The following is a 57,671-nucleotide window of genomic DNA, read 5'->3' as shown; positions in this document are numbered from 1 at the left end:
CAGCCGGCCGACCTTCGTGGACAGGGTGAAGTCGTCCCGGGGCAGGTCGCGCAGCGCATCACCGAGGCGGCGCTCGGACAAGCCCAGGCCGTAGTGCGGGGCGGTGTCGAAGTACCGTACGCCCGCTTCCCAGGCGGCGGTGACAGCTTGTTCGGCCTGTTCGTCGGTGACCGGGGTGAACAGGTTGCCGATGCCGGCTGCGCCGAAGGCGAGTTCGGTGACCTGGACCCTGCTGCCGCCGAGCGGGCGGTGGCGCAGGTTCACGGGCGTGGCTCCTGTCGCAGGCGCAGGCCGGCCATGCCGCCGTCGACGGCGAGCGCGGTGCCGGTGACGCTGGCGGCGGCCGGGGAGGCGAGGTAGGCGATGGCTGCGGCGACCTCCTCGGCGCTGACCAGTCGGCCGGTGGGCTGGCGGGCGTTCAGGGCAGCGCGTTCGGCGGCCGGGTCGTCGACCGCGTCCAGCAGTCGTGCGACCCACGGGGTGTCGACGGTGCCCGGGTTGACGCAGTTGACCCGGATGCCCTCGCGGACGTGGTCGGCCGCCATGGCCAGGGTGAGCGAGAGGACGGCGCCCTTGCTCGCCGAGTACAGCGCGCGCTGAGGCAGTCCGGCGGTCGCGGCGATGGAGCAGGTGTTCACCACTGAGGCCGCCGCCGAGCGACGCAGGTGGGGCAGCGCGGCGCGGGTGGTGCGGACGATGCCGAGCACGTTGACGTCCAGGACACGGTGCCACTGCTCGTCCGGGTTGTCCTCCACGGTTCCGGCGGCGCCGATACCGGCGTTGTTGACCAGGATGTCGATCCCGGCGAGCGCTTCGGCCGCCGCCTCGACGGCGGCGCGCACGGACTGATCGTCGGAGACGTCGGCGGTGAAGCCGCGCAGCGGGGTGTGGACACCGCTCGGGTCGAGGTCCAGGACGGCGACGTCCGCACCGCGGTCGGCGAGGAGTCGGGCGGTGGCCAGTCCGATGCCGGAGGCGCCGCCGGTGACCAGGGCGGTCAGGCCGTCGAGGTCGCGGGTGGTCATGAGCGCTCCTGCTGCTCGGCGGCGGCCCGGTCGGCGGCCCAGAACGCGCCGTCGGGGTAGGTGTAGGTGTCGATGGTGGCCTGGTGCATGGTGGCGGAGAAGCCGGGTACGGTGGGCGCCCGGTAGTGGCCGGCGTCGATGACGACGGGGTCGAGGAAGTGCTGGTGGAGGTGGTCGACGTACTCGATCACCCGGTCCTGAGTGGTCCCGGAGAGCGCGACGTAGTCGAACATCGACAGGTGCTGGACCAGTTCGCACAGGCCCACGCCACCGGCGTGCGGGCAGACCGGGACGCCGAACTTGGCGGCGAGCAGCAGGATGGCGAGGTTCTCGTTGACACCGGCCACCCGGGCCGAGTCCAGCTGGAGGACGTCGATCGCGCCGGCCTGGAGCAGCTGCTTGAAGACGATGCGGTTCTGGACGTGCTCGCCGGTGGCGACCTTGATCGGGCGGACACCCTTGCGGATGGCGGCGTGGCCGAGGACGTCGTCCGGGCTGGTCGGTTCCTCGATCCAGTACGGGTCGAACTCGGCGAGGGCGTTCGTCCACTCGATCGCCTCGGCGACGTTCCAGCGCTGGTTGGCGTCGATCGCCATGCGAATGTCCGGGCCGACGGCCTGGCGGGCGGTGCGGCAGCGGCGGATGTCGTCTTGAAGGTCGGCGCCGACCTTCAGCTTGATCTGGCTGAAGCCGCCGGCCACCGCCTGCTTGGCGAGGCGGGTGAGCTTCTCGTCCGAGTACCCGAGCCAGCCGGGCGAGGTGGTGTAGGCGGGGTAGCCGCGCCGCAGCAACAAGGCGGTCCGGTCGGCCGCGCCATGCCGGCCCTTGGTCAGCAGCTCCAGCGCCTCCTCGGGGGTGAGCGCGTCCGCGATGTACCGGAAGTCGATCTGGGAGACCAGCCACTCGGGGTCGGCGTCAGCGAGCAGCTGCCACAGCGGCTTGCCCTCGCGCTTGGCGGCGAGGTCCCAGACGGCGTTGACCACGGCTCCGATGGCCATGTGCATCACGCCCTTCTCGGGCCCCAGCCAGCGCAGCTGGCTGTCGCCGATCAGGTCGCGATACAGGGAGCCGGGGTCGGCGCACAGCTCGACGACGGGACGTCCGACGATGTGCTCGCTCAGCGCGTCGATGGCGGCGACCTGGACGTCGTTGCCACGGCCGATGGTGAAGGTGAACCCGTGGCCCTCGTGGCCGCCCGCGGAGGCGCGCAGGACGACGTAGGCGGCGGAGTAGTCGGGGTCGGGATTCATCGCGTCGGACCCGTCCAGCTCCCGCGAGGTGGGGAAGCGGATGTCGTAGGTGTCGACGGCGGTGATCCGCGCCGTAGTTGCGAACAAGGTGGTGCCTTTCACGCGTTGGAGAAGGTCTGGCGCTGGGTGCCGAGGCCGTCGATGGCCAGCTCGACGGTGTCGCCCGCGCGCAGGTAAGGGTTGCCGGGCAGGCCCAGGGCCACGCCGGCCGGGGTGCCGGTGTTGATGACGTCGCCGGGGTTGAGCACCATGTACTGGCTGAGGTACCAGACGATGTGGGCGACATCGAAGATCATGTTCTTGGTGTTGCCGTCCTGTCGCGTCTCGCCGTTGACGGCCAGACGCAGGCCCAGGGCCTGCGGGTCGCCGGCCTCGTCCGGGGTGACCAGCCACGGACCGAGCGGGTTGAAGGTCTCGCAGGACTTGCCGAGGTCCCACTGCCCGGAATACTCCAGCTGGAACTCGCGCTCGGACACGTCGTTGCTGATCGCGAAGCCCGCGACATGGGCCAGGGCCTGGTCCGGCGAGTCCAGGTAGCGGGCCTCACGGCCGATCACGACCGCCAGCTCCACCTCCCAGTCGGTCTTCGTCGAACCACGCGGGATCAGCACCCCGTCACAGGGACCGACCACCGTGGACGGGTCCTTCATGAACACCACCGGCCGGACGGGGACAGCCGCTCCGGTCTCCTCGGCGTGGTCACGGTAGTTGAGGCCGATACAGACGACCTTGCCCGGCCGGGCAACCGGCGCTCCGACCCGCAGGCCGGAGGGGTCGAGCTCGGGAAGTGTGTCGGCGGCAAGAGCGTCGCGGACGCGATCGATCCCGCCCGACGCGAGGAACGCCCCGTCGATGTCGGTGGTCACGCCCGTGAGTGCGAAGACCCGCCCGTCGTCGCCGAGTGCCGCCGGAACCTCTTCGCCCGCCGGTCCGATCCGCAGCAGCTTCATGCCCTGCTCCCGTCATAAGTCTGCGAGCCGGGACTCTTCACCGGCCGACACATCGGATGAATCTGTGACGCCCCGACCATACGAGCCTCGTCACGCCACCGCAAGAAGTCCTCCGATGTTTGCTGCGCCCTTCGACTCGTGCGCCCTCAAAAGAACCATCAAATTGGCAGCTCAGGGCGGAAGTGCCGCTTCACTCATGACACGGGGCGGAAACCTGGACGTCACGGTTGAGAATCATCCCAGGTTTCCTCTTGTCAGTCAGATGTCAGGCTCGTATGGTCCTCCTGGCCTGCAAGCCATCCGATGACTGCGGGAAGCGCGATCCGGCTCCGTCTGCCACGGACCGCCGCAACCAGGAACCGGCATCCCTCCTGGTGAGGGCTGGAAGGGAGGCCTGCTCCCCTGCCCGCTTCGCCCCACCGGGACGGCCTCTCGGCCTCCCGCCACGCCGGATCCCCGTCCACGGGGGACCGGACGTCCCAGCCAAAGGAGATCAGCACCATGAAGCCTCGCTCCTCCAGAATCGCGGCCACGGCCGCCGCCGTGATCGTCCTGGCGGGGTTCGCCACGGCCTGCAACCGCAGCAGCGACTCCGGCGGGTCCGCGTCCGGCAAGCCGGCGATCGGCATCGACCTGCCCCGGGCGGACTCCGACTTCTGGAACTCCTACGCGCAGTACGTCAAGCAGGACACCACCGCCCAGAGCCTGAACACCCTGCCGGTGAGCAACTCGCAGAACGACGTGACCAAGCTGGTCGCCAACGTCCAGGTGTTCCAGAACACCGGTGCCAAGGCCGTGGTGATGGCCCCTCAGGACACCGGCGCGATCGCCTCCACCCTCGAGACGCTGTCGGCCAAGAAGATCCCGGTGGTCAGCGTCGACACCCGCCCAGACAAGGGCAACGTCTACATGGTGGTGCGCGCCGACAACAAGGCGTACGGCACCAAGGCCTGCGAGTTCCTCGGCAAGCAGCTCGACGGCAAGGGCAAGGTCGCCGAGCTCCAGGGCGCACTGAGCTCCATCAACGGACGCGACCGCTCCGAGGCCTTCGCCGCCTGCATGAAGGAGAAGTTCCCCGGCATCCAGGTCATCGAGCTGGCCACCGACTGGAAGGGCGACGTCGCCTCCGCCAAGCTCCAGTCCACCCTCGCCGCCAACCCCGACCTCGGCGGCATCTACATGCAGGCCGGCGGCGTCTTCCTGCAGCCCACCCTCGCCCTGCTCCAGCAGAAGGGCCTGCTCAAGCCCGCCGGCCAGAGCGGCCACATCGCGATCATCTCCAACGACGGCATCCCGCAGGAGTTCGACGCGATCCGCAAGGGCGACATCGACGCCACCGTCTCCCAGCCCGCCGACCTCTACGCCAAGTACGCCCTGTACTACGCCAAGGCCGCCACCGAGGGCAAGACCTTCCAGCCCGGTGCGACCGACCACGAGTCCACCATCATCCAGCTGCCGAACGGCCTGGAGGACCAGCTGCCCGCTCCGCTGGTCACCAAGGACAACGTCGACGACAAGGCCCTGTGGGGCAACAACGTCGGCAAGTGACCCATCCGACTCCCGTGAGCGGCTCACCGGCACCCCCAGCGGACCGCCGCCCACGGGTACGACCTTGAAAGGACCCGCCATGGCGGACCCCAGCCCCGTCCGGGGCCCAGTCGTCGAGGCCGACGGGATCAGCAAGCGCTTCGGCGCCACCGTCGCGCTCAGCGACGCCCGCATCTCGGTCGCGCCCGGCGAGTCGCACGCGCTGGTCGGCCGCAACGGCGCCGGCAAGTCCACCCTCGTCTCGATCCTCACCGGGCTGCAGCACCCCGACACCGGCACCCTGCGCTTCAACGGCGAGCCGGCCCCAGCCTCCGGCGACACCGACGCCTGGCGCTCCCGGGTCGCCTGCGTCTACCAGCGCTCCACCATCATCCCGGCGCTGACCGTCGCGGAGAATCTCTTCCTGGACCGGCAGAGCACCGGTGCGCTGCGCCCGATCAGCTGGAAGCAGCTGCGCCACCGAGCCGGCGAGCTGCTCGCCGAGTACGGCGTGGACGTCGACCCGACCGCACGCGCCGAGGACCTGAGCGTCGAACAGCGCCAGTTCGTCGAGATCGCCCGGGCGCTGTCCTTCGGGGCCCGCTTCATCATCCTGGACGAGCCCACCGCCAAACTCGACGCGCGCGGCATCGAGCGGCTCTTCGACAAGCTGCGCTCACTGCAGGAGCAGGGCGTCGCGTTCCTGTTCATCTCCCACCACCTGCAGGAGGTCTACGACCTCTGCACCACGGTCACGGTCTACCGCGACGCCCGGCACATCATCACCGCACCGGTCGCCGACCTGGACCAGCAGGCCCTGGTGGAGGCGATGACCGGTGAGAGCTCCCGGGACAGCGAGCCCGCCTGGTCGGTGACGGGCCGCACGATCCCCGATGGCGCCCCACTGCTGGAAGTCTCCGGCCTGAGCCTGGCCGGCGCCTACCAGGACTTCTCCCTGACCGCGCGGGCCGGTGAGGTCGTGGGCCTGGCCGGAGCGGCCGCCAGCGGCAACGTCCGGCTCGGCGAGACCCTCGCCGGGCTGCACCGCCCGCAGGCCGGCACGATAGCCGTCGCCGGCCGTCCGGTGCGCACCGGACGCGTTCCCGCCGCTCTCGCGGCCGGCATCGGCTTCGTGCCCGAGGACCGGCACATCCAGGGCCTCATCCCGCAGCGCAGCGTCGCCGAGAACGCCACCCTGACCGTCACCGACCAGCTCGGGCCGTTCGGCACGGTACTGCCCTCGCGCACCCGGGCCTTCGCCGAGCGGATGATCGGCGACCTCGACATCAAGACGCCCGGCCCCTCGGCCCCGGTGTCCGCCCTCTCGGGCGGCAACCAGCAGAAGGTCGTCATCGCCCGCGCCCTGGCCACCGAACCGGACGTCCTGGTCGCCATCCGGCCCACCAACGGCGTCGACGTCAAGTCCAAGGAGTCCCTGCTCGGCACCGTCCGCACGGTCGCCGACGCTGGGAAGACCGCCCTGATCGTGTCCGACGAACTCGACGACCTGCGGGTCTGCGACCGGGTGGTGGCCATGTTCCACGGCCGCGTCGTCGCCGAGTTCGAGCACGGCTGGAGCGACGAACAACTGGTCTCAGCCATGGAGGGCATGGCCGGCCCGACCGACACGAAGGAAAGCCATGTCTCCCACCACTGAGGTCCGCGCCCACGCGGCGCCCGCCGTCACCCGGCCCGCCGAGCGCCGCTTCCAGCTCGCCCGCTACCGTGACCTCTCCCTCGTCCCGGTACTCCTGGTGCTCGGCATCATCGGATTCGCGGTCTCGCCCGCCTTCCTCACCTCCGACAACCTGCTCGGCGTCGGCCAGCAGGCCACCGAACTGAGCCTGCTGGTCCTGGCCGAGGCGCTGATCCTGATCGTCGGCCGGATGGACCTGTCCCTGGAATCCACGATCGGCGTGGCCCCCGTCATCGCCGTCTGGCTGGTCCTGCCCGACCACGGCGCACGCTTCAACGGCCTCGGCCTCTTCCCCTCCTGGGCGGCCATCCCGCTGTGCCTGACCGTCGGTGCGGTCATCGGGGCGATCAACGGCTTCCTGATCCTCAAGCTGCGCCTCAACGGCTTCATCGTCACCCTCGGCGCGCTCACCCTGCTCCGCGGCCTCCAGGTCGCCATCTCCCAGGGCCAGTCGATCGTCAACCTGCCCGGCTCCTTCACCTACCTCGGCAGCACCAGCTGGCTCGGCGTGCCGGCGGCGATCTGGATCTGCGCCCTGCTCTTCCTGGCCGGCGGCTGCGCCCTCGCCTGGCTGCGCCACGGCCGCGCCCTGTACGCGATCGGCGGCAACTCCGAGGCCGCCCGCGCCGCCGGCATCCGGGTCGACCGGATCACCTGGACCGTGCTGATCCTCGGTGGCCTGCTGGCTGCGTTCGCCGGCGTCCTCTACACCGGCCACTACGGCTCCATCTCCGCCGACCAGGGCAACGGGTGGATCTTCCAGGTCTTCGCCGCCACCGTCATCGGCGGCGTCAGCCTCAACGGCGGCCGCGGCACCCTCTTCGGCGCCCTGACCGGGGTGCTGACCCTCCAGCTCGTGGTCAACGTCATGACCCTCGCGGGCGTGCCGCCACTGTGGAACCAGTTCCTCAACGGCGCGATCATCATCGTCGCGCTGATCATCTCCCGCTTCGCCTCGGGCGAGAAGCAGGAGTGACGGGCCCCACAGCCTGAGAGCCGCCCAAGCGGCGCGACCAGCCCGGCGGAACCGGTCGCGCCGCTTCGGCCTCCCCTTCCCCGCCCCTCGACCGACCATCACTCCCATGCCCGCACGCAGGAGGCGAAAGACCATGGCGGTGACCGACCGGGCCATCGAGAAGATCAAGGAGATGATCGTCTCCGGCGTCCTGCCGCCCGGCGCGAGGCTCCCCAACGAGGGGGATCTCGCCGACCAGCTCGGGCTGTCGCGCAACTCGCTGCGCGAGGCCGTCCGGGCGCTCACCGCGATGCGGATCCTCGACCCCAGGCAGGGCGACGGCACATACGTCTCCGGCCTGGAACCCCACCTCCTGCTGGAAGCCATGACCTTCGCCGCCGACGTCTCCCACGGGCACACGGCCCGCCAACTCCTCCAGGTACGGCGCCTGCTGGAGCCACAGGCCACCGCCCTCGCCGCAGGCCTGCTCACCGACGAACACTTGCGAATGCTGCGGGCCGTCCTCGACCGGAGCGCCGCGGCCGTCGGCATCGAGGAGTTCATCGAGCTGGACATCGAGTTCCACCGCACCATCGCCGACGCCGTCGGCAACCCCGTGCTGTCCACCCTGCTCGGCATCCTCTCCACCCACACGCAGCGGCTACGCATCGTGCGCGGTACGCACACCACCGCCCGCGAGCAGGCCCACCGTGAGCACGAGGCCATCTGGCAGGCGCTGGTCAACCGCGATGCCGTCCTGGCCGCCAGTGCCAGCACCGTGCACGTCGCCGCCGTCGAAGACTGGCTGGCCGCGGGCACCGGCTCGCTGGACCTCGGCACCAACGCCTGACGGCGACGTGCCGAGTCCCGCGCATCCGTTCTCCCGCCAGTGCGCACGACCCCTACTGCCCAGGACGGTCTGACACATGAAGAGCCGAACCATCCGGTCCACCCTGGCCGCCAACCCGGACCCCGGCGGCGTCCACATGCAGGCCGGCGGTGTGTTCCTGCAGCCGACCCTCGCACTGCTCCAGCAGAAGGGCCTGCTCAAGCCCGCCGGCCACCAGCTCCCCGCCCCGCTGGTCACCAAGGAGAACGTTGACGACCCGTCACTCCGGGCCAACCGTGCCACGGGCTGACCGAGGCGGGCCCCAGAACCAGACCAGCAGCCACCACGACAACGGGACGACGGGACTGCGGTCTGCGCACCACCAGTGATTGCTCCCCACCCACCCCCACTGAAAGGCCGCACCATGCGAAGTGCACCGGTGGTCAGGGCGATAGTCGCCCTGGCCCTTGGTACCACCGCCGCCGCCTGGTCCCCCGCCACGGCGACCGCCGCCACCACGACCACCGCCTGGTCCGGCGGCGCATTCTCCGTCGATGCCGCTAGCCTCGTCCGCGAGGCGAACATCGCCCTGGGCAGCCCGAACACCGCGGCGACCCAGTCGATGCCGCTGGGCAACGGCACTCTCGGCGCCGCGGTCTGGGCCGCCAACGGCTTCACAGCCCAACTCAACCGCGCCGACACCCTGCCCGGCCGCAAGTCCCCCGGCTGGCTGCAGATCCCCGGCCTGTCGCGGATCACGAACGCCGCCGACTTCACCGCCACCGTCGACCCGTACGACGGCGTGCTGCGCGAGTCCGGCGGCGGGATGAGCGCGACGATCTACGTCCGCGCCGACAAGGACGAGCTGGTCGTGGACGTGACCGGCGCCGACCCGAACACCGCCCAGTCCGCCACGGTCAACCTGTGGTCCGGCCGCACGCCGACCGCCGCGGTCTCGGGCGGCATCGCGACCCTCGCCGAGACCTGGGTCGACGACAACGCCACCACCGGCTCCGGCCGGACCTTCGGCTCGCTGGCCGCGCTCACCGCCGGCGGACGCAACGTCACTGCCACGGTCACCGACTCGCAGACCGTGAAGGTGAACTTCACCCCCAACACCGACGGCAGCTTCCGCATCCTGGTCGGCAGCCCGAGCTGGACCGGCGGCAACGCCGCCACCACCGCCGCCGCGCTGCTGGGCACGGACGCGGCCGCGAGCACCGGCACCCTCCAGGCCCCGCACCTGAGCTGGTGGCACGACTACTGGGCCAAGCTCGGCCTGGTGAAGCTCTCCTCGGCCGACGGCACCGCCAACTACCTGGAGAAGCTTCGCACCCTGTACTACTTCTACACCGCCGAGGAGTCCCGCGGGCCGCTGCCCGGCTCCCAGGCCGGCGTCGCCGACCTCTTCAACTTCTCCCAGGACACCCAGAACTGGTACCCGGCCGGCTACTGGTTCTGGAACCTGCGCGGCCAGGTGGCCGCGAACATCGGCGCCGGCGCCTCCGCGCTCAACTCCGGCGTGTTCAACCTCTACACCTCCAACCTGGCCAACATCCAGGCCTGGACCAGGACCTACACGGGCAACCGGCCCGGCATCTGCGTGCCGGAGACCATGCGCTTCAACGGCAACGGCTTCCAGAGCGACAGCGACCCGTTCGGCGCCGCCTCCTGCGACGACGCCCTGTCCACCTGGAACGGCCGGACCGTCTCCTCCGGCGCGGAGATCGGCCTGTGGGTCTGGCAGCAGTACCTGACCACCGGCGACCGGAACTTCCTCACCACCAACTACCCGCTCATGCAACAGCCCGCCCAGTTCCTGCTGGCGTACACGACCGTCGGAGCGGACGGCAAGCGGCACGCGGTGGCCAACGTCCACGAGAACCAGTGGAACGTGCAGGACCCGGTCAACATGGTCGACGCGATGAAGGCCCTCTTCCCCGCCACGATCTCCGCCGCCCAGGCGCTGAGCACCGACGCCACGCTGGTATCCCAGCTGCAGGCCGCGATCCCGCAGATCCCCGACTACCCGCGCACCGACGCCGCGACCCACCGGCAGAACCTCACCGCCGCCGCCGACGCCTCCGGCACCGACGTCCTCGGCCAGTCCTCCCAGCCCACCGCGCCCGTCTACAACACCGAGAACGACGACCTCGAAGCCGTCTGGCCCTACAACCTGATCGGCGACAACTCGCCGTTGCTCTCCCTGGCGCAGCGCACCTACAACAGCCGGGTCAACGTCCAGCAGAACGACTGGAGCTTCGACGCCGTCCACGCCGCCCGCCTCGGCCTGCCCGACCGGGTCGCCGCCGACCTGACCGCGCTCACCCAGAAGTACCAGACCTACCCCACCGGCCTGGCCAACCTGTGGGGCCAGTCCGGCGGCAGCGAGCCGTACATCGAGCAGGCCGCCAACGTCGCACTGGCGATCAACGAGGCCCTGGTCCAGGACTACGACGGCCTGCTGCGAATCGCTCCGGCCCTGCCACAGGGCTGGGACGCCGACGGCACCCAGTACATCCACGGCGGGAGCACCGTCTCCGTCCAGGTCCACGGCGGCGTCATCGGCACCGTCGGCATCCACGCCGGCTCCACCGGCACGATCAAGATCCGCAATCCCTGGCCCGGCCAGAGCGTCTCGGTCGTCGACGGCACCGACCAGAAGACCGTCATCGTCCGCCCCACCAGTGCCGGACAGTTCACCATCCCGACCACGGCCGGCAAGTCCTACCTGGTCCAGCAGGTGTCGGCCCCGGTCTCCGGCATGACGTTCAGCCGGCTCTCCGGCACACCGGCCACAGCCGCCAGCCACCTGGGCACCGTCCAGATCGGCCTGGACAAGACCACCGGCACCGGCCACATCACCGGCATCAACGGCCTGTGCGTCGACGACTCCGGAGCCGGCACCACCGACGGCAACCCCATCGTCGTCTGGGCCTGCAGCGGCACCGCCGCCAACCAGCAGTGGACCGTCGGCACCGACGGCACCCTGCGCACCCTCGGCAAATGCATGACCGCCCCCGGCACCAACCCCGGCAACAACACCCCCATCCAGCTGTACGGCTGCGTGAACGGGGCCGGCAACCAGGTCTGGCAGCCCCAGGCCGACGGCACCCTCAAGAACCCGCAGAGCAACAAGTGCCTGGACGACTCGGGCGCCGGTCCCGCCGGCACCCAGCTGATCCTCTGGGACTGCTCCGCCGCCGCCAACCAGATCTGGCACCTGCCCTGATCCCGACCTGACGCAACAAGGCCCGGGGTACCGACCAATGATGGTGGCCGGCACCCCGGGCACGCGTGATCCTCGATGCCGCACTCCTCGAACCCGACGACCCGGAACCAACCCGGACCGTCCTCGCCAAGACCGCCACCGAACAGGGCGCCGACGAGAGCGTCGAACTCGGCGAGGTCACCGGCCCCGCCCGGCAAGCCGTCCTCCTCAGCGGTAGGTCGAGTGCGCGCTCGAGTTGGCCAGCCGAGTCGGGTGCGCCAGCGGTTGATGCCCGACCCAGGATGGATGGCGGCACTGCCGCCGGGCTGGCTCTGGTGCTACGGCTCGACAGGCTGCGGACGCGCATCCTGGGAGTCTCGCGGGGAAGGCCCACGCCCTCCTGCAGGCTCCTGAGGGCGACCTGCCGGAGGTCGGGCACGACCCGCACGATGTCGTCGCCGAGTACCGCTGGCTTGGTCGCGGCTACGCGCAGCGGGTCGAGCCCGGAGAACAGGCGCTCAACCATGCCTCGTCCCGCGCCGTCCTGGAACTGGAGCGGACGGACGCCGGCAAGGCCTTCGCGGCACTCATAAGCTCCGACTCAGCGGGCACTTCGGCAACAAGTCCGCTGTGTTCCTCAACACGGGCCGCACGCTCCCACCACCCGCGCACGACCGGGGTCCTCGGCACTGGACGCGATACTCCGGATCGAGTGGCTGGTGACGTGGTGTCCCCAGCCCGGAGCGCCAGTGCCCGGTGCGCAGCCACCTCAGACAGACCCCGATGCCCTCGTCACCGCACCCGGGACCTGCCAGCCACCTGCGGGCCCTCACCGCGAGCCGCAGGTCAGGGCCCCAATTCGGCGTTGGTGATCGCATGGTGGTCGCAGGCGAGCGTCGGGGCAGTGCCCCGGTAGCCTCCGCGGGTCGACCAAGGGACCAACTGCCGCAGGAGGCTGGGGAAGTGCGCAAGTCAGGACGGCCGGGCCGGGTCTACCGTCGGTGCGGATGCCGCGACGCCGACCGACGGCAACTCGGAGCGTCGTGTCCGCACCTGGCCGAGGAGGGGCACGTGGACGTTCGCCGTGGACATCCCTTCACTCACCGGCCACAGGCGCACCGTGCGCCGTGGCGGCTTCGAGGATGCCTTCGCCGCCGAGACGGCGCTTCGGCGCTTCCTCGAAGGGCGCCAACTGGGCTTCGACGCCGACCCGCACGAGACGGTGGCCGCCTACCTCACCAAGTGGCTCAAGGGCATGGAGTTCCTGCTCAAGCCCACCACCTACGCCCGCTACCGCACCTACGTGCTCTGCGAGTTGATACCCGTGTTCGGCAAGCTGCGCCTGGAGGAGCTCGCCCACGACCACATCGCCGCCTATGCCCACGAGCAGCTCGAAGCCGGCCGCGGACGCCAGGCCGTCTACCACTGCCTCGCCACGCTCTCCAGCGCCCTGGGCACGGCCGTGCGCGCCCACCGCCTGCCCTTCAACGCCGCCCAGCCCCTGCCCATGCGCAGGCCCCGCCCCGACGAACGCGTCCCCTGGACCGCGGAACAGGCCGTCGCGTTCCTCTCCCATTGCCGCAACGTCGACCCCGCCTTCGCCGACCTCTTCGAGGTCATCATCGGCACCGGCCTGCGCAAGGGCGAGGCACTCGGTCTCCAGCGCCTGTGCGTGCGGCTCGACGACCGCGTCATGTACATCCGCCACACCCTGTCCGCCGTCGACAACCACGAACTCGTCCTGACCGCGCCGAAGACCAAGAAGAGCCGCAACTGGGTCCCCCTGTCCGACCGTGTCGCCGCCGCCCTCCAGCGCGCCATGACCCGCAGCACGGCCACCATCAACGGCCACGTCTTCCAGGGCCCCGACGGCAAGCCCCTCCACCCGGCCGCCGTCCGCCGGCGCTTCCACGAACTGCGCGAACAGGCCGCACTGCCCCACGTCACCATCCACGACCTGCGCCACCTCGCCGCCACCCTCGCCCTGGAGGCAACGTCTCCATGGCCGTCATCTCCAAGACCCTGCGGCACTCCACCCTGTCGACCACCGCGAATATCTACAGCCACCTGACCTGGGACGTCGCCAGAGCCGCCGTGAACACCATCGAAGCAAGGCTCCACCTCGTCGAGGCCCGCACCCAGTGCGGCCGGGACATCACCGACCTCGACGTCGGCTCGCCGAACCCGCGGTTCAGCCACGCGGCCTGACCAACGCACCCCTGAGGTCGGCTCAGCGTTCCGAGCCGCCCCGGCTTCCAGGGCCGACAAATGCCCGGGATTCCCGGCTCATAACTGACACCCGATAAACGTGCGGCCCGTCGCGACAGACGACGCCGCAGGTTCCACCGGCATGCCCGTTTCCCGCGTATCCGGGCCCATTTCTGCGCCGACGAGGCGACCGGTCCGCGATCGGCCACACGCGGATTCCCGGATGGGTGAACAAACGCCCCGCTACGGCCGGGTCGCAGGGGCCAGGCCTGTGGAAACGCGCCCAGCAAAGGTCGTGTGAACGAGCGTTCACGACCACCTTGCGACCACCAAAGGAAAAGGCCGTTCCTATCATTTCGATAAGAACGGCCTACGACCTGCGAAAACGCTGGTCGGGACGACAGGATTTGAACCTGCGACCCCTTGACCCCCAGCGGTCGAACGGGAGTCTGACTGATGTTCACCAGTCCGAATCGTGCAGGTCAGGGCCTATCTCGTCCCCCCTCCATGACGCCTGATACCGCCTCATGACACCCAGTCCGTGAGAGGTGCGTGAGAGGGACATGAGCCGCAGCGAGTTTCCTCACTGCGGCTCAGCTGTGAGCGCGAGAGATGCCGACGGACCTCTGTGGTCTCTCCGATTACGCCTCCCCACAGCTACCCGAGAGCGCCTATTCGTGCTTGCCGAGATTCCACGCCACGACATCGAGGATACGCAGCAGTGTGACGTCTTCCGGGGCCGCTGAGGCGAGGGTCCTCCACTGTTCCGGCTGCGATTCGAGGTCTTCGGCCATGGATTCGGCCAGGAGTGTGAAGAACTCTGCCCAGGTTCGCTTGGGATCAGGCTGGATGGGATGGTCGCCCGTGGCACCGCAGTAGCAGGCATAGACCTGGGTGTCGTACAGCGGAATGAACAGCGGCCGCTTTCGGTGCAGGATCTTCATGAGGATGGTTCCGCCGACTCCTGGCACACCACCAGCCCGATCGAGGACCCCAGTCAACGTCTCGAACAACTGGCGGTGGCTCCCATCAGCAACGGCCGCCTGGAGGGTGAGACCCTCGGGGATACAGGCGAGGCCCACTTCGAGCTCAGGACGCACCGCCTGCAGACTGAACATCGCCTTGATCGTCGGGCCCACGTTCAGCGGCAGCGGGGCCAGCAGATCCCCATCATTGAGTTGGTTCGGGCCGCTTCCCGTATCCATGCGGTCGTACACAGGGTAGGCATACGGCTTCCCGCCTTTCACCGCGGCGGCCGCTGCGTTTGCCTTCTCATCGAAATAGGCGCCGATCCACTTGCTGGCCGAGGCGACGGCGATCCGGTGACCACCGACTCTCACTTCCCGCTCGCGCACAGTCGCCCCCTCCAGTCGACGGGGCCACTCGCTGCCGCAACGTGGCGGGCCCCGCCCAGACCCAGGCCGTCTCGGTATCCCACACGATCGTAGTCGCGCCCCGGAGGAAGCACAGGTGGATGCGCTCAGTCGAGCTGCGGCCACGGCCGACCACCGAGTCCGGTCAGGCCCAAGTCGCGGTACTCACTTTTCCGTCCCCGGTTCCTACGTCGTGGGGTAGCCGATCTCGGCGATCTCCTCGGCAAGGTCCGCGAGGGTCAGCTCGGCGTTGAGGGCACGGACCACGTCATCGGTGAGCGGCCTCAGAGCACAGATATGCCGGACGGTATCCAGGTCGACCGGGACCTCGTAGTAGTCGGCGGCGAAGCTGGCGTACGCCTCCGGAGATCGGTCGGCGAGGAGCCGGAACAGCCAGTCGGCCCCGTCGGGGTCGACATGGCCCTCCGGGAAGTCGATCTCCCCCGTCTGCCAACTCTTGTCAGTCGTCCTACGCCACAGGCAGGCCGTCACCGTCGGTATGCCGTCGTCGTTGAACGCGGGTTCCTCGACGGACGACCGGAACTCTTCGGGAACAGAGTCCACCACGCCCTGCCACACTCCGTCCTCGGCATAGGGGCTCATCGGCGACTCGTGGTCAAAGCCCCGGATGTACCCACCGGCCGGAGCGAAGACGATCGAGTACTCGTCCCCCGAACCGTTGCGCATCGACGCCAACTCCTCCGTCGGCGACCACTTCGCGTCGAAGGAGTAGTAGCGCGAGGACCAATCGGGACCGAGGATCGCATCCAGCATCGCCAAAGCCCGGCAGTGGTCCCGCAGGACGTCGGGATCGGGCAGGAAACGGGCGACATCGTTGACGGTCATGCCGACCATCCAAGCGGACACCAGTGACAACCCGCACGGTCGCCACCAAGCCGCCACACAAGGGACGTCGGCAAAACCACCATGACAGCAGCCCTATCCCGGGTAGCGACACCATTCGAGGTACTGACACGTCTCAGCTGGCGGCTGCGCCGAGGTAGAGGGCAGCCAGGCGGGGAAGGCGACGGTGCATCTCGTCAGCGTCGTCGAAGTCGAAGTCCTCGCCCATGTCGGACTCCAGCTCCGCATCCAGATCCTGCCCGGCCCGATGGCGCTTCCACGCCTCGTGGAAGGCATCGGCGTCACCCGTCAGGCGCTTGAACGTATAGCTGGCCGCGTAGTTCACGTCCTCGTCGAAGATCACGTAGTCGTCACCCCGGGCCGCGGCCTCGATCACTGCGGGGTGGTCCGCCAGATCGTCCGGGCGAGCGGCTGCCAGCTCGTACCAGTCCCGCCCGAGAGCAATCAGGCCGGCCCGGAAGTCCATGAAGCTGTCATCCGAGCAGCCTCCCCCGATGAGATAGGCGGCGGCCCACACGTCCCAGCGGTACACGGCGCCGTGCACCTCGTCGAATCGCTCCTGGTAGGCGAGGATCTCCTCCTGCGAGAGCCCCGCCAGCTGGTCGACCAACGCCTCGGCGAACGCCTTACCATGCGGACCGCTGCTTTCGGCCCGCGCTGCCCCAACCACATTCCAGAACCCGTCGATGTCCATAACCATCCACCCTTGCAGCAGGTTCCGACATTTGAGGCCTACCGTGTCCCGAATGACCCCCAATGCACTGCAGCGAGCCCTCACCCTGCCCGGCGACCCCGTACTGCGACCCCTCCCGCGCCAGGTCGCGGTCCTCCTCGAAGAGTTGCAGGGCCCCACCCAGGCTCGCGGCCCATCTCCGGGCCGTCCACGACGTCGCCCACCGACTGGCTGACTGGGCCGAACAGCACTACCCCCAGCTGGACTTCGACCGGCACGCCGTCCTCTTCGGCGCCGCCACCCACGACATCGGGAAGATCCTGCACCCCGAGGAGCTCTCCCAACCCGGCTCCGCACACGAGGAGGCCGGCCACGACCTGCTGATCGCCAAGGGAGTCACCGAGGAACTCGCCCGCTTCGCCCGCAACCACGCATCGTGGAACGCCCCCGGCGTCAGCACCGACGACCTGCTGGTGAGCCTGGCTGACAAGGCCTGGAAGGGCAAGCGCGTCACCGACCTCGAACAACTACTGATCGAGCGCCTCTCCGAAGCCAGCCACCAGCGACCGTGGGAGGCGTTCGTGGCACTCGATGATGTTCTCGACCAAATCGCGCAGGATGCCGAACGCAGGCTGGCGTTCCAAGCCGAGCACCCAGTCGCTCCGGGCATCGGATGAGCGCCCGAGGCACTGCCGCATGCCGCACACCTGTAACCTCTCCGCCAGCCTGGTCGGGATCGATGCCAGCAGCGGAGGATGGCAGGTGAAGACCGTGGCGATCACGCTGATCCGATCCGCAGATGACATGGGCGCCGCCGCCTGCCCGGGTTGTGGGGGTACCAGAACTCAGCCCCCGCCTCCGACTACCAGCAGGGCCGTTACGTCTGAGCTCTTCACGCTTCGTCAGACGTCGGCGGCCTGGCCGGGGTTTGCCAGGAGGACCCCGAAAGAGACGCGGTCGGTCGGTAGGCCAGCTCTGCGCAGCCATGTGATCTTGTTGCCGATGTTGCCCCAACAGTCGTCCTTGGCCGCAATGGCGCTGAGGAGTTGGCGCTGAGCGTCGGTGAGGGCCGCCTCGCTGGCGTTGCCGTCCGGAAAGGCGCGCAGCAGGAGCGGTCCCCAGTCGCGTTCGACGGTGAAGTCGTTGGCCATGGGCATCAGAGCCAAGGCGGCGTCGAGGATTTCCTCCAGGGTGGTAGTGCGGGCGAGCAGGGCGTGGAGGAGGGTGAAGCGGAACCAGCCGTCGAGTTGGGGCAGCGGTTCGGCATCGAACCAGTGGTCCGCGGCATGCGGGTCCGACAGTGCCTCCAGAAGGACGGCGATGGGACGCGGGTCGTCGGCGGGGAGCGGGGCAAGGGCCGCGCAGGCGCGGATCGCCGGATCCGGGTCGGTGAGCAGGTCGCTGGTGTCCTTCGCCCAGGCGACGAGGGTCAGAACGGCCACAGCGCGCTCGCGCCGGTCCCCGCTTGTGGTCAGGGTGGCGCGAAGCCGCTCGGCGGCGTCGGGTATCCGGTCGCGGAGCTCGGGAGCCTTGAGAAGGTGGCCGGCGGCGCCGACGGCAGCCTCCCGAACGACGGGGGCGGAATCGGCCAGGTAGGGAGCCACCGCCTGGTGGATCGCGGGGCGGGCGGCGCGGCAGGCCGCGATGTCGGCTGGTTCGTCGTACTCGGGATCCTGCTCGCGGTCGTCGTAGTAGCCGACCGACTCGGCGATCGCGCCCAACCACTCCAGCAACGCGGCGCGCAGGGGGCGGACCCGGTCGTCCCACGGGTACTCGCTCTCGTGCGCGGCCAAGGTGCGCGGATGGTCGAGAATGCCGGCGACGAACAGCGCGACCGGCGCGATACTGCTGTAGAGCGAGCCCTGGTGGAGGACGGACATCTGCAGCTGGCCCAGGGCATGGGCCTGGACCTCCGGGTCGTCGTCCAGCAGGCCGACCAGCAGGGTGGGTGTGTCCTCGGCCGACCCGTATGCGTGGCTCAGCTCCGCCCATGGTGTGTCGATCAGGACGGTCTTGGGGTGCGGGACCGATTCGATGCCGGCGGGTGGCTCGCCAGGAGTGTTCATGGGCAGCAGTGTTGCGGGCGGGACTGACAGGCGGTCGTCCTCCGTGGATGAAGTTCGATCGCTCCGTTGTCGGCAGTTGGGGCTGCAGCAGGCTGTTCGATGGCGGCCCGCCTACAGGGACATGCCGCAGTACAGGCCGCGCTGCCCGGCGTCGCAGGCGAGATCGGCCAGCCGCCGCAGGAAGTCGGCCATCAGCTCCTCGTCCTGTCCCGCGCCGTCATCGGTGCGAGTCCACGCGGAGGCGGCCTCCTGCAGGCGCCCGCTCGTGGCGATGGCGAGCGCGTCGCGAAGCCTGTCCGTGAGCGAGACCAGCCAGTGGCCCTCGTGCTGAGGATCGCTCAGCAGTCCGCAGAAGCGTGGGTCGGCTTCCACCTGATCCTCGGGGACTCCCGTCAGGTACGCCTCGACGGCTCCGAGGAGCAGGTAGGGATCGGCGCCCTTGAGACCGACCGTGCCGAACGGGTCGTCCATGCGGCCGTCCTCGAAGACGCCCAGGGCCTGTGCGTCGTCGGTGGCCGCGTAGTAGTCGTAGAGGTTTCCCATGGCGTGATCGTCCCAGGCGCCAGTGACAGGTAGCTGCCGGCGTCCGGGCTCAGCCGCCCCAACGGCCCGGGAGAAGCCGATGGGTGCGGCCTGTGGCTGACCACCGGCGTCTTCACCCCCGCCTCGAACCGCACAGCGATCACCGCCAAAGTCGCCGACGCGCTACACGCTCAAGGCCTGTCCCCGACTGAACCTCACCCGGGACTGCTGAGGTTGGACCCGCTGGATTGGCGCAAGCGCCTGCCTCGGTAGCCGATCGCATGCACGGTCTGCTGTGTTCGTCACCGGCCATGTCGTGTCCGGCGCCCGGCGTTACATCCCAATCGCGGCTGCCAGCACTCGGCACGGGGCCCGGAGCGCCCCGTAGGTTCGCAGCTGCCCGCCACCGGTGGCGCTGATATTCGGCGGCGCACAGGGCAGGTGTCCGCGACACTGGGCCCGGTGATCGTCATACACCCCGTGCTGGAGACTGGCTCGCTCCCCGACTTCGAGTTCTGGCCGGTCGCCGAGCAACCGCCCTACCACCTCACCCCGCTGAACGGCACGCTGAGCGATGAGCAGGTCGGCACGGCGATAGCCACCATGGCCGGCTACAACTCCAGCCGGGTCGACGACCACCTGACCGACCCGGCCGACGCCTTCCTGAGCTCACTGCTGCACGAGGAGGGGTTCGTCGCCCCTGGCGGGCTCCGCGTCCAGGACGCGGGCACCGGCGCGACGCTGACGCCCGGTTGCTGCTGCGGACTGGAGGACTGGCACGGATGGCTGGAGATCGCCGACGGAGGCGAGCTGTGGCTCGGCCACGACCCGACACCATGGGCCGAGCAACTCGGCGACACCGTCCGGCTCCACCCGGACGGCGAGCACCCGGGCCCGGTGATCGACATCGCCCGGACCGAGCTCCCCCGGCTGCTCGCCGGAGTCCAGCACGACCTCGCCAACTTCCTCCTCCTGGTCGCCGCATGGGCCGAACAGAACGCACCCCAGTCGGCGCAGGCACTGGGCAGCGCGTTCGACCGGTCACTCGACATCACCGCACCACTGCGAAAGCTGAGCTGATGGCGAGCTTCCTGACGCACCGCCGACTCGTGCTTAACCGCACGCTTCCGGTACGGCGACGCCACGCGTCACTGCGTACCTGCCTCACTCTGTACGCCCCGTACGGCTTCCGCTCCACCTACCACCACCTGACGGTCAGCGCCGCGATACCACGCGACCTCGACGCCGATCCCGACTCGCTGGAACGCGCGGTGAACGAGCTCCACGAGGCCCGCCTGCTCCGGCTGGCCGAGGACGCCCGGTACGCCGAGCGGCGGCGACGCGAGAAGCATGCCGGTCAGCGGGTCCCCCGACGCCCGGGCACCTGGTGGCACCGCCACGGGCGGCAGAGCTGCTACCAGCTCGATCCGCTCTGCCATCCAGCCATGGCCCTGCCCGAGTTCGTCCGCCGCCAAATCAGCCTGGCGAACGGCGAAACACTGCCCGGCTGCGCGGATGCGGCAGCCGCCGCCCCGCCATCTCTCGTTCGACCGGCCACGGGTTCATCGACCTGTGCCGCGACTGCGGAGCGGTACAGCGCTCGTGTGCCTGCGACCAGCCTCACCACCTCCACCCTCTCGAACGGGACCTGTGGCCGCGCCTGTGGCGCAGGGAGCACATGACCCACGACGGCCTGCCCAACCCGCACTGGCCCGGTACCGTCGAGGACCGGATCGCCGGCCTGCAGCTGTGGAGCTCGTCACAGCCACCAACTGGGAGGCTCGGATGAGTGAACTCGCCTTCTTCGCCCAGGTGGTGGCCCGAGGCACAGTCCACAGCCTGGACTGCAGCTCCACGCCCGACGAGGTCACCGCCCGGCTCGGCGAATTCGGGGAGAACCTTCGGCACAACCTGATGTGGCGCGACTACGGTCTGGTCGAGTTCACGTGGGAGCGGCCCTCCAGGAACGAGCCGTGGCAGGGCTGCCGGTTCACCGTGCAGTGCCACCGCCTCGACCAGGGACCCACGCCCGTGCCTACCTTCGCTGACCTCCGAACAGCCCTGGCGGAGCTGGATTGTGAAGTCGAAGAGATCACACCCCTCAGCAGTGACCTCGACGAGTACTGGCAACCCGAGAGCCGAGTGGCCATCCTCGTCGACACCCGGGACGGCACCCTGCACCAGATCACCGGCCCGGTTGCCCCCGACTACGCGGACCTCCGCCGAGGGCTCCGCTCGAGTCGGGCCGAGCGCGACCAGATCCGCCATCTTCTCGACGCCTCCGACGAGGACCGGCTGCGCTGGATCAGGCGCGACCAACCCCACGGCGCCGCACGACCGGCCTGGTGGACGGGAAAGCTCGCAGTGATCGGCGGGATGGTCTCCGCCACTCCGGACAAGCAGTTCCCCTGGGCCCGTCTGCTGCTCTGGATGATCCAGCAGAGCAACGAACTGGAAGTCTTCGACCACGCCCAACGCGCCGAGCGCATGGCCGCCCTCTCCGCCAACCTGCGCTGGCACCTCGGCCCGGACCAGCTGGCCGACCTCCTGCCCAACGCCGACGAGGTGGTCCGCGCCTGCCTCGACGCACTGCCCGGGGGCCGGACCGGTCGACTCACACCGCGTCAGACACCTGCTCAACTCCTGTGCACCACTTCGGGACCAGCTCCGCGACGCACTCCTGCGTCACGAACTCGACCGACTGCTCACCCTCACCCACCGCACGTGGTGAAGCCAACCGCGCGACACCCTCCACCATCCCCGGGGCGGGCCTGTCACACCCGGCTCGAGGTGCGGGTCTGACGCCGCACCAGGAGCGCTGCCCCCATCGCGCCACCCCTTCAACGAAGGCAGCTGCGGCTGCCTCATCGCCGCCCAGCTCGCCAGTCGCTTGGACAGCTGCCGGACCTGCTGGCGCGCACTTGATCGATCGCAGATGCGTCAAGTGCGAACCCTACGGGCAGAATCGCCGATCACGGCGAGCGACCATCTAGCCCATTGCAGTGATCGAAAAATCCGACATAGAGGAGAAAGAGCGCAGATGGTCACCGCTAACGGCGTCGAGCAGGGGCCAGCCTCGCCCTTGAACCGTGAAAACCGTGAGACGAATGTGAGAGGCAGGCCCCAGGGCACGCCGAAGGCCGCTTCCTCGTGAACGAGAAAACGGCCTCTGACCTGCGACAATGGGATGAACCCTTGTCGGGACGACAGGATTTGAACCTGCGACCCCTTGACCCCCAGTCGACAGTCGGAGCCTTGAGGCTCCGGCTTTTTCTTGTGTCAACATGCTTGGGAGCCAGCAGAGTTGGTGCGTATCGGCACACAACTTCGGACAGCCGCCCTCGCCGCGAGGTGGCGAGCCATCAGCGTTCATTTCGTGCACAGGCGCCCGTTATGACCCATGGGCGCTCATGAGCGCTCATCGCACGTGGTCCCCAAGTGGTCCCCAGGGCCGCCAACCGTCGCCGGTTACGCCCAGTAACGTGATTCTGACGCCCGCTCAGCAGGGGCCTTCACGAGCGCCTGGCAGCCCCGGTCACCGCAGCACACACCGGCTCGCCGAGCCAGCCAGTGCGGGCAGATTATGGTCGCTTACCCATCGGCTACGGATCGTGATCTTCAGAGCGGTGTGTCGTCTTGAGCGTGTCCTGCCCGACCGGCCCCTTCGTGCCTCGCGCCCCGCTCCGCACGCTCTGCCAACACCCCCAGCCGCCCGGCGAACCTTGGACCCGTAACCACCCACTCCAAGGAGGAACCAACATGGGACAGCGTACGAAGCGCGGCAGGGTCTACCGTCGATGCGGCTGCCAGGACGAGAACAAGAAGCAGCTCGGCCCCTGGTGCATGCGGTTGTTGGAGGACGCGAAGCACGGAACGTGGACCTACGCCCTTGATCTCGCCCGTGAGGACGGACGGCGCCGCGTCCGCCGCCGGGGCGGCTTCGCCAGCCACGCCGAAGCCGCCCGCGAGATGGCCGCCGTCCTGGACGGCGAGCTGCGCGGCGTCTACGAGAGCCGCCGCACCACCGTCGCCAGCTACCTCCGCGAATGGCTCACCATCAAAGAGCAGGCCCTCGCCCCGAACACCTACGCCGGCTACAAGGCCTGCGTCGAACGCGACCTGATCCCCGCCTTCGGCCACCGCAGGCTCCTCGACCTGCGCGCCAAGCACATCGACGACTGGATCACCGCCCAGCTGGAGGCCAAGCGGGGCCGCGTCACCGTCTACCGGGCCGTCTCCACCCTGCGCAACGCGCTGAACGCCGCAGTCCGCTCCTGGCGCCTGCGCTACAACCCCGCCAAACACTCCGTCCCACCGAAGCCCCGCGCAGAGGAGCGCATCTGCTGGACCCCCGAACAGGCCGCCACCTTCCTGCGCCACAGCACCCAGAACTACGCGGACCAGCTGACCGACCTGTTCGAGGTCATGCTCGGCACCGGTATGCGCCGCGGCGAGATCCTCGCCCTGCACTGGTCCGACGTCCACCTCATGGACCACCTGCTCTTCGTCCGCTGGAACCTCGCCGCCATCGACAACGGCGTCCTCCACCTCGGCCAGCCCAAGACCCCCGCCAGCCGCGCCTGGATCAGCCTCTCCCCCAGAGTCATGGCCGCCCTCCACCGCCAGGCCGCCATCCAGATGGCCGGCCACCCCGACGGGCGCCTCGAAGGACTGGTCTTCTCCCGCGGCGATGGCTCACCGCTGCGGCCCCAGTGGGTCCTCGACCAACTCCGCAAGCGCACCGCCGAGATCAACCTCCCCCGCATCGGCCTTCACGACCTCCGACATACCGCGGCCAGCATCATGATCGCCATGGGCATCCCACTGGCCATCGTCTCCAAGACCCTGCGCCACGCCACCCTCGCCACCACCATCAACCTCTACGGCCACCTCTTCAAGGACTCCGCCAACCAAGCCGTCAACGCCCTCGCCAAAGCACTCGATCAAGCCGACGCCGATCACGGCAACGACATCACCGTCGCAACCCGGTGCTCGCTACCACGGGCTGCTTAGGACTGCACTCATGACGAGGATGAAGCATCGCGAGCCCCAGACCGACGGTGTCGTCCCGCGAACTCTGTGAGGAGACGAGTCGACCCGCTGGGATGTGCAGAACGGCCGCTCCTCCCAGCAGCGATCACTCTCGCCTGCTCGACTAGGAGTTCCCGACTGTTCGGCCCGCGATCGACGGCGCTGTGTTCGCAAGCACGAGCCTCGATGGTGCGGTTGGCTGTCGGTGGTGTCGTCTACGGTTGCCTCGGTAGGCGGGACCGGTTCCGCCTGGTGAGGTGGAGATGACGACACCGTTGCAGGTTGCCCAGCTCATACGTTTCGCCCTGGAGACGTTGGGTGAACGCAACGCCCACCACGAGTTCGAGCAGCTGTGCCTTGGGCTGGCTCGGCGCAGAATCGCCTCTAATCTTCTGCCCGCGACCGGTCCGGTGGGCACCGGGGGTGACCAGGGGCGCGATGGGGAGAGCTTCTGGACGCGGCTGCCTGACGAGGTCCCGGAAGTGTCGGCGTTCGTCCGTCTTGCTTCGAAGGCCCCGGTCGTACTTGCCTGCACGATTCAGCGGACCAAGGTGCCGGGGAAGATCAAGAAGGACCTGCTCTCCATCTGCGGAGCGGGCGAGCCGATTGAGCGGGTCGTCTACTTCACCGTGGCGGGCGTTCCCGTGAGCAAGCGCCACGACCTCCAGGCCGAAGCACGCACTCTGGGGGTGGCGTTGGACATCTGGGACGGTCCCGCGATCGCCCAGGAACTCGCCGAGCCGGACCTGTTCTATCTCGCGATCACTCATCTGCAGGTGCCCGCTGCGCTCGCTCCCACACCCACCGCGTCGGAGGCGGCCTTGCCGCGGTGGTACCGCGAGGCTCGTCAACGGTGGCGCGAGCGGAAGGAATTCAACGGCACGCCTGGCGAACTGGGTGATCTGCGGACTCCTCTGCGCTACGCCACCTTCAACGCGCCTGCCCGCGCCGACCTCGCGGAGTGGCTCGGCTACGCGCGGGGCATGCTGGCGATCCCCTATCCCGACGGCAGCTCCGTCCCGGCCCGCCTGCAGTACGAGATCGCCGTGGCCACCCTCCGAGGCACCGGCGACCTCCACCCAGCCGATGGCTTGGCACAGGCGTTCTTCACCACTGTCCTACCCGACTCCGACGACGCTGGCCTGCTTCATGACTGCAGCGTCCTACTCACCTACGTGCACGGCGCATGGAGCCGACGACTCACGGGCATCGGCATTGCGGAGCTGGCCGCCTGGCACGAGCAACTGAGCCGGCGGGTCCAGGAACTCCTGCGGCAGGACCCAGCGCCCAACCGCCGTGCCGGACTGCTCGCCCTGGCGGCCCGCGTCGCCTTCCACGTCCGCTTCGACGTCGAGGCCCGTACCGACCCAAGCTCGTCCGCACCCTCGGGGCACGAGGATGTGTCGCAGGCGGTGGCAGTCGCCGAACGTCATGAACTGGTTGACCTCGACGCCGGGATGGAGGCACTGGGTCGACTGTGCGACCTTCTGCCTAGCGCTCCGTTGTTCCCCGTCGAGACGACCGCCGACCTCTTCGGACTGTTCGTACCGCTCCTGGTACGGCACAGCGACTACCAGCGCATCAGCACCGCGCTCGACGAACAGATGGCACAGGCATCCGGCGGTGCGACCAAAGCCCACCGCAGCCGCCAACGGGCTGAGCAGTTCCTGCACTCCGGACTCCTCCTGGCAGCGCTCGACGAGATCCACGCCATGAAGATCAACTTGTGGTCCGGTGACAACCTCGACGACTCACTCAGCGCCGTACTGCTCCTGTCGCGCATCTACGCAGAGCTACGGCTGCCGCTGGCAGCCAAGCAGTACGCGCTCGCCGCTGCCGCCGTCGCCCAGTCCACCGGGCGCAGTGACCTCGCCCACGTAATCCCGCAGGGGATCCTGCGTGCGGCAGAGTGCGACTACCTGGCCGGCAGCTGGCTCAGCGCCGCCGCGCTCACGCAGATCGGGATCCGCGCGCAGGGAGTCTTCTGTGACGATCCGTGGAACATGAACGAGCACGAGGAGTTCGCCGCCGCCGTCGCCGTACAGTGCCGCACCCTGCAGGTCGCCCGGGACTGCCGTCCTGACCTCACCGATCACCTGAAAGAGCTCCATGCCAACATCGGCTTCGACACGTTCCTCGTGGCAGTCCTCGACGGCCTCCCGTCCGAGCCCGCCCGGACCGGCTCAGAGTGGGCCGACATTGCCCGTCAGCAAGGTGTGGGACGTCCGTTCAGCGACAGCGGTCCCACCCGCACCTACCAGTGGGCCGCCTTCGGGACTTCTTGGTCCCTGTCATGCTCGAACAGCCGCGAGGAGGTGCTGGCCTGCGAGCGCTTCGCAGCAGCTGCCCAGGTCGTGCTGGCGGAACTCGGCCCGCTCGACGCTCTGATACTGCCGGGAGAGATCCGCATCCGGGTCCACCTGTCATCGACACCACCGCTGCGTCCCGTGTTCGAGCACCCGGACCACTGGACGGTGCACCTGCCGCCGATCGACCCCGCGGCACTGGATGAGCACCAACGAGAGCTCGTCCGCACCGTGGTGCACATCCTCATGATGCATTCGCTTCTACCGCAGGACAGGTTCCTCGGTCTCGTGGACGACGTGTTCTCACACGGGCTGTCGCACAAGATCTTCGCGGGCCGGCCCTACGACGAGCTCGCCGAGATCACACCGGCCGCGGCGTTCGATCGCATGGCCGCCCTGCCGGCTCCCGCGGCCAGCACCCCCGCGCCGCAGGAACATCCGGCACTGAGCGCCTCTTCCGGCCCGGGCCCGCTGGCTGACGCCGAAGACCTTGCCACGAGAGTCCGCGCCCGCTACGAGCGGATCCCCCAGGTCCTGCGCCACACCCTGCCCAGGCTCCGCTCCCACGAGGGCTTCCGGGGCGTCGTGGAGCAACTGCGCGGCGAGGGCTGGCTCGACTGGCACATCCTTGCCGCCGTCGCCGTCCCCGTCGTCAACGCCCGGCTCGAGCGCGAGGGCCTGCCGGTGCCACCGCGCTCCGCCGCCGAGGCACACCGGGCCGTGGAGGTGATGTACCGCGATGAACGGCCGGACGATCCACAGCTGCCCGCCGACACGTTCACCAGCGAGTTCCTGAAGAAGATGCTGGCCATCTCGGCGATGCAGACCCTTGCCGCCCTGGGCCTCCAGGTCCGCCTAAGGCGGCCGGATCCGCAGGCGGTGTTCGCGCTCCTGGCGTCCCGCTATGCCTACTGGACACTGGATGCGCCGCATGAGGAGGTGTTTCCGGCACGGCCATGAGTTGAACGGCGGGGCGGCAGCTGCCCGAGTGGCCCTGATCTGGCGGAACTTGTGTGTTCGGACGCGAGTATCAGTCGCTGCTCCCCCGGTCGGCCGCGCGATGCCCCGTTCATATCCGCAGGAGGAGGGCCCCGGCATGGTGGACGACCATGACCGCGTCAGAACGCTTACACGGCCTCACGGTTCGGGTGGCGGAGCTTGGCGGCGGCTTGGCTCCACAGCGCTGGGAGTTGGTGGAGTTCTGGTAGGGAGGCATCGGTGACGAAGCACACGCTGGTGGTGTCGTTGTAGCTGCATGCGATGACTGATGCGGGCTGATTGTGTGGGAGCCAGTTGAAGACCTGGACGTGGCTGACGGGGTTGCCCTGGTGGCTCAGGGGTTGGCGGATAGCGACGCAGGAAGTGGTGATGACCGCTCGCGAGGGGGTGGTGAGTCGTGTGGCCAGTGCGGAGAAGGGCCGCGTGGGGGTGAGGTCCATCAGAACTCGCATGGCGTGGCGCCGTGCTGGGTTCTTGGCGGCTCGGGTGATGGCGGTGATCTCTTCGAGATGGCTGACAGGGTTCGGCTGATGGCACGGGAGGGGGACGGGGATGAACGAGCAGTGGTTCCCGGGCAGGTCGGCTTCCTCGGTTCGGCGCAGGTCCACCATGGCTACTGCGGGCAATGGCCTGTTGGCCCCCCGGGGCCAGTGGGCGGAGCTCCAGGTCCGCAGGGCTCCGGTCAGTGCGGCCAGGAATGCGTCGTTGGTGCTGCCCCCGCGGTTCGCGGCTGTCGTGCGTAGGTGGTCGGTGGGGATGTCGGCCCAGCTGGTGATGCGAGTGCCCGTCAGTGGTCGTTTGGGGTCGTTCCAGACGTTGTTGACAGCGCAGGCGTCGAGCGTTGCGCGCAGGGTGCTGGCGTAGGCGCCGATCTTGGCTGTGGGGGCCGGTCCTGTGGGGGCCGGTCCTGTGGTGGGGAGCGTGGGGGCGGTGCCGAAGAGATGGCGGAGGGTGTTGAGGAAGCCGCCGCCGTCCTGCGTGCTGTGGTGCGCTCGGTAGCAGATGACGTAGCGGTTGGGGGCGTGGCCGTGTAGGAGCCACATGTCCCAGAGCGGGCCTTGGTCGGGGAGCGGGTGTTTTACGAGGTCTTGCAGGGCTGCGTGAAGGTGGTCGTCTCCGGGTTGGAGGCGGCGTTCCCGAACGCGCGTTTCCAGGTCGGGGGTTGGGTCGTGGGCCCAGTGCGCTTTGAGGCCCGGGCCGTGGAGGTAGTGGGTGAGGCGGGGCTCGTGGTCCAGGTGGGAGGCGAGATGGCCGCGGAGTTCGCCCAGGGGCGGAGCGGCTCCGTCCAGGTGGAGGAAGGCCCCGATCGTCTGGGAGATCGATGGCTGGATCTGGGCCATCTTGTGCATGGTCAGGTCCATGGGGGTGGGGCGTAGGCGGACGGTCACGGCCTCTTCTCCGGGCAGGTTGGTGGGGCGGAGTGGCTTCGGGCTCAGGTCGGGTGACCTGCTGGGGGTTCAGCTCATTGGAGGTGTGCTCAACCGAGGGGCGGTCAGAGCGGCGTGAGGCGGAAGATCCGCAGGTGGCGTCCCGAGCGCTGGGCGAAGGACTCGTAGGGTGGCCAGACTTCCACCAGGTGGTCCCAGGCGTGGCTCCGGTCAGGTCCTTCGAGGAGGGTGGCGGTGGCTGTGAAGGTGCGTCCGCCGCGGGTGACCGCCGCGTGGGGAGTGGCCAGTAGGTTGTGGGACCAGGCGGGGTGATGAGGTCGGCCGAAGTTGCTGTCGACGACGAGGAGACTGCCGTCTGCTTCGTGGTGGCACAGCAGAGGGACCTGATGAGGCCGTCCGCTGACGCGGCCCGTGGTGGTGAGCATGAGGGACGGGAGCATAAGGGGCATGAGGAGCGTCCGGCCGCCGGTGAGCCGGTGGGCAGTACGGTCGATGCCCGGTGCGATCACGGACATGACACGCACGAAGCGGGCGTTGTGCCCGGCCTTCTTCAGCGCCCGCAGCGCGATGCCGTCAGCGTTCGCCGTGCCGTTGGGGCTGGCGGCCGGCTGAACGGGAGAGGCGGGGCGTGACGGGGACGCGAGCGCGTAGTCGCGGCGGCTGTTTCCACCGGTGGCGGCCGCCTTGCGGATGAGTCCGGGGACCATGGTGTACACGCGGTGGAACGCAGGAAGGTAGCCGGGGATGTCCACTGCCGGACGTCGTCGGCCGATCGCCTCGATGACGGCGGCCGCGACCTTCTCCGGTGAGGTGGGAGCCAGGAAGTCGGCGATCCTGGGCATCCGTTCGGACGGGACGTGCAACCAGAAGTCGGTTCCGGCGACGGTGCCGGGCCGCACCAGCGTCACGTCGATACCCGAGCCCGCCAGCTCGATCCGCAGCATCTCGGTGTACGCCTCGATGGCTGCCTTCGCGGCGGCGTAGGAGGCCGACGGCCCTTTGACGAAGATCCGCCCCGCCGCGGAGCCCATGGCCACGATCTGTCCACCGCCGCCGGATCGCATCAAAGGCAGCACCGTCTTGACCGAGCAGACCAGTGCGTCGTACCCGGTACGCATGGACAGCTGCGCCTGCTCGACCGTCATCTCCTCGACGTCCGTCCAGTTGACGTAGGCGGCGTTGTGGATCAGGACATCGATCCTCCCGCGTTCGGAACAGGCGGTGGTGATCCACTCCTCGAGGGCCGTGCGGTCGCATACGTCGACCTCGCTGAATGTGACCGACGCCGGCGGGGACGCGTCGGCGAGGTCGGTGGCGGCGCGATCGAGGTTGGGCTTCGAGTTGTCGCACACGTGTACGTGGGCGCCGGCCGCGGCCAGAGCGCGGGTCAGAGCCCAGCCGATGCCGGCCGCGCCACCGGTGATGAGGCAGACGCGCCCTTTCAGTGGCGAGGAGATCGTCCCGGGACGGATGCGGGTCATGGTGTTGTCCTCTCGGCGAGCAATGCGGTGCCGTGGCGCCGGTTCGCTGCGACGGTGGGCATGGGCCCGATGCGGCGGGTGAGATGCCCGAGCGCGAGCAGGGCGAAGATGTCGGCGAGCTCCGGGATGCGGTAGGGGAAGGGGCGCGGGCCGAGCATGTCCGGGACCGAGGTGATGCCGCCGTCGGGGCGCTGTTGATCGAGGAGGTACCGGGTGGCGCGGGCGGCCGGGCCGGGGTCGGGCAGCCGGGTCAGGACGATCAGGGCGTAGGCGGTGCTGATCGCGTCGCTGGGGGCACCGGCCTGCTGCCCCCAGCCGCCGTCGTCGTTCTGGCTTGAGCGGACCAGGTTGACGATGCGTTGGCTCATCGCATGAACTCGGGGTGAGGACTGGTGCTGGGCGGCGAGGTGAGCCCTGAACAGGGTGTGGAGGCGGCTGCTGCTCCAGCCGGGCGGGAAAGTACCGTCCGCGTGCTGGCGGTCGGCGAGGAAGTGCAGGGAAGATCGGATGAGGTCTCTGTACCGCAGGCCTTGGGTACTCAGCGCGTTGACGGCGGCAGCCGTCATGCAGGCCTCGGAGGGGGTGCCCGCGCCGTAGGTGGGGAATCCGCCGTCCGCGCCGCGTATGGCGATCAAGGCGTTCAGGCCACGCTCGGCGGATGTGCGGTACGCGCGGGCGTCCAGCTGGTGCAGGAACTCCGTGGCGACGGTGGTGCAGTCCGTGTCCGGGAGCTGGGCGTTTTCGCTGTAGGACCATCCGCCCTGGGGCTGCTGAATGCGCACCAGGTGGTCGGCAACGTGCCGCACGGTTCGTTCGGGTGCGCCGGCGGCATGCATCGCGAGCCCGGCGGTGATGGCGCACCAGGTGTCGGTGTCGGAGACGAACGGCAGGCCGCCGTCGGCGCGTTGGTGCATGAGCGCGGTGTTGATGCCCTCGGTCACCACCGTGGCCTGTCCGGGCAGCGCGGCGAGCGCGTGCAGGACCGACAGGTGGATGAGGAGGTTTCCCTCCCATACGGTTCCGGGGCACTGGGTTGACAGCAGGAGGGCGAGGTCGTCGGCGCTTGGCGGCTCGCATCGGCCGGCGGCTCGGGCCAGGATCACCTTGACCGCGGTGACCTGCACGGTTGCCCAGGGATGGAGTGCCGTCACATCGAACGCGTCCGCACCGGGGTCGACGTACGCGCCTTCAGCGCCGAGCATGGTGAAGACGGCCTGGGCCAGGGCACGTTTGCGGGGCCCGGTGAAGTCCGGTGCCCGGGCTATGAACTCCTCCAACGCCCGGTTGTCGGCGCCATGTCCGTCGTGCCGGTGAAGGGCGGTCTCGGCCACCGCCGCGTCCCAGGGATCGGCGCAACCGCGGTGGCGCTCCAAGTAGTGCCTCAGGCGTGCGCCCGCGCTGTGGTGTGCGTGCTTGGATCTGTCCAGGAGTGCCAGGGTCAGAGCGGACTCCGTGACCCGGCTGCCGCAGGGGGCACGCAGAGCGCCGTCCGGTCCGATCCGTGCCGACAGCCGCGCCAGGAGCCGAAGCCGGCCAGCATGCAGGTCGGCGGGGAATAACGAGGGAGACCAAGCAGTGGTCATCTGCTCGGCGGAGGGCGGTCTCATCGGTGTTCTGTTCCTTCAGAGGGGTGACGGACACGACGCGGGGAGGTGCCGGTCAGGTGGGGTCCGGGAGCCATCGCGTCTCGAAACGCCCCGTGCCGTGCAGCCATTGCAGCGTCGCCTCGACGAAGCAGCGGAGTGCGGCCACACAGCGCCGCACCTGCTCACGCTCGCCCGGCGGGACATCAACGCCCTCGGCGAGTTCGGTGGCGAGGAGATGGAAGTCCCGCAGCCGGTTGTTTCGCATGCTCACAGCCTGCTTTCGCGCTTGGTCGGCGGAGCACCTGTGCTCCCGTGCCAGCACGCTCAGCAGGTTGTCCTGGCCCCTGTGCAGGTCGGTTGCCGCCGAGGCCAGGTCGTTGGTCCAGCCGGCGACGTCGGCCGCGGCCAGCCGCAACGCCCGCACTCGGGTTTGTCTCGGCGGCAGGCTGGGCCATGAGGCGTCGGCGGTGCACTCCACGATGTCCGCCATGGGCAGAGCGGTGATGGTGCTCCGCCGCTGTACGAGGTAGTCATCCAGCGACAACCGGACGTGGTCCCTGCGGGCTTCGGCCTCACGGCGGGTGGCTTGAGCGAAGTCGCGGTAGTCAGCAACGAACCGGGCCCTCCACGCTGCCGACATGCGGGGAGCTGTGCGCCGCCACAAGTCGGCCAGAGCCGCCTCGACCCCTGTCTCGTGCCGGACCGGCCCGTCCTCGGTCAGCACCCCCAGTAACCGGCCGAACATTGCACCGACTTCATCGGGACGGGTTCCGAACTCACTGCGGTCAAGCTGGTCGTCGACCAGACACACGAACGCGGCCCATTGCGCCGTCAGCTCCGCATCCACTGCGTCGGCCCGCGGCACGATCAGGGCGGCGAACGCCCCGAGCCGCATGGCTGCCAGACGCTCTTCCTCGGTTTGGCCGGAGATCAGGCCCACCTCCCGTGCCCAGTCCAGTATCTGCCCGCCAGTCCGGGCTTCCCGTAGGCCGCCCGGCAGTTGCCGGCGGGCAACGTTGTCGTTCATGCCCCGCGATCCGCGCTAGCCCAGTACGGAAGCCGCGTCGACGCGGCCCTCGATCGTGGCCAGACTGTCTCCGCTGGGTACCGGCGGAGCGCCGAACGCTCGGGCGAAGGCGGCCGCTCCGCTGTCGGTGAGCGGTGTGTCGAAGGGCTTTCCCTCGACAGCCCCGGCGGAGCCGAGAGAAGGAGGAATGACTGTGATGTTCCTCATGTCCAGGGTGTATGTCGTCAAGTTCACCGTGCGGGACGGTTCGTCGTCGACTCCCACGTCGGCGTAGACCTTGCGGGCTGTCAGATCGCCCGAGGCCTGTGTGAGGCGCAGGCTCCGTCCGTCTGCCGACCGGGTGAACGAGATCGCGCCGTCGAACGTCCCATGTCCCGAGGACGCATCAAGGCTGATCTTTCCCTTCATCGGCAGCCGCACACACGGCGTCGCCCCGGAGGAATCGAGGGTTGCCGGGGCAGCAGCCGACATCGTGACACCGCTGGTCTCCAACTGCTCTGCGGCAGCACGAGACAGACACCACATGACGGCACCGTTCACGGGAACCTCAGCCCCCACAGCCACGGCAACGGACACGCTCACAACAGCAGTGGACACAGCGGCGATGGCGGCAATCGCCACGGTACGACGACGCATGAGAGCCCCTTCTTCGAGGGCCATCAGCATGGGCTACCACAACGCCAGTCCACGCAACGATCTGACCCAAGTTCACTCGAACGGTTACCGATCTCCCGGAGGCATTGACAGTCACTCCACCAGTAGTGCGGGTGCCGATAAATCATCCGACCAGGTCACGGCCTTGATCGCCGGTCTCCGGCTCCGCCCGACGCCCACCAGGGTCTTCATCTGCACCGGGTAGCGGCGCCATCATGATCTGTCGTGCTGCTGCACCTGGCCCATCTCACCGCGACCAACACCTTCGCGCTCCTACGCCTGCGGCCGATGAGCGACCAAAACAAAGACAAGGGAGCCATTCCTGGTGGCCTATGGACATATCCACTCCACCCGGGGTGCGATGACGTCCGGGCCACCGCCGAGACGGTGGACGGCAGCAGGTCAAATGAATCACCGAATGCTGATTTTTGCGAGTGCCGGATGCAACTGGTGGGCAGGACATCCGTGGCGGCACCGGATGCCCTTCGAAGAGCAGATGAAAATACAGGGAGACGCATGTCGCAGGTCAAGTACACCGTGGAGCACGAGTGGCTGCGAATGGAAGACGATGGGATGGTCACCATCGGTCTCACGGACTTCGCCCAAACCCACCTCGGGGACCTGGTGTTCGTCCAGTTGCCCGCAGTCGGAGCCGCGCTCGCCAAGGGCGATGAAGCAGTTGTCATCGAGTCGGTCAAGGCGGCGAGTCAGGTCATGATGCCGGTGGCCGGCACGGTTACCGAGATCAACGAGACCTTGGCCGATGAACCGGGCAAGGTCAATGAAGACCCCATGGGAGCTGGGTGGATGTTCAAGATGAAGGTGAACGACGCGGCAGAGCTCAACAGCCTGATGGACGAAAATGCGTACGCCGCCATGATCAAGGGCCAGGCGTGATCGAGGCGTAGGGGTGCTCGGCACCAGGGAGGCCGCCACTCCGTCGGAGCTGGCGGCCTTGGCGTACAGTCGCTACCTGCCCTGAATGCGAGCCCGGCCAATTCTCACACTCACCGGCCATGCAAGTCGCTCAATCGTGCACGCATCAACCCGTGAGATGCCAACCGCGCAAACCTAGCCGTCGACGGGATCGGACCGTGGCCGGGATCGCTCGACCAGTAAGAAGGCTGCGAAGCGGGCCGGCTGGTCGCGGATAGGCAGCGGGGGCCGCACGTGAGTCGTGTCGCCATGCCTCGGATACCGGGCCTCCGCTCGGCTGCCGAGTCGCTTCGTACTGCTCAGGCATTGCGCCCCGCTGCTGCACGACGTGGCCGACGGGGTGGTCGCAGACGCGGTGAGACCGCTCCCCGCACCCAGCGACACCAAGCCGCGGCCTTCACCGCGATGGTCTTATGACCTACAGAACTCATGTCCACTCCCATGGGAACTGCCCGAGCGTGATCCGCACCAGCGCATGACGACCAAAACGGTCTGGGCACATGCAGCACGCGACGGGGTTGCCGTCCTCCTTCGGACGGTGCGACCGAGCGTAACCACGCCCATCTGGCCCAACCGGCCGACAAGCATGAGCTTGCACTATCTGATGAACAGTCAGCAGAACGGTGGCGAACGCTATGGACGCACGCCTACCAATGAGCGAACGCCGAAGAACACGCCGCAACCGACCCACCGCCGCACAACCGGGTGGGAGTGCTCACCCCCCAGGAGGGCGGGCCGGGCCCGACCGCACACACGGCTTGATTACGCAGTGTTTGCATACTGGTTCTCTGGGTAGTGGCGCAAAGGGAGTCGGCTGCGATCATGCGCGGCCGGCCGACGACAACCGGCTGGAGAACTCGTGCCGTACCCAAGGGACCTGCCCCCGATCGGCTTGGAATTCACGATGCGCGCCTCCGCGGTCAACGCAGCGTTGAAGCTCGGCGACATGGGAACCGTCGCCCTGGACCCGACGGGCTGGTGCAAGGTCCGGGTGGAGGACGACCTCGGGGCGGGCCTGGGCGGCGTGAGGATCAGGGTCCTCGGTTTCGGGATGACGGCCGACACGTCCGACGTCGGCGGGGTCACCATCGCCCAGTCCAACAACGACACCACGCCGTTGAGCCTGCTGGAGGCCGTCTCGGACCGGACCTTGCGCGCCACCCTGTTCCTGGACTGGACGATGTCGATCGAGGAGCCCCCGGGCGGTGGCGGGAGAATCGAGCTGTCCAACACCCAGACAGCCACCCTGATCAACGACAACCTCACCGTCTTCCCGCCGCGGGGCGATGTGTTCCAGCTCCAGCAGCCTGTCGACCACGTGCGGGCCGGCAGCACGGCCGGCCAGGTTGTCGCCACGCTGCTGCAGTTCCCCGTCACCCTCACCCACAGCGCGCTGTCGCGATCAGCACGACACCCCATACCTCGTGAGCAGGAAGGCAGACACGATGAGCGACGAGCAGGCTAAGTTGATCCACGGCAAGGGAGAAGAGGCGTGCCCCGAGGGAAGCTTCTGCCTCTACCGGCACGTCAACTTCAACGCCGGGGGGAGCGGTGACAAGATCCTGGCCATTCCGTTGGGCACATACGTCAACGACTTCTCCGCCTATGGCTTCGACCACAGCAGTGACGGGGTGAGCAGCGTCGTCAACAAGACCGACGAGGACAACGCGCTCTTCTCGGCCGCCGACCAGCGGGGGCATTCGCTGCCGGTGGACCGGAGGTCCTCGATCGCGAACCTGGCGCGGATCGCCATGGCCGACAGTCCGAACGGCAGCTGGAACGACCAGGCCCAGTCGGCGCTCGCGGCCCCCTTCCTGGGAAACCTGGTCGTCGAGCAGTCCTTCCTCAGCAAGTGGCAGGACTGGGAGACCCAGAAGTGGATCTACTCCTACCGGATCACGGTACGTGCCGAGGAGACGCGCGTCGTGAAATGGGCCCTCGGCTTCGGGGACCTGCCCGAGGGGACTGCCCTGTACAAGGGCTTCACCGACGTCTTCTGGGGTCAGGTCCTGAGCGACGGCACCGACGGCAGCGTCCTGCTCGCCTCCCCCGAAGGCGGCGGGCACAGCATTGACCCCGGCACTGACCTCCTCATCGACATCCAAGTCCTCTACCCGAACGAAGACCGCGCCCACGAACACCTCACGAGCCTGAACGCCCAGCACCTCGGGTAAGGAGTGCCTGGACGGGAATGAAGGTCAGCCGTCCGGCTGACCTCGTCCTCGTCCGGCTGCCACGATCCGGACGCTGCCGCCTGCCCGGTCAGACACTCATCGCCTCGACCACGGGGAATTTATGGAACTCCACGACATCACACCCACCCAAATTCCCGCTGAGTCCGGCCAGCCGCCGACCGCGGTCAAGGTACGGGAGGTACCCGCCGCCATCGAGGCGCGCGAAGCCCTCCTTGCCGCAATCGCCCAAGAGGCCCGCACCGTGGTCGATAAGCAGCCCGGACAGGCATCCAGCGCCCTGGTCGAACTCGCCCAGGCATACAACCTGCTGGCCACCACCTCGGTGCCGGTGACCACCGACGGCACCGGCGCTCTGACACCCGTGCAGAGCAGGGCCGGCGGCCACCAGGTCGGACTGTGCCTGGAACTCGAACCGTAGAGGCACCCCAAGAGAACGGACCGCCCAACCCAGCCTGGGGCGTCAAGGGTTGCAGCAGTCTTCGCCAGGTCCGTGGCGGGCCTGGCGAGGAAGGGCGCGCAGATCGGCTGCCACCGGGGTGGTGCGGCCCCATCCGTGATCCCCCCACAGGCCGGGCATCCGATGACCCGAAAGGTAGAGCCCGGGTTGGCGACACACCTGGATCCCGCAGCCGACCAGGGTGCGCACGAGGCTCTCGGCGGCGTTCATCCGACTCGAAAAGGCATGGTCGTCGCACATGGAACGGGCAGTGGAACGGGAGTTGACTCCGCCCACCCAACCCGTCACTCATAAGAGGGACGCGGTGGCGGAGCATGGCCGGATGGGACCTCGGCAGAGCGACAATCACCGGCATGACAACTTCGCTCAGCCGCCGCGGTCTGCTCAGGCACGCTACGGCGGCCGTCGGTATCGGTCTGCTCGCGGCTCAGGCCACTCGCGCCGCCGCCGTCCCGCGGTCGGCGGCCCAGGTGGGGCTCCCGCAGATCGGGCAGACCGTCAACCTCAGCCTGAACGCATTCGGCGCCACGCTGTTCGTCGACCAGCCGCCGCCGCTGCCGGTGCTGAACTTCATCGGCTCCCGAGTCGTGAAGGTCTTGGCGGGTGGCGATTCGTTCGTTCGACTCCAGACCCTCGATCTCACGATGGAGTCAGCCCATCCCCTATTCGGCAAGGTCACCCTCAAGTCTGCGGACATTGCTGTCAGCCCACAGAGCATCCTGTCTCTCACTCCCGGCGGGTTCACTGAAACGTGGCTTGAGACTATGGACTTGACCTTCGAACGGTCCGGGGATACCGCGGGGCCGTTCACATACGTGACCTTGCAGCCAGCGAAGCTCGTCGCCAACCTTTCCCAGTTCCCGCCGCCGCCCCAGGGGATGAACCCCGACGGATCGCCTACCGGCGGAGCCCTCTACCAGTTGCAGGCGCCGATCTCCCTCGGGACCATCTCGGCTTCTGGCGACAAGACCGAATACGTCCAGCTGCAAGGAATGAACATCAACGTCGGGCAACTGCTGGCCTAGCTCTCCGGGCCTCGTGTCCGAGCCGGGGTGCGACCCGGACACGAGGAACACCACTGCCGTTCCTGGTAGTTCGCCTGGCGGTCGGACGATGCCTGGGCACAGGCCGTGGCGCTGAGCCGGTGCTTGAGGTGGGTGTACAGCTCGTCGCCCGGCGGCGTCGGCGGGCGAGACGGTGAACGTGTCCAGGAAGCCATGGATCAGCCCGTCGTAGTTGCGGACGAACACCTTCACACCGGGATGTTGCCGGCGGGGCCGGGAAGTGCCGTGTCCCGCACGGAGCCGACCTTGATCAGGTCGGTGAGCGTCGCCGCAGCCGTGGCGGATGCCTGCCGGTACGCCTCGCGCGTCAGCGCGCGCGGGTTGTCCGGATGGACAGGGTGGTGAAGGCGTTGGCCTGGTCAAGGATGGCGGCTGCGGCCTTTCCACAGAGGACGCTGGCGATGCGGGTGCGGGAGCGGCCTGCCAAGGTCTTCGCTGACGAGCCGTTCGCGAAAGCCTTCGGTGTGCACGGGGTGCCGGGTCCGTCGCCGAGGGCATTGACCTTGATCACCGTGTCGCCGTTTTCCGAGCACCTGGCAGACCGGCAGGCCGCGGCGATGGTGGTAGTGCGGGCGATCGACTGGACGTGCGCGATGGGGGCTTGCGCTGGCCGATGCCGGCTTCGACCAGCGCGGGTGCGCCATGGCGCCGTCCGCCACCCCGGAGTCCGAACGAGGCGGGGCGTAGCGTGCTGCGAGCTCTCCCAAACCCCCTGAAGAGATGGTGTGGAAGCGCGAGGCGCGAATGGTGGTCGACTCCGTGCTCCAATGCGCAGGCGCGAGCCGTTCCCGCGTGACGGTGGGGTGTGTTGGTGTGAGCCGGCAAGCAGAAACGTTCATGCAAGCGGCTGATGAGGGGCCCTACACGTGACCGAACTGCCAAGCCACGACCCGGTACCCGTACCCAGGCGGCCAGGGGAGCAGTGGATTGCGGCTTCTCCGGGGAACCCGGAGGAGGTCGTAGATCTGCTGGAGGCGGAGTTCGCTCGCCGGTGGCCGGACGGTGTGACTGGGGTGGACGCGGTGCACCGGTATGCGATGTTCCCGCGGGGCAAGCTCTTGCGGCCCCTGTTGGTGGTGCATGCGGCGCTGGCGGTGGGTGGGGAGTTGCGCGCGGTGCTGCCGGCCGCGGCCGGGATCGAGGGTGTTCACGTCGGCAGTCTGATGCACGACGACATCATCGACGGCGACAGCTGGCGGCGCGGCCGAGCGGCCGTGCACACCGCGTTCGGGCCCGCGCGGGCCATCGTCGCGGGCAACGCCCTGTTCTTCTCGTGGTTCGCGGCGCTCGCGGAGTGCGCCGGCCGCGGTGTGCCCGCCGAGCGCATAGCGCGCGCCATGGCCGTACAGGCCGACACCGGCACGGCAATCTGCCGGGGCGCGTTCGAGGAGTTGGCGATGCGAGGCGACCTGGACCGCTCGGTCGACGACTACCTGGCGATGGCCCGGAGCAAGACCGCCGTCCTGCTGGGGGCCGCCTGCCGCATCGGTGCCATCCTCGGCGGCGGCGACACCCCCACCACGGACCTCCTCGGGGCCTTCGGCGAGCACCTCGGCATCTGCTTCCAGATCCGCGACGACCTGCTGCCTTACGACCCGGCCATCGCCCACCTGATGGGCAAACCCGCCGACAGCGACCTGCGCAACCACTGCCCCACCCTGCCCGTCCTCCTCGCCCACCAGCGAGCCGACCCGGCCGGCCGCGCAGCCCTGCGCCACACCCTGCTCGACGAAGCCGACCCGCAGATCGCCCTGCACCGGATGCGCGCCCTACTCAAGGAGAGCGGCGCGCTCGACGCCGCCCGCGCGATGGCCGACCACCACGCCCAGCTGGCGCGCGACACCCTCTCCCAGCTCCCCGCCACCGCCCACATCCAGGCGCTGTCGCTGCTCACCCGGCCCACCCCTGAGCAGACCCTGCGGACTCTCGTGTGAATCGGTCCCCCGCCGCGACACCCGCGCACCGTACGCCGGCCAACCCAGCACCCCGGGCGGGGACCGGACCGCATCACAGGAGAAGCCGTCCATGACGACCACCGTCACCACAGGACGTGCGCCCACAGCCCTGCCCCTGATCGGCCATGCGGGACAGCTCATGCGGCGGCCCTTCGCGTTCACGGAGTCCCTGTCGGCCCACAGCGACCTCGTGGAGATCCGACTCGGACCACAACCCGCCTACCTGCCCTGCCATCCCGAACTCCTGTGGACCGTCCTCACCGACGACCGCACCTTCGACACGGGCGGCCCCCTCTTCGACCGGGGTCGCGACATCGTCGGTGGCGGCCTGATCATCTGCCCGCACCAGGACCACCGCACAGCACGCAGGCTCCTCCAGCCCGCCTTCACCCCGGCCGCCCTCAAGCAGTACAGCCCGGTCATGGAACAGGAGATCACCGCCCTGTCCCACTCCTGGCACCCGAGCCAGGTCATCGACGCCCTCCCGGTACCGTCCCGCCTCAGCCTGCGCATCGTGTCCCACACCCTGTTCTCCGCCACCCTCGACGACCGCGACCTCGACGACCTCCAGCACGCGTTCACCATGGTCACCGGCGGGATCGGCCTGCGGGTGCTCATCCCGCGATCGCTTCAGCAGCTCCCCCTGCCGACCAACCACCGCTACCGACAGGCGATCACGCACCTGCACGCCACCGCCGACCGCCTGACCCGCGACCACTCGACAGGCATGCTCGCCACGTTGGCAGAAGCCCGCCAGGCCGGGGACACGTCCCTGGACGAGCGGCGGATCAGCGACGAGATCACCAGCTTCCTCCTGGCCGGGACCGAACCCGTCGCCACCGCACTGACCTGCAGCCCTGCCCAGCGGCGCCTTCACCGCCTTCAGCGGCGGCGCCCGCAAATGCATCGGCGACACCTACGCCATGCACGAAGCCACCCTCACCCTTGCGACGATCGCCGGCCAGTGGCGCGCCGAACACATCCCCGGGCCAGGCATCCGTCCGTCCCCGCTGGCAGTCGTCCCCCGCCCCCGCCGACTCCTCCTGCGCCTCCACCCACGACGGCCCACAGCCACGTGCCGGGACTGACGCCGGGGCTAGAACATGCCGCGCCGGTCAACAGCCGCGCCCGGCCCGGTGATCGCCGACCGACACACCAAGGACGCACCGAGCCCGACCCCACTCGACACGGCTCTGCCCAACCGCCAAGCCAAAACGCACGGATCCGACCGCGTGAGGAGAAGCTCGTGACCGAAACGTCGAACGACGTGATGGCCCAACTGCTGTCCTTCTACAGCCCGCTCACCGCAGAGATCAGCCCCGACGCCAAGCGCACGCGAGAGAGAACCCTGGCCTGGGCTCAGCGGTTCGATCTCGGCGAAGGCGACGCCCGGCAGACCACGATGCTCGCCCTGACCGGCGCCACCTTCACCGCGCACGCCCTTCCGCACGCGACCGGAGAGATCGGGCAAGGCTTCTCCGACTACAACGCGTGGGCCTGGACCCCCAACGAGCTGACCGGATCGGGCCGACCGGTACGGGACATCCTCGCCTCCATGGGGCGCTGGGAGCGCACCTTCCGCTCACCGCACTCGTGGTGCGAGGCCACCGCCCCCACCGACGTCGCCCTGCGAGAGGTGACCCTTCGTCTGCGGAGTCTGCTGACACCGGTCCAATGGGAGCGCTTCGCCGCAGGCCAGTGCCAGTGGCTCTACCAGATGACGTGGGAGGCAAGCCTTCTGGAACGGGGTGACACGCTCTCGGTCAACGACTACCTGGCCATGCGAGTCGGGTCAGGCGGGGCAAGTGCCGCGGCCTCCTTCATGGACGCCGCCGAGGGCATCGAGCTCAGCGAACGGCAATGGGCCCGTCCCGCGGTCCGCGCGGCCGCGGAGGCCAGCATGCTCGCCAGCGTCCTGGACAACGACCGCTACTCCTACCTCCGGGAGCGCGATCTGCCGGTCAGGAAGCACAACCTGTTCGACGCGATCCGACGCGACCATCCCGGCTACACCTTCGAGCAGGCCGTCACCGAGGCCGTCGCCGTCCGCGACCGCATGATGTCCCTGTACCTCCGCTTACGCGAGGACCTCCTCGCCGAAGGCGACGACGACCTGCGCCACTACCTGACCGGGCTCGACCGCATGGCCAGCGGAAACATCAACTTCGCCATGACAACCGCCCGCTACCTGCTGCCCGACTCCCCTCACGCCGTCACCCGCGTCGACAATCCCAGCGACCCCAGCACCACACCGCTCCCCTACCCGACCGTCGCCTGGTGGTGGGACCACCTCAAGCGCTAAGCCAGGAACAGACCGACCCCGGCGAAGGACCTGAGAACGGCCGGGCCGGTGGAGTTGCGGGGGTCTCGCCTGGGATGTTCCCGCCGTCGAGCACCCCGAACGAGTGGTCGACAGCGCGGCGTTAGTCCATTCCACCGTCTTTGCACCGCCAGCAGCCCGGATTGAAGGCCAACGAGCGGTCGCCGGCCTCCTCATTAACGGAGTACCACCGAGCAGGCTGATCACCCGACGAAACCCCAGCTCACAACCGGTGAACCCAGTGTGGAGCACTACGCTCGCCTTCCATTGCGTCGGGCAACGGTGTGGCGCAGGGCCAGGTGAGCGGTCGGCACCTCTGCATGCTTCTGCTGGCACCGGCGGTCACTATCGGCCGTTCTGTGTGCCGTCAGCGACAAACCCGGGCTCTTCCTGGGCTCTTGGCGTGCTGGTAGTCCGCATTCCGTGCCGACGGGGGCAGTTGCAGTGCGCGCGAGAGTTGGCTGGTACCCGGTCATCCGACCGGCGCACCCTACCGGCCGGGGCTGGTCCGGGAAATCATGTGACTCCAACGATCCTTCCGAGCCGCGGAGTTCGGCAGGGACATCAGCCTGTGTTGATCTACGGATCGCACTACGTTCCTTGAGGAGTCGGTATGCCGACAACGGTGTTGAAGAAGTACAGCAAGCAGACGGATGCCCAGGCAGACCTGAAAACGTACATCGACAGCGGACGCTACAACGCTCTGGGCTTGGCGCTCAACGACGCTTTCGACGGCAAGGGGAAGGACAGTGGGAACCACGAGGTCGATGGCGAGAAGGTGAATGTTCGCCACTCCAGCGCCGGGGTTCCTGGGAAGGCGACCGTCACGCTCTTCCACTTCTTCAAGGGCAACGAGTTCCACCTGGTGGCTCTTGGAGAGCACGTCTCCAGCTCCGGGTACAAGATCGACGCCGTCCTCGGGCAGGAGGCATCTCCATTTCAGAAGAAGAAGACGGTCGGACCGACCGGCTGACCTGCGCGAGGTCCGTTCATACTCGTCCGCTAGCTCCCGGACATCAGGGGCTGCGGCGATCAAGTCGTGCCAGCGACCTCGGGCTCTGCGAGTGCCGATGAATCATCCGACCAGGTCACGACCTTGATCGCCGATCTCCGGCTCCGCCCGACGCTCGCCAAGGGTCTTCATCCGCACTGGGTAGCGGCGGCATCGTGATCCGTCGCGCCACTGCACCTGACCCATCTCACCGCGACCAACACCTTCGCGCTCCTGCGCCTGCGGCCGATGCGCGACCAAAGCAAAAACAAGGAGCTGTTCCCGGTGGCCTACGGACATATCTACTCCACCCGGGGTGCGATGACGCCGGGGTCACTGCGGAGACGGTGGACGGCAGCGGGTCAAATGAATCACCGAATGCTGAATTTTGCGAGTGCTGGATGCAACTGGCGGGCAAGACATCCGGGGCCGCACCGGACGCGGGACTGTACGGTTTTTGGCTCCGTTCCGTAACCGGTGGTAGTGCTGTGTAGTGATCACTGGAGGAGGATGCGGTGGCGGAGCAGGGGGAACTCGGCTCGGCCGTGCATCTGCCTCGTGATCCTCTTGGTTCGCGTGTTGACGCCCTCGGTGCGGCCGTTGTGGTACGGGAGGGCAAGGCCGGCGTCGACGGCGGCGCGATCGAGTTCGAGGCCGTTGACGAAGAAGTGCAGGTGGGGCAGGTCGGCGGCACGAACCGTGGTGATCCAGTCGGTGAGTTTGGCGTCGTTGCCCTCGGCTGGGGTCAGTAGCTGAGTGAACTCGCCGGTGAGGCGGGCGAGTTCGGTCAGCTCTGGGCAGAGCTTCGGTGAGTTCCCGCAGTATTGCGGTGTCCTTGTTGCGCAGGTTCTCGGGGCGGGTGCGCAGGAGGCGGGCGAAACGCTGCGTGGCGGTGACCGGTTTGTCGCCCTCGGCGCGGACCTGGGTGATGTAGCGGTAGAGCAGATTGAGGCTCCCGGTATAGCCCAACTCATTTATCTCCCTGAAGAGTTGGAGGACAGGGACGGCCGGGTCTTCCGCGCGGCGGGCGCGCAGGTCGTCGCAGGGGTCGACGAGCGTGGGCTTGTAGCGGGGTGCGCGGCGGTCGCCGGTGGGCTCCTTCATGCGGGCGTACCGCTTGACGGTGTTCATGGCGACATCGAGGCGGCGGGCGCATTCGAGCAGGCCGACGCCTTGGTCGAGCAGATTGTGGACCCACTGCCAGCGCTCGCGGGTGGTCTGCTCGCGTACGCCCCCGGGCCGGGCGGCGTTCACAGCGGTGGCCCAGCAGGCGGCGTGGGAGCGGACCTCAGCCAGGACCTTGCCACACAGGTTGCTCCAAAGGTGCCACCCGTCGCTGACCTGCACCGCTTCGAGGAGGGCCTGGCGGATCGCCTCGCCATAGGAACCGGAACCGTCGCGGCAGACGTATTCGGCCCCGGGATGCTCGCGCAGCCACGCGACCAGGGTCTGGGCGGTGCGGTCGGGCAGGACGTCGATCCGCTCGCCGGCCAGTGCGTCGATGATCACGGTGGCGTAGCGGTGCCGGCGCTTGAGGGCGAGGTCATCGATGCCGAGCATGCGCGGGACCCGCGCTGCGGCGGTGCCGCCCTGCGCATGAGCATGCGCAGGGCGGTCGAGCGGGAGATCGCGCAAGCCAGCGCACGGGAGAGGCAGGCGCCCGCCCGACCCGCTAACTCCTTGACCACAGAGCCGAGTTGGTCGGCCAAACGGCCGGTGCGACGCTGGTAGCGCTCCACGACGCCGGGAACCTGCTCACGGAACGTCTGCCGCGGGCAGCCGAGCACCGGGCAGACCAGGCGCCGGACCCGCACCGACGCCACGACCCGCCGAGCATCCACCGGCACATCCGCCACCGTCCGCTGATGAAAGCCATGCACCCGCACCGGCGGCTGCCCGCACACCAGCCACGGCGCCGGATCGTCCCGGGGCCGTGCCGACACTCGGATGACCTCGCCTTCGTCCGTCACGGCCTCGACGAGGAGGACCGACAGTCCCGAAAACACCGCACTCACAAGCTCGTTGACATCACGCACACGCCATGCCAACGACGGCCGTCACACTTCGCTACCGCCGGTTACGGGACAGAGCCAAAAACTTGACACTCCCGAAGGACGCGCCATAACTCCAATCCTGAACGGAAAATTCAAGGTCAGCGGAGCAGGCGTCATCGCCCGGACGGCGTCGGCCGGCCCGGAGGCTGCAAGAGCTGCGGTCAGGCTGCGGGAGTGAGGGTGACTTGGTGTCCGAGGGCTGCCAGCTGACGGACCAGGTCACGGGTTCGGCGGGTCGGGTCGATCAGGCGCTGATGGTAGTCAGGACCGAGGTCCGTGTATTCGGTGGCTGGGTCGTTGATGAGGTGCCAGACGATGACCAGCATCGTGCGGGCGACCGCGACCAGGGCCTTCTTATGGCCTCGGCGTTTGACGATGCGTCGGTAGCGGGCGCCGAGGACGGTATCGGTGCGCGAGGCGGCCATCGCCGCTTCGCCGAGTACGCCCTTGAGCCATGGGTTGCCTTTGCCGGTCCGTACGGTGGCGGTCTTGGTGCCCGACTGGATGGTGCGCGGACACAGCTTCGCCCATGACGCCAGGTGGTCAGGAGTGGGGAAGACGCTCATGTCCGGGCCGAGTTCGGCCAGCAGGACCTGGGCGGTGGTCGGCCCGATGCCGGGGATGGCGTCGAGCCTGTCGACCAGTGTCGACCGGGTGCGGTCACCGACTGGGGTCCGGTCGTCGCCTGTGGTCCCGGCGTCGTGCGCGGTCAGGTCCTCGATGGCGCGGGCAATCCGCTCGGAGAGCTTGTCGATCTGGGTGGTCAGGTGGTCGATGCTGTCGAGCAAAGTGCGGCAGAGGAAGGCATGGTGTTCTTCGAACTGCCCGGTCAGCGCCAATGCGAGAGCATCCGTCTTGGCGGCCATCCGGCCCTTGGCCATCTGGGCCAGGACGCGCGGGTTGCGTTCGCCAGCGATCATCGCCTCCATCATCGCCCGTCCGGAGACGCCCAAGATGTCGGTGGCAACCGTCGACAGCTTGACCTGGGCATCCTCCAGAACCTTCTCGACGCGCTGCTTGTGCCTGGAGCGCTCCTCGGTCAGCACGGTGCGGGTCCGGGTGAGATCCCGCAGCCGGCGCACCGGCTTCGGCGGAACGAACGACGGCCGCAGCATGCCGCGCTCGGCGAGCTTGGCAAGCCAGACCGCGTCGAGCTTGTCCGTCTTGGGTCGGCCGGGGACGTTCTTGACCTCGCGGGCATTGACCAGCCAGCACTCCAGGCCCCGGGCCTCCAGGAGGAAGAAGAACACCTTCCAGTACGAGCCGGTGGCCTCCATCACGACCCGCGTCACGCCCTGGCACAGCAGTCGGTCTCCCAGTTCGAGGACGGCACTCGTAGTCGCGGCGACATTCCAGACTTCATGGACTCGCCGGCCTTCCCGACTCTGATGTGGCAAGCGCATGCACACCATCCCCGAGGCCTTCGCCACGTCGATGGCAGCGACCCGCTCGACCAGCCCCTCGATCGCCTCGATCTCTTCGGTTTCCACATCCACCCCTTCGCGGCAGCCCTCGGCCAGGCGGCGGCCGTCCGGGAGCGGGAGGGGAGAACGGGAGTCTGAACGGCGTGCTCGTGGCAACAGTGCGTGGCCCCTCAGGCCGGCTCCGGCGTCAGACTTACACGCGGGCTCACCGGCCCAAGGGTTTGCCGACGTCAGCAGACGGCCGCCGCCCCCGATTTTCACGCACGCAGGGCGTCGCTCGGGGACAAATGGACTTACACGAAATCGAGTCCCCACAGAACCCAGGGCGGTTCAGATCGGCTCGGTCCAGTCTTCAGAGTCCGTCACAACACACTCTGCGTTCCCAATAGGAATCCACCAGACGGTGATATTGACGACACCTGAACGAGGAACTGAGCCCTTGAGATTGAATGGAACCCCAACTTGAACCGGTAGTACGCGGGACATCCACTGATCGGACCTCGGAACGAACTCCGACGCGCTGTAGTATGACGGGAAATTGACTTCTACATTCGCATGACTACTAGTCTCAGTTCGAGCAGTGATAAACACGAAGCCAGACCCCCTGGCCGTGAACTCTCGGTAGGAGTAAGCGCCGGGATTGTCGTGGCCACAGCGGACCCGGAGTTCCAGGGCTACCCTTGGGCTTCCGATGGCGTCGGAGCCGCCGTTAGCTGTGAACGTGCCGTCGATGGTGACGTCGTTTTGGAAGGTGACCTTTCCGGTGACGACGAGGTCTCCGACGACAGTGACGTCGTTGTCGAAGGCGGCTGTGCTCTTGACAGCCAGGGGGGCGTGGATGACGGCGTCGTCAGGGGTGATGGTGGCGCCGCGGGGGGTGGTGGTGATCTCGAAAGAGCGGATGGCGATGCGGTAGCCGTGCGCCACGTTCATTTTCAGGCGTACGTAGCGGGTGGTGCGAGTGGTGGTGCCGTGATATTCGGCTTGACCTGCCGGGATGGTGGCGTAGTTGGTCCAGCTGGTCCCGTCCGTTGAGGTTTCCAGGGCGCAGCTGGGCAGTTTGAAGTTGCCCTCGGGGTCGCCGAGGTAGATGTCGATTTTGGTGATGTCGCGTTGGCTGCCGAGGTCGATCTGAACCCAGTCGTTCGGTTTGGGGTTGTTCTTGCTCCAGTAGTACGTGGTCCGGTTGCCGTCGGTCATGTTGGACGGCAGGTACCGGACGTCGTGTGGGCCGGTGGTGAAGCCGAGGCTGGGATGGGTGGTGGCGGTGCCGGGGCCGTTGCCGATGTCGAGGGTGCGGTTGACGGTGAGGTCACGTGTGGTCAGGTCTTGGGGCGTGACCATGACGGTGGTGGTCAGGGTGTGGGTGAGTTTCATGCCGTTGTCGTCGACGACGGCTTGCAGCATGAAGCCGGTGGCCTGGTGGAGTGGCGGTGAGGGCCAAGTGGTCCGGTTGCTGACCGGTTCGGATTCGCGGTCCCAGTACATCGTGTACTCGGTGTTGGGGCCGCCGGATGTCTGCCAGGTCAGGTCGACGCTCTCACCGTTCTCCACCAGGACCCGGCTGGGCATCAGGTTCCGCAGGTAGAAGCCGTTCGGGAGCTTGTCCCTCCTGATCTCGGCTGGCCGGTCCGCCTCACCCTCGGTCGCCTCGGCGATCCTGATGGTGAACGTGCCCACTTGGGTGTTCACGGCAAAGCCGGCGATGCGCAGGGTGAGCCGCCAGTCTGCCGTGAGATTGGCGGATCCCAACCTGGGTGCGATGGTGACGGCCAGGACTTTGTTGCCCTCCATCTCCTGGTCGACCTTCCAGTTGTCGCTGTCCTCGCCCACCGGGGTGGGCGAGATTTCGCAGCTGGTCGTCAGGTCAGTCGGCTCATCGCCGATGGGGAGCCGGAAGGTGATACCGCTGCAGGAGACCGGGGCGTTCTTGACGGTCATGGTGAGGATCAGCGTGCCGAGCACTTGATTTGATGGCGTGCTGACGGTCAGTGGGTCGGGGTCGGTCTCGAGTTCGTAGTTCAGCAGGGTCGTGGTGGAGCGGGCGTGCACGGCCATGGCGGTCCTCCTCAGGGCTGGTCGTGGCGCGGGCGCAGTTGGAGGTAGCCGGCGCGGGCGGTGGGTACGGCGTCGTCGAGGTAGGCGGAGCGGTCGGCGGGCAGGATGGGCAGGCGTGCCCAGCTGGGGACGTTGTTGTTCTCGTCGTAGGGCTCGGCCCAGGTCCAGTCGCCGAACCAGGCGGCGGGTCGGGGCATGACGAGCCCGTTGTCGCCGGCATCGGTGGTCGCGGTGAAGGAGCGGATGGCGATGGGGCCAGTGGTGGCGGCGGTGAACCGGAGCCGGACATAGCGGGTGGTGAGTGGCTCGGCCGGGGTGAAGTGGATCTCCTCGCCGGCCCGGTAGCCGGCGTGTTCGCGCCATTCGGTGGCGTCGGTGGAGGTCTCCAGCGTGCAGGCGGGCAGTGGGTGCTCGCCTGTGGCGTCGCCGGGGTGGAGGTCGACTCGGGTGACCTGGCGGTCGGCTTCGAGGTCGAGGGTGATCCAGTCGTCGTCTGTGGCGGGTTCCTGGCTGAGGTACCAGGTGCCGAGGTTGCCGTCGAGCAGGTGAGCGAGTTGGTGCCCGTGCGCCTCGCCAAGGGTGGGTGAGGTGGTGGCGGTCTGCTCGCCGGCCCGGGTGGGGGCGAGCAGCGGGTCGAGTCGGAAGGATGCTTCGATGCGGGCCAGTGCCTGCTGGACGAGGTCGGCATCGAGGGCGAGTCCGGTGACGGGCAGGATGTCGGTGGTGGCGTGGATGGCGGTGTGGGGGTCGGCGAGCAGGGTGAGGCGGTGGACGACCGGCTCCGCGCCGGTGGTCGTGGCGGGCAGGGCGAGGTCCGCGCCGGTGGTGATCGGGCGCAGGTATGGGTTGGTGGCGAGGTCGGCCTCGACGATGTTGAGGGTGTCGTAGTTCGTTTCGCCGCCGGGTCCCTTGGTGCTGGCAAAGTAGCCGATCAGGCCGTCGTTCAGCTGTTCGGGTGAGCCTAGTTTCGTCGGCCAGTGGTAGCTGAGGTAGTCCACGGGCGGCTTTGGGTCGAGGAGGATCTTGTCCCAGGCGGGGCTGGTCAGCGCCGGTCCCTGGAGTTGGAGTTCGAGTTCGGCTCGGATCAGGGCGACGGGCCGGCCGATGAGGCGGGCGGGGCTGCGGTCGGCCTCGGCGGCGGGGTCGGTGATGGACTGCAGGGTCTGGTCGATGGTGTTCAGCAGGGCCTCGAACGCGCGCGGTCCGCGGGCGGGTGCGAGGAGCGCGGTGAGCATCTTGGACAGCTGCGGGTAGCTTTCCTTGAAGCCGTCGTCGTCGGGCCCCGGGTAGGGGGCGTGAGGCAGGACGGTCCAGGCGAGGTCGTTGCCGGCGTCGACGACGCGGAGCTCGCCGAGTGGGGAGCCGTCCGGCGCGTAGACGAGCAGGGTCTGATCGAGGTGGTTGAGCATCAGCCAGCCGACGATAGGGGTCTGCTCGGGGTCTGCGGCTGGTGGAAGCCCGGCGTAGACGGCGCTGTCCTTGGCGCGGACGGCGTCCAGACGGACTCGGGCGGGCTGCATGAGCCGCGGTGGCAGCTGGACGAAACGGAAGTCGTCCATCGGCTTGTCGTCCATCGGCTTGTCGTCCATCGGCTTGTCGTCCATCGGCTTGTCGTGCGGCGGCTTGCTGTAGAGCGGCTTGGTCGGGTCGGGCCGCACGCTCAGCGGCCGGTACGGCCGGATGATCGATCCCGGGTTGGTGGTGTCGCTCATGAAGTCGAAGGAGCGGCCGAACCGGTCGATGATCTGCAGGCGCTTGAAGAAGAACTGTCCCGCGCGGACCGGCTGGAACCGGTCCTCGCTGCTCGCGTCCGGGCGGCCGGGGCCGGGAACGCGCTGCGGGTCGCCGAAGAGCTGCGGGTCGGCGTCGGCCGGGATGAGCCGGGCGGAGCCGTCCTGTTCGAGCAGCCAGTCGTTGAAGCCGTCCAAGGTCTGTGAGAGCACGTCGAGTTCGGCGTAGTCCTCGAGCAGGTGCGCCAGACCCGCGCTCTCCTCACCTGAGAAGGTGTCCAGGTAGCGGCGGACCTGCTGTCGCAGGACGTAGACGGTGGTGGGGGTGAGGTAGGAGCGGCCGTGGAAGGCGGGCCACCGGTTCTCCTCGCCGTCGAGGGACTTCGCTCCGGTGCCGTTCCACTGGTAGGTCGTGCCGTCGAACGTCCAGTTGTCGCTGGTGCCGGTGCGGAACGGCGTGGCGCAGTAACGAACCTCCCACTGCAGGTACATCGGGGTCCAGGGCTGCCGCCACATGCCGGTGTACTCGGGCAGCGCGCCTTCGATGTGGGTCTGCGGGTTGCTCAGGGCGGCTTCGAGTGCGGTGGCGGGGCCGGTGCCGTCGAGGGTCCAGGCCGACTGGTCGAGCAGCGCGAACTCCTCGACAAGCTTGGCGCACACCGGGGGCAGGTTGGTGAGGTTCGGCTTCGGGGAGGCGGGGTCGGGCTCGACCGGTTCGTCGTTGATCAGGATTGACTCGAGTAGGGCGGACGGGAGGCGGCAGGGCAGCGGGTCGTCGGGGTCGCGGCTGAGCGGCAGGTCGGAGCCGCCGCCCGTGATGACCACGACCGGGTCGGCCGGGTTGTGGTACGGATCGCGGGCGGTGCGCTTGAGTTCGAGCTCGTCCGGCAGGTCGTGATGGGCCGCGTAGGTTTCGATGGCGGTCTGCAGGCCTTCGGGAGTGTCCCCGAGGGGCAGGCCGGGTTCGTCGTCCGTGCCCGCGCGGAGTTCGGCCATGCGGTCGAGGTATCCCTTGACCTCGGCGGCCAGACTGCCACTGTTGGCGGGGTTGAGCTGGCGGGCGGCCTCGGCGTCGAAACCTTCCGGGTGTGTGCCGTTGCCGGACTCGGGCAGGTTCTTCAGCCACCACAGGTCCCACAGTCGGGGCCGGGTGCGGGCGAGGCGGTCCGCGAGGTCGTCGTACTCGGCCTGGGCGCGGTTGAGGCCGGCCAGCCAGCCGGGCACCTGCGGCACCGGTACGGGGTCCGGGGAGGGACGCGGGACGATCTCCCACACATGTCCGCCCTCGTTGCCCTCGTACCAGGCGCGGCGGGTGGCCTCGTCCAGCTCGACGGCGCCGTCCGGCAGGCCGAAGGTGTCGATCGTGCCGTTGAAAAGGGCCTTGACCAGGTCACCGGTGTCCTTGGAGCCGGTCTGGCGGCCGATCAGTCCGCCGGCGGCCTCGGCCGTGCTGTGGCCGACGGCGAGACTCACCTCGTGGCGCTTGGGCCCGCTCGGGAAGTCGCCGGTGTAATTCCAGTTGATGTGCAGTGAGCTGCCGCGGTAAATGGAGTTGGCGAGCGCGGAGGTGTCGCCGGGTACGGTCCATTCGAGCGCGCGCAGCACCTCGTCCATCGGGTCGGTCTCTGACCGCAACAGGCCCGGGATGTCGCGGGCCTGCGTCAGGATGTCCGCGTCCGGGTCCGCGTACCAGCCGATGACGAGGTAGCTCAGCTCGTTCTCGACCGGGTAGTTGTAGCCCGCGTACTTCAGGTCCTGAAGCGTATCGTGGAAGCAGAACACGTCCATGTGGTACGTGGCGAAGGCGGCGAAGGCCGGCAACCCCGGGCCGACCGCGGTCAGGAACGGCTTACGGGAGGCGGGCTCGGTCCACGGCGCGTCGACCTTCAGTTCCTGGTGGCGCCCGATCTTGTCCAGGTGCGGTGCGCTGGGAACGCCGTTGGGGCTGCGGTCGCTCAGGTACCAGCTGGTGCCGGTGTTGGGGTCCTCGTTGTAGTCGCTGATCGGGAGGTAGTCGCTGTGCACCACCCAACCGGCGGCCGTCCGCCTGCCCTGCTGGTCGTTGTAGTAGCGGACCACAAGCCAGCGGTTTGGCACGAGGGGGAAGGTCGTCTCGCCGTCGGCCGCATCGTGGTGGCCGCGGGTGAGCGCTTCGGGTAGCTCCCACTGGATGTGGACCCCGGTGAGGTCCTTCTCGTACAACGTGGGATTCGGAGGCTCGGGGCTCTTGCGCTTCTCCAGCATGTCCCCAAGTTCGGGGACCCAGCGGGTGAAACCAGTGACGTGCCTACTGACGACAAGGGTGTGCAGGCGGATCGGGACGATCAGGTCGGTGTCACTCGGCAAGGGAACCTCCGGAGGCGGGCACCAGCTTCTGCTCGAGCGGCGCGTTGATCATCTCGAGGGCGAACTCACTGGGACTCAGCAGCTCGGTGTGGTCGAACTCGCCGGACAGGGCGGGAACGAGACCGCCGTTGCCGAGCAGGTTCAGCACACCATGGGGTCCCTCCCGCAGGAAGCTGTCGAAGATCGAACCCGAATCGGGGAAGGCGCGCTCCAGCGGGGTCCCGAGTCCCTCGTCCTCGCCATCGCCGGCTTCGAGTCGGCGCAGCGCGATCCTGCCGTTCGGGTCGGTGCCGAAGTGGATGCCCTCACCGGGCTCGCGGATGACGATGGTGTCGGGGACGTCGTCGAACAGCAGGAGCAGGACGTCCGGGGCGGGGTGGTCGCGGCGCAGCTCGGCCAGCACGCGGTCGCCCCGGCGGGCGACGAGGTCGAACTCGGGCCACGCGGGGACGAGGGCCGAGCGCAGCAACAGCCCGGCGGTGGGGGGCGCCGCCATAGTGCGGGCTGTGATTGCGGCGTGCAGGGTGGAGTCAAGGTGTTGGTCGAGGCTGGTGTGCAGGCCGATGCTGCGAGCTCCGTTGCGCAGGGCGTCGAGCCACTGCGGGTCGAGGCGGAACAGGCGCAGCGATTCGGCTGGCAGCATGCGCGGGTCGGGGACGAGGTAGCCGAACGGGATGCCGTACAGCTGGTCGAGGCGGTCCAGCCAGGCGGGCATGCCGGCGGTGCGCTGCTCGGCGGTGCGCTGCAGGGCGGCTCGCGAGGCGTCGGTGCCCAGCATCAGTCGCCGGTCGGCGCGGCTGCGGCGGGTCTGCGGCGCCAGCGGCTCTTCCTCGGGCAGGTCGGGCTGTGGCGTGGCCAGGGCCCACCGCAGGTTGCCGCTGCGTTGGGCGAGGGTGCGCAGCCAGCCGAGGTTGGGGCGTAGTTCCGTCTCGGGATCGGCGTGCGCGCGGCCCGGCGCGGGAGTGGCGAGGCGGGCGCGGGAGTCGTCCGCGGCCAGGGCCATCAAGCCGACGGCGTGGTTGGACAGTTCGCGGCGGGCGCGGGTGAGGTCGGCGCTGTAGTCGGGGTCGGCCAGGGCCAGGGTGCGGCCGAGCGTCCAGGCGGCGGCGTAGCTGACGTCGAAGACGCCGTAGTCCTTGTCGTAGATGAGGGCGTGGTCAGCGGTGGTCTGGGTCTTGAGATCCGCGTCGTAGCCGTCGGGCAGGTCCTGGGCGGTGACAGGGGTACACGGGCCGCGGTACCAGGCATAGCTGAGTTCACCCGACAGCAGGCGCTGCGGAACGGGGACGTAGCCGAGGGCGAGCCGCTCACGGGCGTAGCGCTCGTCCGGGTCGGAGGTGTCGGGCGCGATGGCCGGTTCCAGGCGCAGGGCGAGGCGCTCGGCGTTCGCCGGATCTGCCAGGTCTTCCAGGCTGGGGGCGACGAGTTGCTGCAGCAGGCCGGCCGGGTCCAGGCCGATGTCCGGGTCATGAGTGAAGTTCCAGGACCACAGGGCAGCCAGGCGCACGTGCGTGGTCTTGGAGTCGAACTCGCCTTTGAGCGGCTTGTCATGGCCTTCGAGGGAGACCAGGTGCACGGTGCGCGGGCCCGGTTCGCGCAGGAAGCGGCTGCCGGTGACGACGGCGAACGAACCTGGGGTGAGCACCTCGCCATCGGGGTTGCGGGTGCGGGGCTCGTACACGTCGCGGACGTGAGCGAGGTAGTACAACTCGTCCTCGGTCGGGATCAGGGCGGCGAACAATTCTTTGGGGACGTCGATGGTGCGGCAGCCGGAGTCCAGGGTCTTGGGGTCGAGGTCGTCCGGGCTGATCTTCGGCGGCTGCACGGTCTCGTCGCCGGTGGTGCACAGCTGGGCGACGCTGCGCGAGGTGGCGATTCCCAACGCCTCGGGATCATCGAGCAGTTCGCCCTCCTTGAACACCAGCAGGGCCATCCACGGCGCGCGGGCGGTGGCCTTGGACCACGGGATTGTGCGTTCCCACGGAAGGACGGCCCGGGTCAAGGTGATGTGCGGCAGAACGGTGTCGTAGCGTCCGGAGGATCCGCGTGGCGGGTACACCGTGTGCACGGCGCTCTCGTCGAGCATGAACTGGGCCGCCCGCACCTCGAATTCGGCATCCGCGGCAGGCAGCCCGTCACCGCCGGTGATGTCAGTCCCGTCCTCCAGGAGCGCGTGTTCCGCGCTGATCCGGTACGTACCGGGGGTCAGGCGGGGAGCCAGGTAGTCGTAGAACGTGATGTCCAGATCAGGTCCGGTGGCCAACGGAGGGATCCCTCTCTACTGCGCGGTGGTGGTCAGGGGCCTGGAGACGAGGTAGCTGCGGGCCTTGCTCGCGTAGCCGCCCAGGGACGCGCCGTCGGCCCCGGGGGCCAGGCCCAGCCGGTGCAATGCACCGTAGGCACCGACACGCCGTTCCTTGGTGCTCGTGGAGATGCCGTCGGCGATGATCTCGATGCTGTTGGGGTCGGGCAGCGGGACGGGGCCCTGCTTGCGGTCATCGCGCAGCGGGGTACGGCCGCTGTCCAGTGGGGTGACGTCCAGGGCTTGGGATTTGACCGGGCCGATCTCGCCCTCGGTGAAGGGTGCGAGGACCTTCAACCGAAGGCCGGCGAGTTGGTCAGGCAGAAGGGCGGGATGGTCGAGCGCGTGCTCGGGCTTGCCGATCGGACGCCCCCACAGAGCCGCAGGGGCATCGCGCTTGACGACCTCGATTGTCCAGTCGTCCTCCTCGAATGCCTTGGACCCGGTGATGGTGATCCGGAATTCGGAGGTGATGGTGCCGTCCTTGCGCATCGGCCGGACGCTGATCTTGTCGCCGTCTGCGGTCTTGGGCTCGAACGGATCGTCGTTGAGGTAGATGCGGGTGGCCGGGACGACGGTCTCGACGGTGACGGCGAACCCGGCGGAGGCGATCAGCAGCGGATCCCGGTCGGCGCGGCGAGCGGCGAGCTCGCCGGCGTCGACGTCGGCGAGCAGCCCCTCGAGCGGAGTGATGCGCAGAGGGTCCGGGAGCTGGTCGCGTACCTCCGACCAGTGTGCCGCGTCCAGCGCCGGGCGCTTGGCACCGATGTCGAAACTGAACGAGACGAACCAGACCTTGACCGTGACCCGGCCGCCGAACGGCGGGGTCCACAAGGCGAGTTTGATGCCGACCTCGATGGAGACCCGGACCTTGACCCCGAGAACCTTGATGGTGAACGCCACACCGATGCTGATGCCGAGCTGAGCGTCCAGCAGGAACGGGCGCCACTGGATCAGAACGTCCAGGTAGGCGGTGAACCAGGCCGACAGCAGGCCCTTGTCGTAGGTGGCGGCCAGGCGCCCGCCGAGCATGAACGCGCTCGGCGTGAGCGCGGTGTACCCCTCCGCCTTCACCATGATCTTGTCGTCCGGAGCCCAGACGAAACCGAGCCGCGCCGGGTTCGGGTAGTGCGCGGGAAGGTTCTCCCTGAACCGGGGGTGGTAGCCGCCGACGGTGATGACGAAGTCACCCGCATGCCGACCCGCCGTCCAGATGTAGACGGCGATGCCGCCGGTGAGCCGGCAGGCCGGGTCGAAGACGAACGAGCCCTCACCGACCGCCACATCCAGCGAGAGCAGCCCCTGGGACTGATGGTAGGCGAGCCTGAGGTCGACATCGATGCGGGCGTGGACCTTCTTGCCGTTGTCCCTGTTGCGCGGGAAGGTCACCGAGGTGCGGCCGAGTAGCGCCAGCTTCAGGTCATCGCCGAACTCCGCCACCGCCAGCGCCCGGGTGGCGATGAACTTGAACAGCGTGAACTCCAGCCCCGCCGCACCCCAGTATCGTCCCTCCGCCGGGCGCACCCAGTCCGCCAACGCCTCCAGGGCCTCCTGCGGGCTGGCACCAGAAGGTCCGCCCGCCAGGTTGGCGATCAGCGGAAACTCCGCCAGCTCCTCGATGGCCGGGATCCGCAGCGTGCTGTTGACGCCGAACCCGGCCGACACCGCGGTCACGGTGAACGGCGGGGCGGCGAACAGCGCCGCACCGCCCACGGCGGCGATCTCGCCGAACAGGAACACCGAAGACCAGCCGTCCACACTGCGGGCGTAGCTGCCGGCTGCCTGCATCGCGAAGAACCCGGTCTCCACCGTGACTAGACCCGCGATGTACACCGCATAGTCCGGGTCCTTGCGCACCTCCAGGATGCCGGTGACGTTCAGCGGCGGCGCGGCGATCCGCAACCCGGCGCCCTGCAACACCGGCGTGACGGCGAAGTCGCCGCTGACCGCCAGGCCCAAGCCGATGGTGTCCAGTTGAACCGGGCCCATGCTCAAGCCGGCATCGAAGGCAACCAGCAGCCCGTCACGGACGTAGGCGAGGACGACCCGGCGAATACGCACCGGCCCGAACAGCCGGTCGACGTCGTAGGTGGACTTTGCTCGTTCACGGCCGAGGACAACACCATCGGGGACGAGGTCGAGCGCTTCTCCCACCTGCATCAGCGCCGCCGTACGGTCGGCGGCCGGGCCGGTCGGCAGCGCAGCACCCCGCGATTCC

Annotated in this window: 42 protein-coding genes and 2 pseudogenes (2 of these 44 cut by a window edge); 23 read left to right on the top strand and 21 right to left on the bottom strand. The window is 68.6% G+C overall.

Annotated features, from left to right (window positions below; genetic code table 11):
- The 4 genes in view from ACZ51D_RS32955 to ACZ51D_RS32940 are tightly spaced (at most 11 nt apart) and all read right to left on the bottom strand, a layout consistent with a single transcriptional unit that may run on beyond the window.
- Positions 1–258, bottom strand: partial view of an aldo/keto reductase gene (locus tag ACZ51D_RS32955; RefSeq protein WP_465623831.1) — the start only. It extends 735 nt beyond the left edge of the window; 258 of the gene's 993 nt are visible here — the first part of the coding sequence; the start codon lies at positions 256–258; its stop codon lies beyond the left edge, outside the window.
- Positions 259–260: 2 nt separating this feature from the next.
- Positions 261–1,025, bottom strand: coding sequence for an SDR family NAD(P)-dependent oxidoreductase (locus tag ACZ51D_RS32950; protein ID WP_465623760.1), 765 nt, complete (start codon positions 1,023–1,025; stop codon positions 261–263).
- On the bottom strand, positions 1,022–2,362 hold the full coding sequence (locus tag ACZ51D_RS32945) for an L-fuconate dehydratase (RefSeq protein ID WP_465664313.1): 1,341 nt from the start codon (positions 2,360–2,362) through the stop codon (positions 1,022–1,024). Before ACZ51D_RS32945 ends, ACZ51D_RS32950 begins: the two co-directional genes overlap by 4 nt.
- An 11-nt stretch (positions 2,363–2,373) precedes the next feature.
- Positions 2,374–3,225: a fumarylacetoacetate hydrolase family protein gene (locus ACZ51D_RS32940; protein WP_465664312.1), complete on the bottom strand. Its 852-nt coding sequence runs from the start codon at positions 3,223–3,225 to the stop codon at positions 2,374–2,376.
- Between the two features lie 501 nt (positions 3,226–3,726).
- Here ACZ51D_RS32940 and ACZ51D_RS32935 point away from each other — a divergent pair.
- From ACZ51D_RS32935 to ACZ51D_RS32905, 7 genes are all read left to right on the top strand, one after another.
- On the top strand, positions 3,727–4,773 hold the full coding sequence (locus ACZ51D_RS32935; protein WP_465623765.1) for a sugar ABC transporter substrate-binding protein: 1,047 nt from the start codon (positions 3,727–3,729) through the stop codon (positions 4,771–4,773).
- Between the two features lie 79 nt (positions 4,774–4,852).
- Positions 4,853–6,409: a sugar ABC transporter ATP-binding protein gene (locus ACZ51D_RS32930; RefSeq protein ID WP_465623767.1), complete on the top strand. Its 1,557-nt coding sequence runs from the start codon at positions 4,853–4,855 to the stop codon at positions 6,407–6,409.
- Positions 6,393–7,424, top strand: coding sequence for an ABC transporter permease (locus ACZ51D_RS32925; protein WP_465623769.1), 1,032 nt, complete (start codon positions 6,393–6,395; stop codon positions 7,422–7,424). Before ACZ51D_RS32930 ends, ACZ51D_RS32925 begins: the two co-directional genes overlap by 17 nt.
- A gap of 133 nt (positions 7,425–7,557) precedes the next feature.
- Entirely contained in the window at positions 7,558–8,253 is a 696-nt protein-coding gene (locus ACZ51D_RS32920) for a FadR/GntR family transcriptional regulator (RefSeq protein WP_465623771.1), read from the top strand.
- Between the two features lie 76 nt (positions 8,254–8,329).
- Positions 8,330–8,542, top strand: a complete 213-nt coding sequence (locus tag ACZ51D_RS32915) for a hypothetical protein (RefSeq protein WP_465623773.1) — start codon at positions 8,330–8,332, stop codon at positions 8,540–8,542.
- Between the two features lie 114 nt (positions 8,543–8,656).
- Positions 8,657–11,464 (top strand): ricin-type beta-trefoil lectin domain protein, encoded by a 2,808-nt coding sequence (locus ACZ51D_RS32910; RefSeq protein WP_465623775.1) that lies wholly within the window; start codon positions 8,657–8,659, stop codon positions 11,462–11,464.
- Positions 11,465–12,527: 1,063 nt separating this feature from the next.
- Complete coding sequence (locus ACZ51D_RS32905) at positions 12,528–13,514, top strand: tyrosine-type recombinase/integrase (protein WP_465623776.1); 987 nt, start codon at positions 12,528–12,530, stop codon at positions 13,512–13,514.
- Positions 13,515–14,322: 808 nt separating this feature from the next.
- Here ACZ51D_RS32905 and ACZ51D_RS32900 read toward each other — a convergent pair.
- The 3 genes from ACZ51D_RS32900 to ACZ51D_RS32890 all read right to left on the bottom strand — a co-directional run bounded on the left by ACZ51D_RS32900 (position 14,323) and on the right by ACZ51D_RS32890 (position 16,582).
- On the bottom strand, positions 14,323–15,006 hold the full coding sequence (locus tag ACZ51D_RS32900) for a DUF6308 family protein (RefSeq protein WP_465623778.1): 684 nt from the start codon (positions 15,004–15,006) through the stop codon (positions 14,323–14,325).
- A gap of 204 nt (positions 15,007–15,210) precedes the next feature.
- On the bottom strand, positions 15,211–15,870 hold the full coding sequence (locus ACZ51D_RS32895; RefSeq protein WP_465623780.1) for a hypothetical protein: 660 nt from the start codon (positions 15,868–15,870) through the stop codon (positions 15,211–15,213).
- A gap of 133 nt (positions 15,871–16,003) precedes the next feature.
- A complete protein-coding gene (locus tag ACZ51D_RS32890) occupies positions 16,004–16,582 on the bottom strand; it encodes a DUF4240 domain-containing protein (RefSeq protein ID WP_465623782.1) in 579 nt (192 codons plus the stop codon).
- Positions 16,583–16,644: 62 nt separating this feature from the next.
- On the opposite strand from ACZ51D_RS32890, the gene ACZ51D_RS32885 reads away from it, so the two are divergent.
- On the top strand, positions 16,645–17,238 hold the full coding sequence (locus ACZ51D_RS32885) for an HD domain-containing protein (protein ID WP_465623783.1): 594 nt from the start codon (positions 16,645–16,647) through the stop codon (positions 17,236–17,238).
- A gap of 225 nt (positions 17,239–17,463) precedes the next feature.
- Here ACZ51D_RS32885 and ACZ51D_RS32880 read toward each other — a convergent pair whose 3' ends face one another.
- Entirely contained in the window at positions 17,464–18,627 is a 1,164-nt protein-coding gene (locus ACZ51D_RS32880; protein ID WP_465623785.1) for a HEAT repeat domain-containing protein, read from the bottom strand.
- Between the two features lie 111 nt (positions 18,628–18,738).
- The gene (locus tag ACZ51D_RS32875) at positions 18,739–19,170 is read right to left on the bottom strand and encodes a hypothetical protein (protein WP_465623786.1); all 432 of its coding nucleotides are present in this window, start codon (positions 19,168–19,170) and stop codon (positions 18,739–18,741) included.
- Positions 19,171–19,611: 441 nt separating this feature from the next.
- Here ACZ51D_RS32875 and ACZ51D_RS32870 point away from each other — a divergent pair, with 441 nt between their 5' ends.
- From ACZ51D_RS32870 to ACZ51D_RS32850, 5 genes are all read left to right on the top strand, one after another.
- Positions 19,612–20,229 (top strand): hypothetical protein, encoded by a 618-nt coding sequence (locus tag ACZ51D_RS32870; RefSeq protein WP_465623788.1) that lies wholly within the window; start codon positions 19,612–19,614, stop codon positions 20,227–20,229.
- Complete coding sequence (locus ACZ51D_RS32865; protein WP_465623790.1) at positions 20,229–20,831, top strand: hypothetical protein; 603 nt, start codon at positions 20,229–20,231, stop codon at positions 20,829–20,831. Before ACZ51D_RS32870 ends, ACZ51D_RS32865 begins: the two co-directional genes overlap by 1 nt.
- A 103-nt stretch (positions 20,832–20,934) precedes the next feature.
- Complete coding sequence (locus ACZ51D_RS32860) at positions 20,935–21,951, top strand: hypothetical protein (RefSeq protein ID WP_465623791.1); 1,017 nt, start codon at positions 20,935–20,937, stop codon at positions 21,949–21,951.
- Between the two features lie 957 nt (positions 21,952–22,908).
- Complete coding sequence (locus ACZ51D_RS32855; protein WP_465664311.1) at positions 22,909–24,162, top strand: tyrosine-type recombinase/integrase; 1,254 nt, start codon at positions 22,909–22,911, stop codon at positions 24,160–24,162.
- A 281-nt stretch (positions 24,163–24,443) separates the two neighbouring features.
- Positions 24,444–27,446, top strand: coding sequence for a hypothetical protein (locus tag ACZ51D_RS32850; RefSeq protein ID WP_465664310.1), 3,003 nt, complete (start codon positions 24,444–24,446; stop codon positions 27,444–27,446).
- 167 nt (positions 27,447–27,613) lie between these two features.
- On the opposite strand, the gene ACZ51D_RS32845 is transcribed toward ACZ51D_RS32850, so the two are convergent.
- From ACZ51D_RS32845 to ACZ51D_RS32825, 5 genes are all read right to left on the bottom strand, one after another.
- The gene (locus ACZ51D_RS32845; protein WP_465664309.1) at positions 27,614–28,873 is read right to left on the bottom strand and encodes a wax ester/triacylglycerol synthase domain-containing protein; all 1,260 of its coding nucleotides are present in this window, start codon (positions 28,871–28,873) and stop codon (positions 27,614–27,616) included.
- 104 nt (positions 28,874–28,977) lie between these two features.
- On the bottom strand, positions 28,978–30,354 hold the full coding sequence (locus ACZ51D_RS32840; protein ID WP_465664308.1) for an SDR family NAD(P)-dependent oxidoreductase: 1,377 nt from the start codon (positions 30,352–30,354) through the stop codon (positions 28,978–28,980).
- Complete coding sequence (locus ACZ51D_RS32835) at positions 30,351–31,685, bottom strand: prenyltransferase/squalene oxidase repeat-containing protein (RefSeq protein WP_465664307.1); 1,335 nt, start codon at positions 31,683–31,685, stop codon at positions 30,351–30,353. Before ACZ51D_RS32835 ends, ACZ51D_RS32840 begins: the two co-directional genes overlap by 4 nt.
- A 328-nt stretch (positions 31,686–32,013) precedes the next feature.
- Positions 32,014–32,967 (bottom strand): terpene synthase family protein, encoded by a 954-nt coding sequence (locus tag ACZ51D_RS32830; protein WP_465664306.1) that lies wholly within the window; start codon positions 32,965–32,967, stop codon positions 32,014–32,016.
- 15 nt (positions 32,968–32,982) lie between these two features.
- Positions 32,983–33,627 (bottom strand): hypothetical protein, encoded by a 645-nt coding sequence (locus tag ACZ51D_RS32825; RefSeq protein WP_465664305.1) that lies wholly within the window; start codon positions 33,625–33,627, stop codon positions 32,983–32,985.
- Positions 33,628–33,846: 219 nt separating this feature from the next.
- Here ACZ51D_RS32825 and gcvH point away from each other — a divergent pair, with 219 nt between their 5' ends.
- The 5 genes from gcvH to ACZ51D_RS32800 all read left to right on the top strand — a co-directional run bounded on the left by gcvH (position 33,847) and on the right by ACZ51D_RS32800 (position 38,234).
- Positions 33,847–34,518 carry a glycine cleavage system protein GcvH gene (gene gcvH, locus ACZ51D_RS32820; RefSeq protein WP_465664304.1) on the top strand — a complete coding sequence of 224 codons (672 nt, stop codon included), beginning with the start codon at positions 33,847–33,849 and terminating at the stop codon, positions 34,516–34,518.
- 943 nt (positions 34,519–35,461) lie between these two features.
- Positions 35,462–36,022 (top strand): hypothetical protein, encoded by a 561-nt coding sequence (locus tag ACZ51D_RS32815; RefSeq protein ID WP_465664303.1) that lies wholly within the window; start codon positions 35,462–35,464, stop codon positions 36,020–36,022.
- On the top strand, positions 36,003–36,731 hold the full coding sequence (locus tag ACZ51D_RS32810) for a peptidase inhibitor family I36 protein (protein ID WP_465664302.1): 729 nt from the start codon (positions 36,003–36,005) through the stop codon (positions 36,729–36,731). The genes ACZ51D_RS32815 and ACZ51D_RS32810 overlap by 20 nt, the downstream gene beginning before the upstream one ends.
- Before the next feature lie 121 nt (positions 36,732–36,852).
- Entirely contained in the window at positions 36,853–37,170 is a 318-nt protein-coding gene (locus tag ACZ51D_RS32805; RefSeq protein WP_465664301.1) for a hypothetical protein, read from the top strand.
- A gap of 392 nt (positions 37,171–37,562) precedes the next feature.
- Positions 37,563–38,234, top strand: a complete 672-nt coding sequence (locus tag ACZ51D_RS32800) for a hypothetical protein (RefSeq protein WP_465664300.1) — start codon at positions 37,563–37,565, stop codon at positions 38,232–38,234.
- Between the two features lie 346 nt (positions 38,235–38,580).
- Here ACZ51D_RS32800 and ACZ51D_RS32795 read toward each other — a convergent pair whose 3' ends face one another.
- Positions 38,581–38,784, bottom strand: a complete 204-nt coding sequence (locus ACZ51D_RS32795) for a hypothetical protein (protein ID WP_465664299.1) — start codon at positions 38,782–38,784, stop codon at positions 38,581–38,583.
- A 355-nt stretch (positions 38,785–39,139) separates the two neighbouring features.
- On the opposite strand from ACZ51D_RS32795, the gene ACZ51D_RS32790 reads away from it, so the two are divergent.
- The 5 genes and pseudogenes from ACZ51D_RS32790 to ACZ51D_RS32770 all read left to right on the top strand — a co-directional run bounded on the left by ACZ51D_RS32790 (position 39,140) and on the right by ACZ51D_RS32770 (position 43,521).
- Positions 39,140–40,207 carry a polyprenyl synthetase family protein gene (locus ACZ51D_RS32790; RefSeq protein WP_465664298.1) on the top strand — a complete coding sequence of 356 codons (1,068 nt, stop codon included), beginning with the start codon at positions 39,140–39,142 and terminating at the stop codon, positions 40,205–40,207.
- Between the two features lie 91 nt (positions 40,208–40,298).
- Positions 40,299–41,018: pseudogene (locus ACZ51D_RS32785) on the top strand (cytochrome P450); the annotation flags it as partial.
- Between the two features lie 67 nt (positions 41,019–41,085).
- Positions 41,086–41,316, top strand: coding sequence for a cytochrome P450 (locus ACZ51D_RS32780; protein WP_465664323.1), 231 nt, complete (start codon positions 41,086–41,088; stop codon positions 41,314–41,316).
- Positions 41,317–41,474: 158 nt separating this feature from the next.
- Positions 41,475–42,530: a terpene synthase family protein gene (locus ACZ51D_RS32775; RefSeq protein WP_465664322.1), complete on the top strand. Its 1,056-nt coding sequence runs from the start codon at positions 41,475–41,477 to the stop codon at positions 42,528–42,530.
- Positions 42,531–43,161: 631 nt separating this feature from the next.
- Positions 43,162–43,521 carry a hypothetical protein gene (locus ACZ51D_RS32770; protein ID WP_465664297.1) on the top strand — a complete coding sequence of 120 codons (360 nt, stop codon included), beginning with the start codon at positions 43,162–43,164 and terminating at the stop codon, positions 43,519–43,521.
- Positions 43,522–44,036: 515 nt separating this feature from the next.
- Here ACZ51D_RS32770 and ACZ51D_RS32765 read toward each other — a convergent pair.
- The 6 genes and pseudogenes from ACZ51D_RS32765 to ACZ51D_RS32740 all read right to left on the bottom strand — a co-directional run.
- Positions 44,037–45,575, bottom strand: a pseudogene (locus ACZ51D_RS32765) (ISL3 family transposase).
- Between the two features lie 179 nt (positions 45,576–45,754).
- Positions 45,755–47,083 (bottom strand): IS110 family RNA-guided transposase, encoded by a 1,329-nt coding sequence (locus ACZ51D_RS32760; RefSeq protein ID WP_465664296.1) that lies wholly within the window; start codon positions 47,081–47,083, stop codon positions 45,755–45,757.
- Positions 47,084–47,347: 264 nt separating this feature from the next.
- Positions 47,348–49,075: a discoidin domain-containing protein gene (locus ACZ51D_RS32755; RefSeq protein ID WP_465664295.1), complete on the bottom strand. Its 1,728-nt coding sequence runs from the start codon at positions 49,073–49,075 to the stop codon at positions 47,348–47,350.
- A gap of 11 nt (positions 49,076–49,086) precedes the next feature.
- Complete coding sequence (locus tag ACZ51D_RS32750; RefSeq protein WP_465664294.1) at positions 49,087–53,151, bottom strand: discoidin domain-containing protein; 4,065 nt, start codon at positions 53,149–53,151, stop codon at positions 49,087–49,089.
- Positions 53,141–55,414: a hypothetical protein gene (locus tag ACZ51D_RS32745; protein WP_465664293.1), complete on the bottom strand. Its 2,274-nt coding sequence runs from the start codon at positions 55,412–55,414 to the stop codon at positions 53,141–53,143. The genes ACZ51D_RS32750 and ACZ51D_RS32745 overlap by 11 nt, the downstream gene beginning before the upstream one ends.
- A gap of 15 nt (positions 55,415–55,429) precedes the next feature.
- Positions 55,430–57,671: the final stretch of a DUF6603 domain-containing protein gene (locus ACZ51D_RS32740; protein WP_465664292.1), read on the bottom strand. The gene runs 3,128 nt beyond the window's last position; the window shows 2,242 of its 5,370 coding nt (coding positions 3,129–5,370); the start codon falls outside the window, past its right edge; it ends in the stop codon at positions 55,430–55,432.

The sequence above is a fragment of the Kitasatospora sp. NPDC033851 genome, from assembly GCF_055576085.1.
The sequence above is the reverse complement of the archived record's forward strand: the minus strand, read 5'-3'. Positions and strand labels throughout refer to the sequence as shown.

What these genes read in the sequence shown, in the direction of transcription:
- ACZ51D_RS32895 (WP_465623780.1), bottom strand. Translation starts at nt 15,870, where the DNA reads ATGACCGTCAACGATGTCGCCCGTTTCCTGCCCGATCCCGACGTCCTG.
- ACZ51D_RS32925 (WP_465623769.1), top strand. Translation starts at nt 6,393, where the DNA reads ATGTCTCCCACCACTGAGGTCCGCGCCCACGCGGCGCCCGCCGTCACC.
- ACZ51D_RS32850 (WP_465664310.1), top strand. Translation starts at nt 24,444, where the DNA reads ATGACGACACCGTTGCAGGTTGCCCAGCTCATACGTTTCGCCCTGGAG.
- ACZ51D_RS32920 (WP_465623771.1), top strand. Translation starts at nt 7,558, where the DNA reads ATGGCGGTGACCGACCGGGCCATCGAGAAGATCAAGGAGATGATCGTC.
- ACZ51D_RS32800 (WP_465664300.1), top strand. Translation starts at nt 37,563, where the DNA reads ATGACAACTTCGCTCAGCCGCCGCGGTCTGCTCAGGCACGCTACGGCG.
- ACZ51D_RS32885 (WP_465623783.1), top strand. Translation starts at nt 16,645, where the DNA reads ATGCACTGCAGCGAGCCCTCACCCTGCCCGGCGACCCCGTACTGCGAC.
- ACZ51D_RS32770 (WP_465664297.1), top strand. Translation starts at nt 43,162, where the DNA reads ATGCCGACAACGGTGTTGAAGAAGTACAGCAAGCAGACGGATGCCCAG.
- ACZ51D_RS32860 (WP_465623791.1), top strand. Translation starts at nt 20,935, where the DNA reads ATGAGTGAACTCGCCTTCTTCGCCCAGGTGGTGGCCCGAGGCACAGTC.
- ACZ51D_RS32830 (WP_465664306.1), bottom strand. Translation starts at nt 32,967, where the DNA reads ATGAACGACAACGTTGCCCGCCGGCAACTGCCGGGCGGCCTACGGGAA.
- ACZ51D_RS32805 (WP_465664301.1), top strand. Translation starts at nt 36,853, where the DNA reads ATGGAACTCCACGACATCACACCCACCCAAATTCCCGCTGAGTCCGGC.
- ACZ51D_RS32950 (WP_465623760.1), bottom strand. Translation starts at nt 1,025, where the DNA reads ATGACCACCCGCGACCTCGACGGCCTGACCGCCCTGGTCACCGGCGGC.
- ACZ51D_RS32875 (WP_465623786.1), bottom strand. Translation starts at nt 19,170, where the DNA reads ATGGGAAACCTCTACGACTACTACGCGGCCACCGACGACGCACAGGCC.
- ACZ51D_RS32940 (WP_465664312.1), bottom strand. Translation starts at nt 3,225, where the DNA reads ATGAAGCTGCTGCGGATCGGACCGGCGGGCGAAGAGGTTCCGGCGGCA.
- ACZ51D_RS32755 (WP_465664295.1), bottom strand. Translation starts at nt 49,075, where the DNA reads ATGGCCGTGCACGCCCGCTCCACCACGACCCTGCTGAACTACGAACTC.
- ACZ51D_RS32910 (WP_465623775.1), top strand. Translation starts at nt 8,657, where the DNA reads ATGCGAAGTGCACCGGTGGTCAGGGCGATAGTCGCCCTGGCCCTTGGT.
- ACZ51D_RS32815 (WP_465664303.1), top strand. Translation starts at nt 35,462, where the DNA reads ATGCGCGCCTCCGCGGTCAACGCAGCGTTGAAGCTCGGCGACATGGGA.
- ACZ51D_RS32855 (WP_465664311.1), top strand. Translation starts at nt 22,909, where the DNA reads ATGGGACAGCGTACGAAGCGCGGCAGGGTCTACCGTCGATGCGGCTGC.
- ACZ51D_RS32915 (WP_465623773.1), top strand. Translation starts at nt 8,330, where the DNA reads ATGAAGAGCCGAACCATCCGGTCCACCCTGGCCGCCAACCCGGACCCC.
- ACZ51D_RS32930 (WP_465623767.1), top strand. Translation starts at nt 4,853, where the DNA reads ATGGCGGACCCCAGCCCCGTCCGGGGCCCAGTCGTCGAGGCCGACGGG.
- ACZ51D_RS32890 (WP_465623782.1), bottom strand. Translation starts at nt 16,582, where the DNA reads ATGGACATCGACGGGTTCTGGAATGTGGTTGGGGCAGCGCGGGCCGAA.
- ACZ51D_RS32865 (WP_465623790.1), top strand. Translation starts at nt 20,229, where the DNA reads ATGGCGAGCTTCCTGACGCACCGCCGACTCGTGCTTAACCGCACGCTT.
- ACZ51D_RS32810 (WP_465664302.1), top strand. Translation starts at nt 36,003, where the DNA reads ATGAGCGACGAGCAGGCTAAGTTGATCCACGGCAAGGGAGAAGAGGCG.
- ACZ51D_RS32935 (WP_465623765.1), top strand. Translation starts at nt 3,727, where the DNA reads ATGAAGCCTCGCTCCTCCAGAATCGCGGCCACGGCCGCCGCCGTGATC.
- ACZ51D_RS32840 (WP_465664308.1), bottom strand. Translation starts at nt 30,354, where the DNA reads ATGACCCGCATCCGTCCCGGGACGATCTCCTCGCCACTGAAAGGGCGC.
- ACZ51D_RS32880 (WP_465623785.1), bottom strand. Translation starts at nt 18,627, where the DNA reads ATGAACACTCCTGGCGAGCCACCCGCCGGCATCGAATCGGTCCCGCAC.
- ACZ51D_RS32825 (WP_465664305.1), bottom strand. Translation starts at nt 33,627, where the DNA reads ATGGCCCTCGAAGAAGGGGCTCTCATGCGTCGTCGTACCGTGGCGATT.